The sequence below is a fragment of the Acidovorax sp. SRB_24 genome (assembly GCF_012931925.1).
This window is the reverse complement of the sequence record NZ_MWOM01000019.1, coordinates 1-55,367: the sequence shown is the minus strand read 5'-3', so window position 1 is coordinate 55,367 and position 55,367 is coordinate 1. Positions and strand designations below refer to the sequence as shown.

Annotated in this window: 54 protein-coding genes and 2 tRNA genes (1 of these 56 running past the window's edge); 30 read left to right on the top strand and 26 right to left on the bottom strand. The window is 65.4% G+C overall.

Annotation, left to right across the window (positions count from 1 at the left end; translation table 11 throughout):
* Both B2J89_RS09210 and B2J89_RS09205 read left to right on the top strand, forming a co-directional pair.
* On the top strand, nucleotides 1–353 hold the 3' portion of the coding sequence (locus B2J89_RS09210; RefSeq protein ID WP_169167713.1) for a tripartite tricarboxylate transporter substrate binding protein BugE. 631 nt of this gene lie to the left of the window's left edge; 353 of the gene's 984 nt are visible here — the last part of the coding sequence; its start codon lies off the left edge, out of view; the stop codon is at nucleotides 351–353.
* The gene (locus B2J89_RS09205; RefSeq protein ID WP_205763675.1) at nucleotides 353–1,240 is read left to right on the top strand and encodes an N-formylglutamate amidohydrolase; all 888 of its coding nucleotides are present in this window, start codon (nucleotides 353–355) and stop codon (nucleotides 1,238–1,240) included. Before B2J89_RS09210 ends, B2J89_RS09205 begins: the two co-directional genes overlap by 1 nt.
* Nucleotides 1,241–1,385: 145 nt before the next feature.
* Here the strand turns inward: B2J89_RS09205 and ugpQ are convergent, their stop codons facing one another.
* The 5 genes from ugpQ to ugpB all read right to left on the bottom strand — a co-directional run bounded on the left by ugpQ (nucleotide 1,386) and on the right by ugpB (nucleotide 6,541).
* Nucleotides 1,386–2,156: a glycerophosphodiester phosphodiesterase gene (ugpQ, locus tag B2J89_RS09200; protein WP_169167712.1), complete on the bottom strand. Its 771-nt coding sequence runs from the start codon at nucleotides 2,154–2,156 to the stop codon at nucleotides 1,386–1,388.
* Nucleotides 2,157–2,177: 21 nt separating this feature from the next.
* Nucleotides 2,178–3,188 (bottom strand): sn-glycerol-3-phosphate import ATP-binding protein UgpC, encoded by a 1,011-nt coding sequence (locus B2J89_RS09195; protein ID WP_169167711.1) that lies wholly within the window; start codon nucleotides 3,186–3,188, stop codon nucleotides 2,178–2,180.
* Nucleotides 3,189–3,229: 41 nt separating this feature from the next.
* Entirely contained in the window at nucleotides 3,230–4,081 is an 852-nt protein-coding gene (gene ugpE / locus B2J89_RS09190; RefSeq protein WP_169167710.1) for a sn-glycerol-3-phosphate ABC transporter permease UgpE, read from the bottom strand.
* 51 nt (nucleotides 4,082–4,132) lie between these two features.
* Nucleotides 4,133–5,014, bottom strand: coding sequence for a sn-glycerol-3-phosphate ABC transporter permease UgpA (gene ugpA / locus B2J89_RS09185; RefSeq protein WP_169167709.1), 882 nt, complete (start codon nucleotides 5,012–5,014; stop codon nucleotides 4,133–4,135).
* 207 nt (nucleotides 5,015–5,221) lie between these two features.
* Nucleotides 5,222–6,541 carry a sn-glycerol-3-phosphate ABC transporter substrate-binding protein UgpB gene (gene ugpB / locus B2J89_RS09180; protein WP_169167708.1) on the bottom strand — a complete coding sequence of 440 codons (1,320 nt, stop codon included), beginning with the start codon at nucleotides 6,539–6,541 and terminating at the stop codon, nucleotides 5,222–5,224.
* Nucleotides 6,542–6,838: 297 nt separating this feature from the next.
* Here ugpB and serA point away from each other — a divergent pair, with 297 nt between their 5' ends.
* The 22 genes from serA to B2J89_RS09070 all read left to right on the top strand — a co-directional run bounded on the left by serA (nucleotide 6,839) and on the right by B2J89_RS09070 (nucleotide 30,170).
* Complete coding sequence (gene serA / locus B2J89_RS09175; RefSeq protein WP_169167707.1) at nucleotides 6,839–8,068, top strand: phosphoglycerate dehydrogenase; 1,230 nt, start codon at nucleotides 6,839–6,841, stop codon at nucleotides 8,066–8,068.
* A gap of 155 nt (nucleotides 8,069–8,223) precedes the next feature.
* Nucleotides 8,224–12,141: an FAD/FMN-binding oxidoreductase gene (locus tag B2J89_RS09170; protein WP_169167706.1), complete on the top strand. Its 3,918-nt coding sequence runs from the start codon at nucleotides 8,224–8,226 to the stop codon at nucleotides 12,139–12,141.
* 14 nt (nucleotides 12,142–12,155) lie between these two features.
* On the top strand, nucleotides 12,156–12,590 hold the full coding sequence (locus B2J89_RS09165; RefSeq protein ID WP_169167705.1) for an HIT family protein: 435 nt from the start codon (nucleotides 12,156–12,158) through the stop codon (nucleotides 12,588–12,590).
* Nucleotides 12,591–12,653: 63 nt separating this feature from the next.
* Nucleotides 12,654–13,070 carry a gamma-butyrobetaine hydroxylase-like domain-containing protein gene (locus B2J89_RS09160; protein WP_169167704.1) on the top strand — a complete coding sequence of 139 codons (417 nt, stop codon included), beginning with the start codon at nucleotides 12,654–12,656 and terminating at the stop codon, nucleotides 13,068–13,070.
* A 145-nt stretch (nucleotides 13,071–13,215) separates the two neighbouring features.
* Entirely contained in the window at nucleotides 13,216–13,947 is a 732-nt protein-coding gene (ubiE, locus tag B2J89_RS09155; RefSeq protein WP_169167703.1) for a bifunctional demethylmenaquinone methyltransferase/2-methoxy-6-polyprenyl-1,4-benzoquinol methylase UbiE, read from the top strand.
* Nucleotides 13,948–13,966: 19 nt separating this feature from the next.
* Nucleotides 13,967–14,968, top strand: coding sequence for a Tim44 domain-containing protein (locus B2J89_RS09150; protein WP_169167702.1), 1,002 nt, complete (start codon nucleotides 13,967–13,969; stop codon nucleotides 14,966–14,968).
* 45 nt (nucleotides 14,969–15,013) lie between these two features.
* On the top strand, nucleotides 15,014–15,607 hold the full coding sequence (locus B2J89_RS09145; RefSeq protein ID WP_169167701.1) for a hypothetical protein: 594 nt from the start codon (nucleotides 15,014–15,016) through the stop codon (nucleotides 15,605–15,607).
* A complete protein-coding gene (ubiB, locus tag B2J89_RS09140) occupies nucleotides 15,604–17,178 on the top strand; it encodes a ubiquinone biosynthesis regulatory protein kinase UbiB (RefSeq protein ID WP_169167700.1) in 1,575 nt (524 codons plus the stop codon). The genes B2J89_RS09145 and ubiB overlap by 4 nt, the downstream gene beginning before the upstream one ends.
* A gap of 124 nt (nucleotides 17,179–17,302) precedes the next feature.
* The gene (locus B2J89_RS09135) at nucleotides 17,303–18,757 is read left to right on the top strand and encodes a sodium:solute symporter family protein (protein ID WP_169167699.1); all 1,455 of its coding nucleotides are present in this window, start codon (nucleotides 17,303–17,305) and stop codon (nucleotides 18,755–18,757) included.
* Between the two features lie 103 nt (nucleotides 18,758–18,860).
* Entirely contained in the window at nucleotides 18,861–19,172 is a 312-nt protein-coding gene (locus tag B2J89_RS09130) for an FmdB family zinc ribbon protein (protein ID WP_169167698.1), read from the top strand.
* Between the two features lie 9 nt (nucleotides 19,173–19,181).
* Nucleotides 19,182–19,802 (top strand): DUF502 domain-containing protein, encoded by a 621-nt coding sequence (locus tag B2J89_RS09125; protein ID WP_169167697.1) that lies wholly within the window; start codon nucleotides 19,182–19,184, stop codon nucleotides 19,800–19,802.
* 42 nt (nucleotides 19,803–19,844) lie between these two features.
* Nucleotides 19,845–21,659, top strand: a complete 1,815-nt coding sequence (gene aspS, locus B2J89_RS09120; protein WP_169167696.1) for an aspartate--tRNA ligase — start codon at nucleotides 19,845–19,847, stop codon at nucleotides 21,657–21,659.
* A 184-nt stretch (nucleotides 21,660–21,843) separates the two neighbouring features.
* Nucleotides 21,844–22,305 (top strand): dihydroneopterin triphosphate diphosphatase, encoded by a 462-nt coding sequence (nudB, locus tag B2J89_RS09115; protein ID WP_169167695.1) that lies wholly within the window; start codon nucleotides 21,844–21,846, stop codon nucleotides 22,303–22,305.
* Nucleotides 22,302–23,054, top strand: a complete 753-nt coding sequence (locus B2J89_RS09110) for an endonuclease/exonuclease/phosphatase family protein (protein ID WP_169167694.1) — start codon at nucleotides 22,302–22,304, stop codon at nucleotides 23,052–23,054. Before nudB ends, B2J89_RS09110 begins: the two co-directional genes overlap by 4 nt.
* Nucleotides 23,055–23,135: 81 nt before the next feature.
* Nucleotides 23,136–24,362, top strand: a complete 1,227-nt coding sequence (gene clsB, locus B2J89_RS09105) for a cardiolipin synthase ClsB (protein WP_169167693.1) — start codon at nucleotides 23,136–23,138, stop codon at nucleotides 24,360–24,362.
* A 110-nt stretch (nucleotides 24,363–24,472) separates the two neighbouring features.
* Entirely contained in the window at nucleotides 24,473–25,198 is a 726-nt protein-coding gene (gene folE / locus B2J89_RS09100; protein WP_169167692.1) for a GTP cyclohydrolase I, read from the top strand.
* 1 nt (nucleotide 25,199) lies between these two features.
* Nucleotides 25,200–25,622: a BLUF domain-containing protein gene (locus B2J89_RS09095; RefSeq protein WP_169167691.1), complete on the top strand. Its 423-nt coding sequence runs from the start codon at nucleotides 25,200–25,202 to the stop codon at nucleotides 25,620–25,622.
* Nucleotides 25,623–25,851: 229 nt separating this feature from the next.
* Entirely contained in the window at nucleotides 25,852–26,733 is an 882-nt protein-coding gene (locus B2J89_RS09090; protein WP_169167690.1) for a DMT family transporter, read from the top strand.
* Nucleotides 26,734–26,739: 6 nt separating this feature from the next.
* A complete protein-coding gene (locus B2J89_RS09085; protein ID WP_169167689.1) occupies nucleotides 26,740–27,597 on the top strand; it encodes a DUF429 domain-containing protein in 858 nt (285 codons plus the stop codon).
* 79 nt (nucleotides 27,598–27,676) lie between these two features.
* Nucleotides 27,677–28,363 (top strand): LysE family translocator, encoded by a 687-nt coding sequence (locus B2J89_RS09080; protein ID WP_169167688.1) that lies wholly within the window; start codon nucleotides 27,677–27,679, stop codon nucleotides 28,361–28,363.
* A gap of 95 nt (nucleotides 28,364–28,458) precedes the next feature.
* A complete protein-coding gene (locus tag B2J89_RS09075) occupies nucleotides 28,459–29,160 on the top strand; it encodes a histidine phosphatase family protein (protein ID WP_169167687.1) in 702 nt (233 codons plus the stop codon).
* Nucleotides 29,161–29,273: 113 nt separating this feature from the next.
* On the top strand, nucleotides 29,274–30,170 hold the full coding sequence (locus B2J89_RS09070) for a MaoC family dehydratase N-terminal domain-containing protein (protein WP_169167686.1): 897 nt from the start codon (nucleotides 29,274–29,276) through the stop codon (nucleotides 30,168–30,170).
* A gap of 163 nt (nucleotides 30,171–30,333) precedes the next feature.
* Here the strand turns inward: B2J89_RS09070 and B2J89_RS09065 are convergent, their stop codons facing one another.
* The 6 genes from B2J89_RS09065 to B2J89_RS09040 form a co-directional block, all read right to left on the bottom strand.
* Nucleotides 30,334–31,764 (bottom strand): amidase, encoded by a 1,431-nt coding sequence (locus B2J89_RS09065; RefSeq protein ID WP_371809023.1) that lies wholly within the window; start codon nucleotides 31,762–31,764, stop codon nucleotides 30,334–30,336.
* A complete protein-coding gene (locus tag B2J89_RS09060; protein WP_169167685.1) occupies nucleotides 31,755–33,245 on the bottom strand; it encodes an ABC transporter substrate-binding protein in 1,491 nt (496 codons plus the stop codon). Before B2J89_RS09060 ends, B2J89_RS09065 begins: the two co-directional genes overlap by 10 nt.
* 97 nt (nucleotides 33,246–33,342) lie before the next feature.
* Nucleotides 33,343–34,242 (bottom strand): ATP-binding cassette domain-containing protein, encoded by a 900-nt coding sequence (locus B2J89_RS09055; protein WP_169167684.1) that lies wholly within the window; start codon nucleotides 34,240–34,242, stop codon nucleotides 33,343–33,345.
* Nucleotides 34,239–35,234, bottom strand: a complete 996-nt coding sequence (locus B2J89_RS09050) for an ABC transporter ATP-binding protein (RefSeq protein WP_169167683.1) — start codon at nucleotides 35,232–35,234, stop codon at nucleotides 34,239–34,241. Before B2J89_RS09050 ends, B2J89_RS09055 begins: the two co-directional genes overlap by 4 nt.
* A 10-nt stretch (nucleotides 35,235–35,244) precedes the next feature.
* On the bottom strand, nucleotides 35,245–36,129 hold the full coding sequence (locus B2J89_RS09045) for an ABC transporter permease (RefSeq protein WP_169167682.1): 885 nt from the start codon (nucleotides 36,127–36,129) through the stop codon (nucleotides 35,245–35,247).
* Nucleotides 36,126–37,088 carry an ABC transporter permease gene (locus tag B2J89_RS09040; RefSeq protein WP_169167681.1) on the bottom strand — a complete coding sequence of 321 codons (963 nt, stop codon included), beginning with the start codon at nucleotides 37,086–37,088 and terminating at the stop codon, nucleotides 36,126–36,128. Before B2J89_RS09040 ends, B2J89_RS09045 begins: the two co-directional genes overlap by 4 nt.
* Nucleotides 37,089–37,278: 190 nt before the next feature.
* Between B2J89_RS09040 and B2J89_RS09035 the strand changes: the two genes are divergently transcribed.
* Nucleotides 37,279–37,539, top strand: a complete 261-nt coding sequence (locus tag B2J89_RS09035) for a YfhL family 4Fe-4S dicluster ferredoxin (protein ID WP_169167680.1) — start codon at nucleotides 37,279–37,281, stop codon at nucleotides 37,537–37,539.
* A 76-nt stretch (nucleotides 37,540–37,615) separates the two neighbouring features.
* Here the strand turns inward: B2J89_RS09035 and pth are convergent, their stop codons facing one another.
* The 7 genes from pth to B2J89_RS09000 all read right to left on the bottom strand — a co-directional run bounded on the left by pth (nucleotide 37,616) and on the right by B2J89_RS09000 (nucleotide 43,368).
* The gene (gene pth, locus B2J89_RS09030) at nucleotides 37,616–38,224 is read right to left on the bottom strand and encodes an aminoacyl-tRNA hydrolase (protein WP_169167679.1); all 609 of its coding nucleotides are present in this window, start codon (nucleotides 38,222–38,224) and stop codon (nucleotides 37,616–37,618) included.
* A 95-nt stretch (nucleotides 38,225–38,319) separates the two neighbouring features.
* Nucleotides 38,320–38,946 carry a 50S ribosomal protein L25/general stress protein Ctc gene (locus tag B2J89_RS09025; protein ID WP_169167678.1) on the bottom strand — a complete coding sequence of 209 codons (627 nt, stop codon included), beginning with the start codon at nucleotides 38,944–38,946 and terminating at the stop codon, nucleotides 38,320–38,322.
* A 93-nt stretch (nucleotides 38,947–39,039) separates the two neighbouring features.
* On the bottom strand, nucleotides 39,040–40,014 hold the full coding sequence (locus B2J89_RS09020) for a ribose-phosphate pyrophosphokinase (protein WP_169167677.1): 975 nt from the start codon (nucleotides 40,012–40,014) through the stop codon (nucleotides 39,040–39,042).
* Between the two features lie 46 nt (nucleotides 40,015–40,060).
* A tRNA-Gln gene (locus B2J89_RS09015) sits at nucleotides 40,061–40,137 on the bottom strand.
* Nucleotides 40,138–40,180: 43 nt separating this feature from the next.
* Nucleotides 40,181–41,026 carry a 4-(cytidine 5'-diphospho)-2-C-methyl-D-erythritol kinase gene (ispE, locus tag B2J89_RS09010; RefSeq protein ID WP_169167676.1) on the bottom strand — a complete coding sequence of 282 codons (846 nt, stop codon included), beginning with the start codon at nucleotides 41,024–41,026 and terminating at the stop codon, nucleotides 40,181–40,183.
* 9 nt (nucleotides 41,027–41,035) lie between these two features.
* Nucleotides 41,036–41,575: a lipoprotein insertase outer membrane protein LolB gene (locus B2J89_RS09005; protein ID WP_169167675.1), complete on the bottom strand. Its 540-nt coding sequence runs from the start codon at nucleotides 41,573–41,575 to the stop codon at nucleotides 41,036–41,038.
* Complete coding sequence (locus tag B2J89_RS09000) at nucleotides 41,575–43,368, bottom strand: tetratricopeptide repeat protein (protein ID WP_169167674.1); 1,794 nt, start codon at nucleotides 43,366–43,368, stop codon at nucleotides 41,575–41,577. The genes B2J89_RS09005 and B2J89_RS09000 overlap by 1 nt, the downstream gene beginning before the upstream one ends.
* Before the next feature lie 31 nt (nucleotides 43,369–43,399).
* Here B2J89_RS09000 and mutM point away from each other — a divergent pair, with 31 nt between their 5' ends.
* The 3 genes from mutM (at nucleotide 43,400) to mutY (ending at nucleotide 47,321) form a co-directional block, all read left to right on the top strand.
* Nucleotides 43,400–44,215, top strand: coding sequence for a bifunctional DNA-formamidopyrimidine glycosylase/DNA-(apurinic or apyrimidinic site) lyase (mutM, locus tag B2J89_RS08995; RefSeq protein ID WP_169167673.1), 816 nt, complete (start codon nucleotides 43,400–43,402; stop codon nucleotides 44,213–44,215).
* A 104-nt stretch (nucleotides 44,216–44,319) separates the two neighbouring features.
* Complete coding sequence (locus B2J89_RS08990; protein ID WP_169167672.1) at nucleotides 44,320–46,281, top strand: dynamin family protein; 1,962 nt, start codon at nucleotides 44,320–44,322, stop codon at nucleotides 46,279–46,281.
* The gene (gene mutY, locus B2J89_RS08985) at nucleotides 46,278–47,321 is read left to right on the top strand and encodes an A/G-specific adenine glycosylase (protein ID WP_169167671.1); all 1,044 of its coding nucleotides are present in this window, start codon (nucleotides 46,278–46,280) and stop codon (nucleotides 47,319–47,321) included. The genes B2J89_RS08990 and mutY overlap by 4 nt, the downstream gene beginning before the upstream one ends.
* Before the next feature lie 35 nt (nucleotides 47,322–47,356).
* Here mutY and rapZ read toward each other — a convergent pair whose 3' ends face one another.
* From rapZ to B2J89_RS08970, 3 genes are read right to left on the bottom strand one after another with little or no spacing between them, the layout of a single operon-like run.
* Complete coding sequence (rapZ, locus tag B2J89_RS08980) at nucleotides 47,357–48,220, bottom strand: RNase adapter RapZ (RefSeq protein ID WP_169167670.1); 864 nt, start codon at nucleotides 48,218–48,220, stop codon at nucleotides 47,357–47,359.
* A 3-nt stretch (nucleotides 48,221–48,223) separates the two neighbouring features.
* Nucleotides 48,224–49,891 carry a DNA repair protein RecN gene (recN, locus tag B2J89_RS08975; protein ID WP_169167767.1) on the bottom strand — a complete coding sequence of 556 codons (1,668 nt, stop codon included), beginning with the start codon at nucleotides 49,889–49,891 and terminating at the stop codon, nucleotides 48,224–48,226.
* Nucleotides 49,892–49,893: 2 nt separating this feature from the next.
* On the bottom strand, nucleotides 49,894–50,790 hold the full coding sequence (locus B2J89_RS08970; protein WP_169167669.1) for an NAD kinase: 897 nt from the start codon (nucleotides 50,788–50,790) through the stop codon (nucleotides 49,894–49,896).
* Between the two features lie 28 nt (nucleotides 50,791–50,818).
* On the opposite strand from B2J89_RS08970, the gene hrcA reads away from it, so the two are divergent.
* Both hrcA and B2J89_RS08960 read left to right on the top strand, forming a co-directional pair.
* Nucleotides 50,819–51,823 (top strand): heat-inducible transcriptional repressor HrcA, encoded by a 1,005-nt coding sequence (hrcA, locus tag B2J89_RS08965; RefSeq protein ID WP_169167668.1) that lies wholly within the window; start codon nucleotides 50,819–50,821, stop codon nucleotides 51,821–51,823.
* 49 nt (nucleotides 51,824–51,872) lie between these two features.
* Nucleotides 51,873–51,949, top strand: a tRNA-Ile gene (locus B2J89_RS08960).
* 173 nt (nucleotides 51,950–52,122) lie between these two features.
* On the opposite strand, the gene B2J89_RS08955 is transcribed toward B2J89_RS08960, so the two are convergent.
* The 5 genes from B2J89_RS08955 to B2J89_RS08935 form a co-directional block, all read right to left on the bottom strand.
* A complete protein-coding gene (locus tag B2J89_RS08955) occupies nucleotides 52,123–52,458 on the bottom strand; it encodes a hypothetical protein (protein WP_169168803.1) in 336 nt (111 codons plus the stop codon).
* An 87-nt stretch (nucleotides 52,459–52,545) separates the two neighbouring features.
* A complete protein-coding gene (locus B2J89_RS08950; protein ID WP_169168802.1) occupies nucleotides 52,546–52,815 on the bottom strand; it encodes a hypothetical protein in 270 nt (89 codons plus the stop codon).
* A 386-nt stretch (nucleotides 52,816–53,201) separates the two neighbouring features.
* On the bottom strand, nucleotides 53,202–53,642 hold the full coding sequence (locus B2J89_RS08945) for a hypothetical protein (protein ID WP_169168801.1): 441 nt from the start codon (nucleotides 53,640–53,642) through the stop codon (nucleotides 53,202–53,204).
* Nucleotides 53,643–53,691: 49 nt separating this feature from the next.
* The gene (locus tag B2J89_RS08940) at nucleotides 53,692–53,838 is read right to left on the bottom strand and encodes a hypothetical protein (protein ID WP_169168800.1); all 147 of its coding nucleotides are present in this window, start codon (nucleotides 53,836–53,838) and stop codon (nucleotides 53,692–53,694) included.
* A gap of 209 nt (nucleotides 53,839–54,047) precedes the next feature.
* On the bottom strand, nucleotides 54,048–55,313 hold the full coding sequence (locus B2J89_RS08935; protein ID WP_169168799.1) for an IS256 family transposase: 1,266 nt from the start codon (nucleotides 55,311–55,313) through the stop codon (nucleotides 54,048–54,050).
* Nucleotides 55,314–55,367: the final 54 nt, after the last annotated feature.

Below are 55,367 nucleotides of genomic sequence, written 5' to 3'. Positions count from 1 at the left end.
CCTCGACGCTGCCGCACATCAAGGCCGGCAAACTGCGCCCGCTGGCCGTGCTGGCCTTGAAGCGCAGCCCGGTGCTGCCCGACGTGCCGACCTACGCCGAGCTGGGCTACCCTGGCATGGGCGACGGCGGCTGGTTCGGCCTGGTGGCGCCCGCGGGCACGCCCAAGGCCATCATCCAGAAGCTCAACGACACGGCGCACAAGGTCATGGCCAGCGCCGACTACATCGAGCGCATGAACGCGATCTCGGGCGAGTCCATGGCCAACACGCCGGCGCAGTTCGCCAAGCAGATCGATACCGCGATTGCGCGCTACCAGGGCGTGGCCAAGAAGGCCAACATCCGGCTCGATTGATGGCCTTGCCCGACTTCCTGCAGCCCCGGCCGGACACCCCGGTCGAGGTGCGCTTGCCCACCGCGGCGGCCCTGCCGCTGGTGTGCGATTCGCCGCACAGCGGCACGGCCTACCCGGCCGACTTTGGCCACGCCGTACCCTTGGCGCTGCTGCGCCGCGGCGAGGACACGCACATCCACACGCTCTGGGGCGGTGCGCCGGCGCACGGCGCGACCTTGATCGCGGCGAACTTTCCGCGCACCTACATCGACCCCAACCGCGCCGAGACCGACCTCGACGCGGGCCTGCTCGACGGGCCGTGGCCGCAGCCTTTGCAGCCGGGTCCCAAGACCCGGCTGGGCTTTGGCCTGGTCTGGAGCCGCCTGAACGCGGCCACGCCGATGTACCAGCGCGCGCTCAGCGTGGCCGAGGTGCAGGGGCGCATCGCGAACTGCTGGCGCCCCTACCACGCGGCCCTGCAGCAGGCGATCGACGCGAGCGTGCGCGACTTTGGCGCCGTCTGGCACCTGAACCTGCACTCGATGCCGCAGGACGCGTACCAGCGCCTGGGCATCGCGAGCGAGCGGCCCCTGGCCGACTTCGTGCTCGGCGACCGCGACGGCACGACCTGCGCGCCCGAGTTCGTGCAGCTGGTGGCCGACACGCTGCGCGGCTTCGGCTACAGCGTGGCGGTGAACGACCCGTACAAGGGCGTCGAGCTGATCGGCCGCATCGGCCAGCCGCAGCTCAACCGCCACAGCCTGCAGATCGAGATCCGCCGCCCGGTTTACATGGACGAGGCCACGCGCGAGCCCAACGCCGGTTTTGCGCCCTTGCGCGCGCATCTGGACGCGTTGATGGGTGTGGTGGCGGCCCATGTGCGCGCGGCGCTGGCGCAGCCGGCCTGACGACGCGCAGGGCGCGTGCCCCGCGCGGCTATCAAAAAAGTGAGCTGCCAGCGCTGGTATTTGCAGGGTTTCAGATCGAAAACTATCTGAAACCAAATCAAAACCTGCGCAAGCAGCTCACTTTTCGTGAGCGCAAGCTTTTCGCTCAGGCCGACGGGCTGAACAGATCGACCCGGTCGGTGATGATGCTGTCCGTGCCCAGGTCCCACAGGCGCTGGGCCGCCCATGCGTCGTTGACGGTGTAGCTCAGGCAGCGCAGGCCGGCGCTTTTCGCCTGCGCCACGGTGGCGGCGTCCCACAGCGCGTGGTTGCAGACCACGGCCACGCAGCCGAGCATGCGCGCCGTGTCCAGCCAGTCGGCCGGCAGCTTGTCGAGCAGCAGGCCACGCGGCAGGGCCGGCGCGGCCGTGCGCGCACCCGCGAGCGCCTCGACCTGGAATGAGGTCAGCAGCGGCGGTACCGTCTGCCCCGCCCACAGCTGCGCGGCGCGGCGCGCCACGACCTCGCCGGTCTCGCGCTCGGTGCCGGGCGTGGGCTTGATCTCGATGTTCAGGCCGTAGCCGTTGGCCAGGCACCAGGCGGCCACGTTGTCGAGCGTGGGCAGCGGCTCGCCCGCGTACTGGCGCGAGTGCCAGCCGCCCGCGTCGAGCTGCGCCAGCGTCGCCCAGGGGTGCTCGCCGCCGACCAGGCTCGCGCCCGCCGGCAGGTGCGCCGCGGCATTGGTGGTGCGGGGCAGCGCCGCATCGTGCATCAGGAAGGGCACGCCGTCACTGCTGAGTTTGACGTCGCACTCGAACATGCGGTAGCCGTGGGCGGCGCCCAGGCGGAACGCGGCCAGCGTGTTTTCGGGCGCGAGCCGGCCCGCGCCGCGGTGCGCAACCCAGCGCGGGTAGGGCCATGCGTCGGTGATCTTCATGGTAGTTTTCCCCCCGGCCCGTCAGATGCGCTTGCCGGTCTCGGCGTCGAAGCAGTGCAGGCGGCCTTCGCGCGGGCTGACGTGGATGCTCTCGCCCACGCGTGGCGCGGGCTGGCCTTCTTCGATGCGCACGATCAGGGCCTCATCGCCCACCTTGGCGTACACCAGGCGCTCGGCGCCCAGCAGCTCGACGGCGTCGACCTGCGCCTGCCAGCCGGTGTCGCCGATGCCGATGTCCAGGTGCTCGGGGCGGATGCCCACGATGCGCCCTTTCTGGCAGCCGGGCGCGTGCTGCAGCAGGTTCATGGGCGGCGAGCCGATGAAGCTGGCGACAAAGGTGGTGGCCGGCGTGTGGTAGACCTCTTCGGGCGTGCCGAACTGTTCCACGACGCCAGCATTCATGACGATCATGCGCTGCGCCAGCGTCATGGCCTCGACCTGGTCGTGCGTCACGAACAGGCTGGTGATGCCGAGTTCGAGGTGCAGCTTCTGGATCTCGATGCGGGTTTGCGCGCGCAGCTTGGCGTCGAGGTTCGACAGCGGCTCGTCGAACAAAAACACCTGCGGCTGGCGCACGATGGCGCGGCCCATGGCCACGCGCTGGCGCTGGCCGCCCGAGAGCTGGCGCGGCTTGCGGTCGAGCAGGTGCGACAGCTCCAGAATCTTGGCGGCCTTGTCCACGCGCGCCTTGATCTCGTCCTTGGGCACCTTGGCGATCTTCAGGCCATAGGCCATGTTGTCGAAGTTCGTCATGTGCGGGTACAGCGCGTAGTTCTGGAACACCATGGCGATGTCGCGCGCGGCCGGTTCCAGGTTGTTCACCACGCGGTCGCCGATGCAGATGTCGCCGCCGGAGATTTCTTCGAGGCCGGCGATCATGCGCAGCAGGGTGGATTTGCCGCAGCCCGAGGGGCCGACGATGACGATGAATTCGCGGTCGGCGATTTCTGCATTGACGCCGTGGATCACGGGCACGGCGGTCTTGCCGCTGCCGTAGCGCTTGACGACGTTTTTGAGGGAAATGGAAGCCATGGGAGTATTCGTTCAATAGGTCAAAAGAGGGTGGCTGCGGCTTATTTCTCGGTATCGACCAAGCCCTTGACAAACCACTTCTGCATCAGGATCACCACTGCCGTGGGGGGCAGCATGGCCAGGATGGCCGTGGCCATGGCCACGTTCCAGTCGATGGCGGCGTCACCGCCACCGGCGACCATGCGCTTGATGCCGATCACCACCGGGTACATGTCTTCGCTGGTCGTCATGAGCAGCGGCCACAGGTACTGGTTCCAGCCGTAGATGAACTGGATCACGAACAGCGCCGCGATCGAGGTCTTGGACAGCGGCACCAGAATGTCCTTGAAGAAGCGCATCGGACCCGCGCCGTCCATGCGCGCGGCCTCCACCAGCTCGTCCGGCACCGTCAGGAAGAACTGGCGGAACAGGAAGGTGGCGGTGGCCGAGGCGATCAAGGGCAGCGTCAGGCCCGCGTAGCTGTTGAGCATGCCGAGGTCGGCCACGACCTTGTAGGTGGGCAGGATGCGCACTTCCACCGGCAGCATCAGGGTCAGAAAAATGGCCCAGAAGCAGAACATCTTGAAGGGAAAGCGGAAGTACACGATGGCGAACGCCGACAACAGCGAGATCGCGATCTTGCCCACGGTGATCACCATGGCGGTCACGAAACTGACCCACATCATGTGCGCCACCGTGGTGTTGGAGCCGAGCTTGCCCGAGCCCAGCAGCGCGGCCTCGTAGCTGGCCCACAGGTTGGCGCCGGGCAGCAGCGGCATGGGCGCCTGCACGATGGCCTGGGCGGTGTGGGTCGAGGCAATGAAAGCCAGGTACAGGGGGAAGGCCACCACCAGCACGCCGAGGAGCATCACGGCGTGCGAAAGGACGGTGAGCCAGGGACGGCGGTCAACCATGTGCGGACTCCAGATTCACGGAACAGACGGGTGCAATGAAAGAGACAGACATCAGTACTGCACCTTTTTCTCGACGTAGCGGAATTGCACGATGGTGAGCGCCACCACGATGACCATCAGGATCACCGACTGCGCCGCCGAGCCGCCCAGGTCCAGCGCCTTGAACCCGTCTTGGTAGACCTTGTAGACCAGGATCGAGGTCGACTGGCCGGGGCCGCCGCTGGTGGTGGCGTCGATGATGCCGAAGGTGTCGAAGAACGCGTAGACGATGTTGATCACCAGCAGGAAGAACGTGGTGGGCGAGAGCAGCGGCAGCTGGATGTTCCAGAACCGGCGCCACGGGCCCGCACCGTCGATCGAGGCGGCCTCGATCAGCGACTTGGGAATCGACTGCAGACCCGCCAGGAAGAACAGGAAGTTGTAGGAGATCTGCTTCCAGACCGAGGCGATGATGATCAGCGCCATGGCCTGGCTTTCGTCCATCAGGTAATTCCACTCCACGCCGATGGCGCGCAGGCCAAAGGTCGCAACCCCGATGGAGGGCGAAAAGATGAACACCCACAGCACCCCGGCGATGACCGGCGCCACGGCGTACGGCATGATCAGCAAGGTCTTGTAGACCATGGCGCCGCGCACGATGCGGTCGGCAAAAATGGCCAGCACCAGCGAGATGCCGATGCCCAAAGCGGCGACCAGCACCGAGAACCAGGCGGTGGTCTGGAAGGACTCCAGGTAGTTGGGATCGTCCCACAGCTGGCGGAAGTTATCGAGGCCCACCCATTCGGTGGACAGGCCAAAGGCGTCCTGCACCTGCATCGACTGCAGGAGCGCCTGGCTGGCGGGCCAGAAGAAGAAGACGCCGATGATGACGAGCTGCGGCAACATCAATGCCCAGGGGAGCCACCGGGATCGGAAAAGTACGCGTTTTTCCATGGAGATTCACAATAAAACAACCGCCGAGCCCCTTGCGGGTCGCGGCGGATGGTGCTGGGCCGGCGCGCAAGCGCGGCCCCCGATGCAAGAAAAATGGCGCGGTGCCATACGAAGTGGCGCTATTGTGCCCTTGCGCAGAGCCTGGGGTTTTGCGGCCCCAGGCTGCTGCCCTGTCCCGTACCGGGCAGGGCAGGGTTCATGCGCCGATTATTTGCCCTTGTTGGCGCGCTCAAAGCGCACCAGCAGCTCGTCCCCACGCTTGACGATGGCGTCCAGCGCGGCCTTGGCCGTCTGCTTGCCCGACCACACCTGCTCGAGTTCTTCGTCCTCGATGGTGCGGATCTGCACGTAGTTGCCCAGGCGGATACCGCGCGAGTTGTCGGTCACCTTGCGGATCATCTGCTGCACGGCCACGTCGGTGCCGGGGTTCTTCTGGTAGAAGCCCGACTTTTCGGTCAGGTCGTAGGCGGCCAGGGTGATCGGCAGGTAGCCCGTGCGCTGGTGGCTGGCGGCCTGCACCTTGGTCTGCGACAGGAAGGTGAAGAACTCGGCCACGCCCTTGTACTCAGGGGCCTTCTTGCCGGCCATCACCCACAGGCTGGCGCCGCCGATCACGGTGTTCTGTGGCGCGCCCTTGACGTCTGGGTAGTAGGGCAGGGGTGCGATGGCGTAGGCGAACTTCGCGTTCTTGGCCACATCGCCGTAGAAGCCCGAAGACGTCTGGATCATGGCGCACTCGCCGGCCGTGAACGAGGCCTGGGCGGTGGAGCCGCGGCCCTTGTAGACGAACTCGCCAGCGGCGGCGGCTTTGGCGAGGTTGTCGATATGGCGCACGTGCAGTGGCGAGTTGATCTTCAGGCGCGCGGCCATGCCGTCCTTGCCCAAGCCGTTCTGGTGGGTGGCGAACTCGACGTTGTGCCAGGTCGAGAAGCTCTCGAGCTGGGTCCAGCCCATCCACGCCAGGGTCATGGGGCAGCTGTGGCCGCTGGCCTTGAGCTTCTTGGCCGCTTCGAACACTTCAGGCCACGTCGCAGGGGCTTTGTCGGCGTTCAGGCCGGCCTTCTTGAAGGCGTCCTTGTTGTAGTAGAAGACCGTGGTCGAACTGTTGAACGGAAAGCTCAGCATCTGGCCGTTGGGTGCCGTGTAGTAACCGGCCACCGCAGGGATGTAGCCCTTGGGGTCGAACGCCTGGCCGGCGTCGGTCATGACCTTGCCCACGGGCACGGTGGCGCCCTTGCTCGCCATCATGGTGGCCGTGCCCACTTCGAACACCTGCAGAATGTGCGGCGCGTTGCCCGAGCGGAACGCGGCGATCGCGGCCGTCATGTTTTCGTCGTACGAACCCTTGTAGGTCGGCACGATCTTGTATTCCTTCTGGCTTTCGTTGAACTGCTTGGCCAGGTCGTTCACCCACTCGTTGTTCACGGCGGTCATCGAATGCCACCACTGTATTTCGGTTTGCGCATGCGCCGGAGCGCACACCGCAACGGCGATGGCCGCGCTCAGGGTCAGGTGTTTGAACTTCATGGAATCTCCTCGGTGAAAGACGAAAGGCACGAAAGGGCCATGCTAGGCGGCCCATGTGTCAAAAGTGTGTCGTTGTCGCACACCCTGAAAACCTGCCCAACAGGGGAAACCCGCTTTCGGCTGGGTTGCTTGACCGGCGATTGTCGCTAATTTGTGACATTTGTGTGACGATTTGCGGACTCCGCGCAGGGTATTGCACCTTGCGCCCCAAGGTTTTGTGCGTTGCAGCATGCTCTTGGCGGGGCGCTGGAGCAGCGCCTGAACCTTGTTTCCACCTTTTCGACACTGGATATCCCCATGCCCCACACGTCGCTGGACAAAAGCAAAATCAAATTTCTGTTGCTGGAGGGGGTCCATCCTTCCGCGCTCGATGTGTTGCGATCGGCGGGCTATACGCAGATCGAATCCCTGGCGGGCGCGCTGCCCGACGAGGTGCTCAAGCAGAAGATTGCCGACGTGCACTTCGTCGGCATCCGGTCGCGCACCCAGCTGACGGCCGAGGTGTTCGCGCAGGCGCACAAGCTCGTCGCCGTGGGGTGCTTTTGCATCGGCACCAACCAGGTCGATCTGAACGCCGCGCGCGAGCGCGGCATTGCCGTGTTCAACGCGCCGTATTCGAACACCCGCTCGGTGGCCGAGCTGGTGCTGGCCGAGGCCATCCTGCTGTTGCGCGGCATCCCCGAGAAAAGCGCGGCAGCGCACCGCGGCGGCTGGATGAAGTCGGCCGAGAACGCCTACGAGATCCGCGGCAAGACGCTGGGCATCGTCGGCTATGGGTCGATTGGCACCCAACTCTCGGTGCTGGCGGAGTCCCTGGGCATGCACGTGGCCTTCTACGATGTGGTCAACAAGCTGCCGCTGGGCAACGCGCGCCAGGTGAACAGCCTGCACGCGCTGCTGGGGCAGAGCGACATCGTCAGCCTGCATGTGCCCGAGCTGCCGTCCACGCAGTGGATGATCGGCGCCGCCGAGATCGCCGCCATGAAGCCGGGCGGCATCCTGATCAATGCCGCGCGCGGCACGGTGGTCGAGATCGAGCCGCTGGCCGAGGCCCTGCGCCAGAAAAAGCTGCTGGGCGCGGCCGTGGACGTGTTCCCGGTCGAGCCGCGCAGCAACAAGGACGAGTTTGTGTCGCCGCTGCGCGGGCTCGACAACGTCATCCTCACGCCCCACATCGGCGGCTCGACCATGGAGGCGCAGGCCAATATCGGCCTGGAAGTGGCCGAGAAGCTCGTCAAGTACAGCGACAACGGCACCTCGACCTCGTCGGTCAACTTCCCGGAAGTGGCGCTGCCGTCGCACCCCGGCAAGCACCGCCTGCTGCACATCCACCGCAACGTGCCCGGCGTGCTGTCGCACATCAACCGCATCCTGTCGGACAACCACATCAACATTGCCGCCCAGTACCTGCAGACCAATGAGGCGGTCGGCTATGTGGTGATCGACCTGGATGCTGCCTCGTCCGACCTGGCGCTGGACAAGCTGGCCCGGGTGCCGGGCACCATCCGCAGCCGCGTGCTGTTCTGAACCCGCCGCGCGGCAGGCCCCGCCAGGCTGCGCCGTGCTTGAACCGCCTGGCGCCCCCGGTGCCCTGGCCCTGATCGGGCACGGGGCCGCCCCCTGTCATAAAATCGCTGCCCCGAGGCTCCTGGGCGCGCGGCGCCCACCCCAGGTTGATCCCCATGAATGTTCCGATTGCGTTGGCCGCCCTGCAGGCGCAGGCTGCCGAGCCCGCCCGACTGCGCGAAATCCCCTACAACTACACCTCGTTCTCTGACCGGGAGATCGTGATTAGGCTGCTCGGCATGCCCTCCTGGGACGTGCTGAACCGCCTGCGCAGCGAGCGCCGCACGGGGCGCTCCGCCCGCATGCTCTACGAAGTGCTCGGCGACATCTGGGTGGTGCAGCGCAACCCCTATCTGCAAGACGACCTGCTCGACAACCCCAGCCGGCGCAAGCAGCTGGTGGACGCGCTCGTGCACCGCCTGGCCGAGGTCGAGAAGCGCCGCACCCCCGAGGTCGACGCCGAGCGCGACCGCCTGGTGGGCGCGCTGGTGCAGGCAGCGCACCGCGCGGTGGCCGAGTTCGACGCGACCTTTGTCGAGGCCACGGCCCTGCGCCGCAGCGTGCAGCGCCGCCTGGGGCGCCTGACGGCCAAGGACAACATCAAGTTCGACGGGCTCTCGCGCGTCAGCCACGTGACCGACGCCACCGACTGGCGCGTCGAATACCCGTTTGTCGTGCTCACGCCCGACACCGAGGCCGAGATGGCCGGCCTGGTCAAGGGCTGCATCGAGCTGGGCCTGACCATCATTCCGCGCGGCGGCGGCACGGGCTACACCGGCGGCGCGATTCCGCTGAGCTGGAAGAGCGCGGTCATCAACACCGAAAAGCTCGAAGCCATGACCGAGGTCGAGATGCGCCGCCTGCCGGGCCTGGACCACGACGTGGCCACGGTCTGGACCGAAGCCGGCGTGGTCACGCAGCGCGTGGCCGATGCGGCCGAACGCGCGGGCTATATGTTTGCCGTCGATCCGACCAGCGCCGAGGCCTCGTGCGTCGGCGGCAACGTGGCCATGAACGCGGGCGGCAAGAAGGCCGTGCTGTGGGGCACGGCGCTCGACAACCTGGCGAGCTGGCGCATGGTGACGCCCGATGCGCAGTGGCTCGAGGTCACGCGCGTGGGCCACAACATGGGCAAGATCCACGACGCCGAGGTCGCCAGCTTCGAGCTGCAGTACTTCGAGGCCGACGGCAAGACGCCGGTGCGCACCGAGCGCCTGGACATCCCCGGCCACACCTTCCGCAAGGAGGGCCTGGGCAAGGACGTGACCGACAAGTTCCTCTCGGGCCTGCCCGGCATCCAGAAAGAGGGCTGCGACGGCCTGATCACCAGCTGCCGCTGGGTGGTGCACCGCATGCCGCAGTACACGCGCACCGTGTGCCTGGAGTTCTTTGGCAACGCCAAGGACGCCGTGCCCAGCATCGTCGACATCAAGGACTTCATGTTCGCCGAGCAAAAGCGCTCGGGCGTGCTGCTGGCCGGGCTGGAGCATCTGGACGACCGGTATCTCAAGGCCGTGGGATACGCCACCAAGAGCAAGAAGCACGGCGGGCTGCCCAAGATGGTGCTGTTTGGCGACATCGCCGGCGACGACGCCGACGCCGTGGCGCGCGTGACCAGCGAGGTCGTGCGCCTGGCGAATTCGCGCAGCGGCGAGGGCTTTGTCGCCATCAGCCCCGAGGCGCGCAAGAAGTTCTGGCTCGACCGCAAGCGCACGGCGGCGATTTCCCGCCACACCAACGCCTTCAAGATCAACGAAGACGTGGTCATTCCGCTGCCGCGCATGGCCGAGTACACCGACGGCATCGAGCGCATCAACATCGAGCTGAGCCTGCGCAACAAGATCCGCCTGTGCGACGAGCTGGGCGACTTCTTTGCGCGCGGCAACCTGCCACTGGGCAAGCAGGGCGACGCGGCCAACCCCATCCCCTCGGCCGAGGTGCTGGGCGACCGCGTGGCGCGTGCCATCGACCTGGTGGCCGAGGTGCGCGCGCTCTGGTCGGGCTGGTTGCAAGGCATGGACACCTTGTTTGCGCAGCTGCAAAACCACACGCTGCGCGCGAGCTGGAAGACGCAGCTGCGCGCGCCGCTGCAGGCGATCTTCTCGGGCGCGGCGTTTGCGCCCATCCTGGACGAGGCCACCGCCATCCACCAGCGCGTGCTCAAGGGCCGCGTCTGGGTCGCGCTGCACATGCACGCCGGCGACGGCAACGTGCACACCAACCTGCCGGTCAACAGCGACGACTACGAAATGCTGCAGACGGCGCACGAGGCCGTGGCGCGCATCATGGTGCTGGCGCGCAGCCTGGGCGGCGTGATCTCGGGCGAGCACGGCATCGGCATCACCAAGCTGGAATTTTTGACCGACGAAGAGCTGCGCCCGTTTGCCGAATACAAGCAGCGCATCGACCCCGAAGGGCGCTTCAACAAAGGCAAGCTGCTTCGAAAAGAAGAGCGGCTGGCGCAGGTGCAGCAAGCTTCAGAGGGCGATTCGACCCGAAAGTCGCTGATGTACGCCGACCTGACCAACGCCTACACGCCGAGCTTCGGCCTGATGGGGCACGAGTCGCTGATCATGCAGCAGAGCGACATCGGCGCGATCGCCGACTCGGTCAAGGACTGCCTGCGCTGCGGCAAGTGCAAGCCCGTCTGTGCCACGCACGTGCCGCGCGCCAACCTGCTCTACAGCCCGCGCAACAAGATCCTGGCGACCTCGCTGCTGGTCGAGGCTTTCCTGTACGAAGAGCAGACGCGCCGCGGCGTGTCGATCCGGCACTGGCAGGAGTTTGAAGACGTGGCCGACCACTGCACCGTCTGCCACAAGTGCGAGAAGCCCTGCCCGGTCGACATCGACTTTGGCGACGTCACCATGAACATGCGCAACTTGCTGCGCAAGATGGGCAAGAAGAGCTTCCGGCCCGGCAACGCGCTGGCCATGGCCATGCTCAACGCCACCAACCCCGACACCATTAAGCTGCTGCGCAGCGCCATGGTCGGCGTGGGCTTCAAGGCGCAGCGCATGGCGGTGGACGTGCTGCGCAAGGTGGGCCGCAGGCAGACGGCCAAGCCGCCGGCCACTGTGGGCACGGCGCCGGTCAAAGAGCAGGTGATCCACTTCATCAACAAGAAGCTGCCCGGCGGCCTGCCCAAGCGCACGGCGCGCGCGCTGCTCGACATCGAGGACAAGGACTACGTCCCGATCATCCGCAACCCCCAGGCCACGACGGCCGAGACCGAGGCGGTGTTCTACTTCCCCGGCTGCGGCTCCGAGCGCCTGTTCAGCCAGGTGGGCCTGGCCACGCAGGCCATGCTCTGGCACGCGGGCGTGCAGACCGTGCTGCCGCCGGGCTACCTGTGCTGTGGCTATCCGCAGCGCGGCTCGGGCCAGTTCGACAAGGCCGACAAGATGATCACCGACAACCGGGTGCTGTTCCACCGCGTGGCCACCACGCTGAACTACCTGGACATCAAGACGGTGGTGGTCAGCTGCGGCACCTGCTACGATCAGTTGCAGGGCTACGAATTCGGCAAGATCTTCCCGGGCAGCCGCATCATCGACATCCACGAGTACCTGCTCGAAAAGGGCATCACGCTGCCGGGCGGGCAGGGCGGCTACCTGTATCACGAGCCCTGCCACAACCCGATGAAGCAGGGCGACGCGATGCAAACCGTCAAGGCGCTGGTCGGCGACAACGTGGTCAAAAGCGAGCGCTGCTGCGGCGAGTCGGGCACGCTGGGCGTCACGCGCCCCGACATCTCGACCCAGGTGCGCTTTCGCAAGGAGGAAGAGATCCGCAAGGGCGAAGCCCAGCTGCGCGCCAGCGGCACTGTGCCGGCGCAGGCCAACGTGAAGATCCTCACCAGCTGCCCCAGCTGCCTGCAAGGCCTCAAGCGCTACGAGGACGACCTGCAAAACGGCCTGCTCGAAGCCGACTACATCGTCATCGAGATGGCCAACCAGATCCTGGGCGAGAACTGGCTGCCCGAGTTCGTGCAGCGCGCCAACAGCGGCGGCATCGAGCGGGTGCTGGTGTGACGGCTGCGACGCCCGTGGCGCCTGCGCCATCCTGCCCGCTGTGCGCGCAGGACGGCGGCCAGCTGGTCTGGCGCGGCGCCAAACTGCGCGTCATCCGCGCCGACGAGGCGGGCTTTCCGGCCTTCTACCGCGTCGTCTGGCATGCCCATGTGGCGGAGTTTTCAGACCTGAACGCCACCGACCGTGCGCACTGCATGGACGCGGTGGCCCTGGTCGAGCAGGCACTGCGCGAGCACCTGCAGCCGGCCAAGATCAACCTGGCCGCTCTGGGCAACATGGTGCCGCACCTGCACTGGCACGTGATCGCACGCTTTGGGTGGGACAGCCACTTTCCCGCGCCGGTGTGGGCGGCGGCGCAGCGCGAGCGCGCTGCCGAGCGCGAAGAGCAGGTGCGCAGCCAGCTCGCGCGCGCCGAGGCCCATATGGGCCTGGGGTTGGCACGGCTATAGCGGCCTGGCCCGGCCGGCGGGTGGGACAATGGCCGCTGCTTTTTCAGTTTTCGAGGTACGTCCATGGCAGGTCTGAAAGCGGGCGCGCCCACGCCCGAGTCGATCACGGTGCATGAAAAATCGCGCGTGCTCGAGGTGGTGTTTTCCGATGGTGCGCAGTTCCGCATCCCCTTCGAGCTGATGCGCGTGTATTCGCCCTCGGCCGAAGTCATGGGCCATGGCCCGGGGCAGGAGGTGCTGCAGACCGGCAAGCGCGAGGTCACGGTCACCGCGCTGGCGCCGATCGGCAATTACGCCATCCAGCCGCAGTTTTCGGACGGCCATGACAGCGGCATTTTTTCGTGGGACTACCTGTACGACCTTGGCCAGCGCCAGCAGGAGCGGTGGAACGACTATCTGCAGCGCCTGGCCGCGGCGGGCGTCGACCGCGACGCCCCGATGCCCGCCAAGGGCGGCGGCCACGGGTGCGCAAGCCATTGAGCGCCGCAGCGGCCGGATCTGCTGCTTCGGAATTCATAGCTGGTGGCGCTTTGCCCATAAGCGCTGAAGCCCTATTGGATCAAAATTCCACGGCGATACCCCACAGAACTGCGGGGTTGTCACCACACACGCTAGCATCACGCCCATGAGCACCACGCATTTCGGGTTCGAGTCGGTAGACGAAAAAGACAAGGCACGCCGCGTGCGCGGCGTGTTTGACTCCGTGGCGTCCAAATACGACGTGATGAACGACCTCATGTCGGGTGGCCTGCACCGCGCCTGGAAGGCCTACACCGTGATGGTCGCCAATCTGCGCGAAGGCAGCCAGGTGCTCGACATTGCGGGCGGCACCGGCGACCTGTCGCTGGCGTTTTCCAAGAAGGTCGGGCGCAGCGGCCGCGTGGTGCACACCGACATCAACGAGGCCATGCTGCGCACCGGCCGCGACCGGCTCATCGACGCCGGTGTGGTCTTGCCGACGCTGGTCTGCGACGCAGAGAAGCTGCCCTTCCCGGACGCGCACTTCGACGTGGTCAGCGTGGCTTTCGGCCTGCGCAACATGACGCACAAGGACGCAGCGCTGGCCGAGATGTGCCGTGTGCTCAAGCCCGGCGGCAAGCTGCTGGTGCTCGAATTTTCCAAGATCGCCAAGCCGCTGGCCAAGGCCTACGACTGGTATTCCTTCAATGTGCTGCCGCAGATCGGCCGCCTGATCGCGGGCGACGCCGAAAGTTACCGCTATCTGGCCGAGTCGATCCGCATGCACCCGGGCCAGGAGGAGCTCAAGGCCTTGATGCACCAAGCCGGCTTTGGCCATGTGGACTATCACAACATGACGGGCGGCATCGTCGCGCTGCATGTAGGTATCAAGTGTTGACTGAACGGAGAACCAAGATATGAAAAAACTGTGGCCCGCCCTGCTTGTGGCGATCATGATGGTGGCGTCACTTCCTGACGCGGAGGCTGCGCGCATGGGCGGCGGCAGGTCGATGGGCCGGCAGTCCAGCAATGTGACGCAGCGCCAGGCAACGCCCCCCAGCAACGCGCCCGGCGCACCGACGCAAAACGTCAACAACGCCGCCACCAAGCCGGCACCGGCGGCGCCTGCCGCCGCCGCGCCCAAGAAACCCTGGGGCGCCATGCTCGGCGGCCTGGCCGCCGGCCTCGGCCTGGCGTGGCTCGCCCATTCGCTGGGCATGGGCGAAGGCTTTGGCCAGATCCTGATGATTGCTTTGCTGGCGATGGCGGCGTTTGCCATCTTCAAGATGGTCATGCGCTCCCGCAAGCCCGCAGGCGCGGCGCAGGGCGGGGCACCGTTCGCCTTCCAGGGCGCGGGCTCCGCTTCGCCCGAGACCGCCACCGTGCCGCGCGACTACAGCCCGGACAAGGTGGGCAACGACGCGTCGGCCCGTCCCTGGGAACGCGGCGCCACGTCCGGGGACACTGCGCGACAGTCCGGCGGCGGCTCGATGATCGGCTCGGCCCTGTCGGGTTCGCAGAACTGGGGCATCCCCGAGGGCTTTGACACCGCTGGTTTCCTCGAGGCGGCCAAACGCAACTTCTCCACGCTGCAGGCGGCGTGGGACCGCTCGGACGTGGCCACGCTGCGCTCCATGATGACCGACGGCATGCTCGAGGAAATCCGCGCCCAGCTGGCCGAGCGCGAGTCGCACCGCGGCGGCGCCCAGCCGAACCACACCGAGGTGGTGATGATCGAGGCGCAGTTGCTGGGCATCGAAGACCTGGGCGAAGCCTACATGGCCAGCGTCGAGTTCTCCGGCATGATCCGCGAGGAGCCCTCGTCGGGCCCCAGCCCGTTCCGTGAAGTCTGGAACATGACGAAGGCCAAGAGCGGCGCCAGCGGCTGGCTCGTGGCCGGGGTGCAGGCACTGCAATAACGCAGCGCGGCGCGCCGCGCGCAGTTCAGGGAATAATCGGGGACTATGGCAACACAGTCCCCTTTTTCTTTTCTTGGCAGCGTGTTTGAGCGCCTTGCCGCCGGCCCGCAGCCGCCCGAGTGGCTAGCACACGAAGTGCAGCACCGCGCCGTGCTGTTCCTCAACCATGTGCTGATGCAGGAGCGCGCGGCCACCGAGCGCCTGGCGCGCCAAAGCGGCCGGGTGGCTCGCCTCCAGTGGCGCGGCTATTCCATGGCGCTGCAGGTCACCCCCGCGGGACTGTTCGATCTGGCCCCGCCCACGCAAGAGCCCCATCTGCGCCTGGAGGCCACGCAAACCTCGCCACTCGACCTTGCGCAGTCTGCCCTGCGCGGCGACAAGCCGGCCGTGCGCATCGAGGGCGACGTGCAGCTCGCCGCCGATCTGCAGTGGCTGGCAGATAACGTGCGCTGGGACGCTGAAGAAGACCTGGCGCGCCTAGTGGGCGATGTGCCTGCGCACATGCTCGCCGGCATGGCACGGCGGTCGGTGGAGGCGTTGCGCCAGTTCGTGGGGGCGCGCATCGCCCTCGCGCCAGCCCCTGCCAGCCACCCCGCCGCTGCCCCCGCGGCCGACAGCGGCGACCGGGCCGCACCATGAAGCGCTTCTTCCGCGGCGCCACCATTGTCTGGGTGGCGCTGCGCTACGGCCTGGACGAGCTGGTTTTGACCAGCTTTCAAAAGCCTTGGTTGCGCCTGCTCGCCCGTGTGGTGTCGGTGGGGCGCAACCTGCAGGCACCGCGCGGCCAGCGCCTGCGCGAGGCGCTTGAGCGGCTGGGGCCGATCTTTGTGAAGTTCGGACAGGTGCTGTCGACCCGGCGCGACCTTATGCCGCCCGACATTGCCGATGAACTGGCGCTGTTGCAGGACCGCGTGCCGCCGTTCGATTCTGCGATTGCCGTGGCGACGATCGAGCGCGCGTTCCGCCGACCCCTGGCCGAGGTGTTCGAAACCTTCGAGCACGATCCGGTCGCCAGCGCCTCGATCGCACAGGTCCACTTTGCCACCCTGCGCGACCGCCGCGGCCTGCTGCACCAGGTCGCGGTGAAGGTGCTGCGCCCGGGCATGCTGCCGGTGATCGAGAAGGATTTGGGGCTCATGCGCACGATGGCCGGCTGGCTCGAAGGCCTGTCCGCCGATGGCAAGCGCCTCAAGCCGCGCGAGGTGGTGGCGGAGTTTGACAACTACCTGCACGACGAGCTGGACCTGGTGCGCGAGGCGGCCAATGCGGCGCAGTTGCGGCGCAACATGGAAGGCCTGGGCCTGGTGGAAATCCCCATCATCCACTGGGACTTCTGCCACGCGGAGGTGATGGTGATGGAGCGCATGAACGGCGTGCCCATCAGCCAGGTCGAGCGCTTGCGGGCGGCCGGCGTGGACATTCCCAAACTGGCGCGCGACGGTGTCACGATCTTCTTTACGCAGGTGTTCCGCGACGGCTTCTTCCACGCCGACATGCACCCGGGCAACATCCAGGTCAGCCTGGAGCCGGCCACGTTCGGGCGCTACATCTCGCTGGACTTCGGCATCGTCGGCACGCTGACCGAGTCCGACAAGGAGTACCTGGCGCAAAACTTCGTGGCCTTCTTCCGGCGCGACTACAAGCGCGTGGCTGAACTGCACATTGAAAGCGGCTGGGTGCCGCCCGAGACGCGGGTCAACGAGCTCGAGTCGGCCATCCGAACTGTCTGCGAGCCGTACTTTGACAGGCCGCTCAAGGAGATTTCGCTTGGCATGGTGCTGATGCGCCTGTTCCAGACCTCGCGGCGCTTCCAGGTCGAGATCCAGCCGCAGCTCGTGCTGCTGCAAAAGACGCTGCTCAACATCGAGGGCCTGGGGCGCCAGCTCGATCCCGACCTCGACCTCTGGAGCACGGCCAAGCCTTTCCTGGAAAAGTGGATGCTCGACCAGATGGGACCGCAGCGGATGTGGCGCGAACTCCGTGCCCAGGCCCCGCATTACGCACAGCTGCTGCCCGAATTGCCGCGCCTGCTGCACGATTACCTGCGCCGCGGCACGCCGCGCCAGCAACGCGGCCAGCGCGAGCTGCTGGAGCTCCTGCGCGAGCAAAAACGCACCAACCGCCTGCTGCAAAGCCTGGTCTATGGCGGGGTCGGGTTTTTGCTCGGGCTCCTGGCGATGCAGTGGCTGGTGCGCGTACGCATCTTCTGAACGGGCGTGGTCTGAAGGCGCGCCCGCTGTCGCCCACAAGCGACATGAAGGGCCGGGTTTGCGGGGTTTTGCGCTGATAATGCGCGGCGTTTTGTTGCAACCCCTTTGAGCTTTGGAGCGGCGCATGCTGGTGACTTTCATTGTTTTTTACCTGCTGGCCTCCATGGCGATCGGTCTGTTTGCCGCCACGCGGGTGCACAACACCGCAGACTACGCGGTGGCCGGCCGCAGCCTGCCGCTGGCCGTGATCATTGCGACCACGTTCGCGACCTGGTTTGGCTCGGAAACCGTGCTCGGGGTCTCGGCGCGCTTCATCGATGGCGGGCTGGGCGAGGTGGTGGAAGACCCGTTTGGTGCTTCCATGTGCCTGGTGCTCGTCGGCCTGTTCTTTGCGTACCGGCTTTACCAGAAGAACCTGATCACGCTGGGCGATTACTACCGCCAGCGCTACGGCCGCACCATTGAGGTGGTGTGTTCGTGCATCATCTTGTTCAGCTACCTGGGCTGGGTGGCCGCGCAGGTCACGGCGTTGGGCCTGGTGTTCAACCTGCTCACGCAGGGCGCGCTCTCGATTACCACCGGCATGGTGCTGGGAACGGCGGTGGTCTTGATCTACACGCTGTACGGCGGCATGTGGTCGGTGGCGCTGACCGACTTTGTCCAGATGATCGTGATCGCCCTCGGGTTGATCGCCATCGCCTTTTATGCGGCCGACCTGGCCGGTGGCGCGGGCAAGGTCATCGACTTTGCGGCGCGCGAAGGCAAATTCCAGTTCTTTCCGCGGGACGGCGGCTTCAAGCAGTGGACGTTCTTTTTTGCCGCGGCCATCACCATGATGCTGGGCTCGATTCCGCAGCAGGACGTGTTCCAGCGCGTCATGTCGTCGAACAGCGCCCGCACGGCGCGCAACGGCCCGATCATCGGCGGCATCCTGTATTTGCTGTTCGCCTTCATTCCCATGTTCGTGGTCACCGCTGCGGTGCTGATCATGCCCGAGACGGCGCAGGCCCTGCTCAAGGACGATCCGCAGAAGGTGCTGCCCACGCTGGTGATGGAGCGCATGCCGCTGGCGTTGCAGGTGGCCTTTTTTGGCGCGCTGCTCTCGGCCATCATGTCCACGGCCTCTGCGACCCTGCTGGCGCCCGCGACCACGTTTGTCGAGAACATCCTGCGCAACCTGCGCCCCGGCATGAGCGATGCCGCCACCCTCAAGGCGATGCGCGTCTCGGTGCTGGTGTTCACGCTGGTGGTGCTCGCCTATGCCATCACCATGCAGGGCACCTCGATCTATGAAATGGTGTCGGGCGCCTACCAGGTGCCTCTGGTGGGGGCTTTTGTGCCTTTGGTGTTTGGCCTCTACTGGAAGCGTGCCACCACGCAGGGAGCGCTCTGCGCCGTGGCGCTGGGCCTGGGGGTCTGGCTCCTGTTCGTGGCCACGCCGGTGCTGTCGTCAGCGTTCCCGCAGCAACTCGCCGGCGTGCTGGCCGCACTGGCGGGCATGGTGGCGGGGTCGCTGGCGCCGCAATGGACCGCAGACCACAAGGGCCACGTGCGCCACTACCAGGGCACGCCGGTCTGAGCCGAGCGCACGCTGGAGTCCAAGCGCGCGGTCCGGCTGCGCGCTTGAACAGGGGCAGGCCGCCTATAATTGAAGGTTTTGCACTTCCAGCCTTCTTATTGCCATGCCTATCTATGCCTACAAATGCGGCTCCTGTGGCCATGCCAAGGATGTGCTGCAGAAAATTTCTGCCGATCCCCTGACGGTTTGCCCGGCCTGTGGCGCCGAGGCGTTCACCAAGCAGGTGACTGCGGCCGGTTTCCAGCTCAAGGGCTCGGGCTGGTATGTCACCGATTTTCGCGGCGGCAATTCTGGCGCCAGTGCAGCACCCGCCACGCCGGCCGCGGCGGGCGATGCCGGCACGGCCCCTGCGGCCAAGGCTGACGCCGCTGCCGCACCTGCCAGCGCCCCGGCTGCCACCCCGACCACGAACTGAGCGCAGTTGATGGCACCCTTGCGCAAATGGCTGTTCACGGGCCTTTTGGTGATCGTTCCGGGAGCGATCACCATCGCGGTGCTCAACTGGATCGTCGGCCTGCTCGACCAGACCCTGCTCATCCTGCCCGGGGCCTGGCATCCGGACAAATTGCTGGGCCTCCATATTCCGGGTTTCGGCGTGGTGCTCACGCTGGTGATCCTGCTGGCGGTGGGGGCCACCGCGAGCAACTTCGCCGGTCGCAAACTGGTGCAATGGGGGGACGCCCTCGTCAGCCGCATTCCGGTGGTGCGCTCCATCTATTCCAGCGTCAAGCAGGTGTCGGACACGCTCTTTTCCGAGAGTGGCAACGCATTTCGCACCGCCGTGCTGGTGCAGTGGCCGCGCGAAGGCGTCTGGACCGTGGCCTTCGTCACGGGTGCGCCCAGCGGCGAGGTCGCGGCCTACCTGCGCGATGAATTCCTCAGCGTCTACGTGCCGACCACGCCCAACCCCACGGGCGGCTATTTCGTGATGGTGCGCAAGAGCGACTGCATCGAGCTCGACATGAGCGTGGATGCCGCCCTGCGCTACATCGTTTCCATGGGCGTGGTGGCACCCAGCGACCCCGCTCTTGCAAACCCCAAATAAACCTTTTACCAACGCGCCCTTGCCGGCGCCGGAAGTCTTGCCATGGCCATGCGTTCCCACTATTGCGGTCTTGTCACCGAAGCCCTGTTGGGCCAAACCGTCACCCTCGCAGGCTGGGTGAACCGCCGCCGCGACCATGGCGGCGTGATCTTCATCGACCTGCGCGACCGCGAAGGCTATGTGCAGGTGGTGTGCGACCCCGACCGTGCCGAAATGTTCAAAACCGCCGAAGGCGTGCGCAACGAGTTCTGCGTGCAGGTCAAGGGCCTGGTGCGCGCGCGCCCCGAGGGAACGACCAACGACAGCTTGAAGAGCGGCAAGATCGAGGTGCTGTGCCACGAACTGAACGTGCTCAATCCCTCGGTGACGCCGCCGTTCCAGCTCGACGAAGAGAACCTGTCGGAGACCACCCGGCTCACGCACCGCGTGCTCGACCTGCGCCGCCCCTACATGCAGAACAACCTGATGCTGCGCTACCGCGTGACGATGGAAGTGCGCAAGTTCCTCGACGCCCATGGCTTTGTCGACATCGAAACGCCCATGCTCACCAAGAGCACGCCCGAAGGCGCGCGCGACTACCTCGTGCCCAGCCGCGTGCACGACGGCCACTTCTTCGCGCTGCCGCAGTCGCCCCAGCTGTTCAAGCAGCTCCTGATGGTGGCGGGCTTCGACCGCTACTACCAGATCACCAAGTGCTTCCGCGACGAAGATCTGCGCGCCGACCGCCAGCCCGAGTTCACGCAGATCGATATCGAAACCTCGTTCATGGAAGAGCAGGACATCCGTGACATGTTCCAGGGCATGGTCAAGACCGTGTTCCAGAACACGCTGGGCGTGGATCTGGGCGAATTTCCGGTCATGACCTACCAAGACGCAGCCTACCGCTTTGGCTCGGACAAGCCCGATCTGCGCGTCAAGCTCGAATTCACCGAACTCACCGACGTGATGAAGGACGTGGACTTCAAGGTGTTCTCGGGTGCCGCCAACATGAAGAAAGGCCGCGTGGTGGCCCTGCGCGTGCCCGGCGGCGCACGCGAAGCCGGCGGCCTCTCGCGCGGCGAGATCGACGGTTACACCGAGTTCGTCAAGATCTACGGCGCCAAGGGCCTGGCCTACATCAAGGTCAACGATCTGGCCAAGGGCCGCGACGGCCTGCAATCGCCCATCGTCAAGAACATCCATGACGCGGCCATCGCCGAGATCCTGCAGCGCACCGGCGCGCAGGACGGCGACCTGCTGTTCTTCGGTGCCGACAAGGAAAAGGTCGTCAACGACGCCATTGGCGCGCTGCGCATCAAGATCGGCCACAGCGAGTTCGGCAAGAAGAACGGCCTGTTCGAGGACCGCTGGGCGCCGCTGTGGGTGGTGGACTTCCCGATGTTCGAGCACGACGAGGAAAACGACCGCTGGGTCGCCGTGCACCACCCCTTCACCGCGCCCAAGGACGGCCACGAGGACTACATGGTCACCGCCCCCGAGAAGTGCATCTCCAAGGGTTACGACATGGTGCTCAACGGCTGGGAGATGGGCGGCGGGTCCGTGCGCATCCACCGTGCCGACGTGCAGCAGAAGGTGTTTGACGCGCTCAAGATCACGCCCGAAGAGGCGCAGCAGAAGTTCGGCTTCCTGCTCGACGCGCTGCAGTACGGTGCGCCGCCGCACGGCGGCCTGGCCTTTGGCCTGGACCGCATCGTGACGATGATGACCGGCGCCGAATCGATCCGCGACGTGATCGCCTTCCCCAAGACGCAGCGCGCCCAGTGCCTGCTCACGCAGGCGCCCAGCCCGGTGGACGAAAAGCAGTTGCGCGAACTGCACATTCGCCTGCGCAATGTGGATGCCGTGAAGGCGGGCTGAAGCCCGGTTGCGGCGCTGTCCGCCGGTTGACGCAATCCAAGAAGCGGCAGGGCCTGGGGCCCGGGCCGCTTTTTTTTTGGCCTGGGCAAGCTGCGTGCCGTAAAGGCGGCGCTGCGGTAGGGATCTTGTCGTACAGCGGTGCCGTGCTTCGGGGTGTATTCTGGGCTTCCCAACCACAGACACGATGACGTCCAACCCCAAAATCCCCCAGTCGGTGCTGGTGGTCATCCACACCGCCGCGCTCGATGTGCTGCTGCTCCGCCGTGCCGACACGGACGCTGATTTCTGGCAGTCGGTGACCGGCAGCAAAGACAGCCTGGCCGAGAGCTGGCGCGACACGGCGCTGCGCGAAGTGCAGGAAGAGACCGGTATCGACGCCGGCACCGGCGCGTGCGCCCTGGTCGACTGGCAGCTGCAGAACGTCTACAGCATCTACCCGCAGTGGCTGCACCGCTATGCGCCCGGCGTGCGCCAGAACACCGAGCACCTCTTTGGCCTGCAGGTTCCGGCCGGCACGCCAGTCGCCTTGAATCCGCGCGAGCACACCGCATGTGCATGGCTGCCCTGGCGCGAGGCGGCCGAGCGCTGCTTCTCTCCCTCCAACGCCGAGGCCATCCTCTTGTTGCCACAATTTTGCCGACCATGATCACGCATTCCGACGACTCTGCCGGCATCCTGCGGGTTGCCACCTACAACATCCACAAAGGCGTGCAGGGCATAGGCCCCGCGCGCCGGCTGGAGATCCACAACCTAGGGCACGCGGTCGAGCAGCTCGATGCCGACATCGTCTGCCTGCAGGAGGTGCGCAAGATGCACCGCCGCGAGGCGCAGTACTTCGAGCGCTGGCCCGAGGTGTCGCAGGCCGAATTCCTGGCGCCCGAGGGCTACGAGTCGGTCTACCGCACCAACGCGTTCACGCGCCATGGCGAGCATGGCAATGCGCTGCTCACGCGCTGGCCCGTGATCGGCCACCAGCACGAGGACATTTCCGACCACCGCTTCGAGCAGCGCGGCCTGCTGCATGTCGAGGTCGACATCCAGGGCCAGCATGTGCACGTGATCGTCGTGCACCTGGGCCTGGTTCCGGGCAGCCGCGTGCGCCAGGTGCAGCGGCTGCGCCAGTTCATCGAACGCGAAGTGCCCTCGCATGCGCCGCTGGTCGTGGCGGGCGATTTCAACGACTGGGGCCTGCAGGTCAAGCACACGCTCGCGCGCTTCGGGCTGATCGAGTTCGATGCCACGCAGGCCCTGACCTATCCGGCGCGGTTGCCCATCGTGCAGCTGGACCATATCTATGTGCGCGGGCTCACGCCATTGGGCCTGAAGGTGCCGCGGGGGCGCATCTGGTGGCGCATGTCCGACCACCTGCCGCTGATCGCCGAGTTCCGGGTGTAGCCGCTTGGCCACCCCCCTTGCACCACACCACCGCCGCCCTGAGGCCGGGCGTCCGCACGGTGCGCCGTGGAGGGCCGCGGTGTGAAAAATGGCCTGGTCCTCGGCGACGGGCACCGCGTGCAGCTGCTGCAAGGTGCCGCCGAGCTGTTTCCGGCCCTGGTGCGCGCCATGGATGCGGCCGTGGTCGACATCCAGTTCGAAACCTACATCTTCGACTTCACGGGTGCCAGCGTCGGTGTGGCCGAGGCGCTGGAGCGCGCCGCCCAGCGCGGGGTGCGCACGCAACTGGTGGTCGATGGCGTGGGCACCGGCCCGCTGCCGCCGCAGTGGCAGCAGCGCTTTGCCGCGGCGGGCGTGCAGTTTCGCGTCTATTCCCCGCTGGGGCCGCTGGGCCTGCTGCTGCCCCACCGCTGGCGCCGGCTGCACCGCAAGCTCTGCGTGGTCGATGGGCGCATGCTGTTTTGTGGCGGCATCAACGTGCTCGACGACTTCCACGACCCCAATTACGGTGCGCTGGACGCGCCGCGCCTGGACTTCGCCGTCCAGGCCACGGGCCGCCTCGTGGTCCAAGCCAGCGACGCGATGGAAAAGCTCTGGCAGCGCATGCAGGCGGTGCGCGACGTGCGGGCCCACCGCCTGCCACAGGCCGTGCGTGCGCTGCGCGCGGCCCATGTCGCCTCCCTCGGCGAGGAGGCCGCGGAAGCGGCGCTGCCGGGCCCGCGCATGCGCGCCGCGCTGGTGCTGCGCGACAACGTGCGCAACCGCAGCCGCATCGAAAAGGCCTACCTGCGCGCCATCGGTTTCGCGCGCGAGGAAATCATCATCGCCAACGCCTACTTCGTGCCCGGGCGCAAGCTGCGCCGCGCGCTGGTGCACGCGGCCGAGCGCGGCGTGCGCGTGCGCCTGCTGCTGCAGGGGCGCTATGAATATTTCATGCAGTACCACGCGGCCCGGCCGGTGTACGGCGCGCTGCTGGCGGCGGGCGTCGAGATCCACGAGTATTCGCCGAGCTTCCTGCACGCCAAGGTCGCGGTGATCGATGCGCTGTGGCCGCGCCCCTGGGCCACGGTGGGCTCGTCCAACCTCGATCCGCTGTCGCTGCTGCTGGCGCGCGAGGCCAACGTGGTCGTCGAAGACGCGGCCTTCGCCGAGGGCCTGCGCGCGCGCCTGGTGCACGCCATGGAGCACGCGGGCCACCTGCTCGACCCCGCCCAGTACGCCGCCCGGCCCTGGCGCGAGCGCGCGCTCGACGGCGTGGCTTTCGCGCTCATGCGCACGGCGCTCTGGGTCTCTGGCAAGAGCTATTGAGGGTTCTCTGAATGCTATTGTTTTTATAGCTTTCTGCGCTTGCTGGTATTGCGCTGAACGGCAAAAACCCTTGGAGTATTGCCCGCGCGGTTCGCTGTTACCATGCCGGCATGTTCAGACAAACCGCCGCCGACATGAATCCTGCCAACCCCGACGAAGGCACGCCGGTCTCCGTCAAGATCCGCGAGCGGCTGGGCGCTGCGCGCAAGCGCTTTCATGCCAACGACAACATCGCCGAGTTCATCGAGCCCGGCGAACTCGAGCTGCTGCTCGACGAGGTCGAAGCCAAGATGCAGGGCGTGCTCGACAGCCTGGTCATCAACACCGCGGGCGACCACAACACCCACAACACCGCGCGCCGCGTGGCCAAGATGTACCTCAACGAGGTGTTCAAGGGCCGCTACGTCGCGCAGCCGCCGATCACCGAGTTCCCGAACGCCGAGCACCTCAACGAGCTGATGATCGTCGGCCCGATCACCGTGCGCAGTGCCTGCAGCCACCATTTCTGCCCCGTCATCGGCAAGATCTGGATCGGCGTGCTGCCCAACGAGCACACCAACGTGATCGGCCTGTCGAAGTACGCGCGCCTGGTCGACTGGGTCATGGGCCGCCCGCAGATCCAGGAAGAGGCCGTGGTGCAGCTGGCGGACCTGATCATGGAAAAGACCCAGCCCGACGGCCTGGCCATCGTCATGGAGGCATCCCATTTCTGCATGTCCTGGCGCGGCGTGCGCGAGATGGACAGCAAGATGCTCAACTCCGTCATGCGCGGCGTCTTCCTCAAAGACCCGTCGCTGCGGCGCGAATTTTTGTCCCTCATTCCCGGAAGGAATTGACATGTTGGTACGCCTGCTCTATGCGAGCCGTGCGGTCGATACCTCGCCCGACGCCATCGAAGCCATCCTGACCCAGTCGCGCCAGCACAACCCGGGCTGCGGCATCACCGGCATCCTCTGCTACGGCGGGGGCATCTTCCTGCAGGCCATCGAAGGCGGACGCTCCGCGGTCAATGAGCTCTACGGCCACATCCAGCGCGACCCACGCCACAAGAATGTCGAGCTGCTGCACTACGAAGAGATCACCGAACGGCGCTTTGGCGGCTGGACCATGGGCCAGGCCAACCTGTCCAAGGTCAACCACTCCATCTTGCTCAAGTACTCTGAAAAGCCCGAGCTCGACCCGTACTCCGTGTCGGGCAAGGTGTCGTTTGCGCTGCTCGAAGAGCTGATGGCGACGGCCTCCATCATCGGCAGGGCATAAGTGAACACCGCCCTGCGTCGCGTCGCTCCTTCCCCCCGCTCGCGCATCGCTGCGCGATGCGGGCAGGGGGACGCCACCGGTGCAGCGGGGCGGCCTTTGCACGGTGGCCGCTGGCCTGGGCCGCGCCGGTCTCAGTCGCACCGGATGGAGCACAGCGCAGTCGATCACTGATTTTCTTCCGCGCCATGGCACGGCCGCAGTCCTGAAGGGCTGTGGCCATTTGTTTTTCATGACCCTCACCGCCTTTGCCCTCATCCTTCTCGCCGGCCTGATCCATGCCTGCTGGAACATCGCCGCCAAGAAAGCGGGGGGCGATGCGCGTTTCGCGTTCTTCACGGCCGTGCTGATGATGCTGTTCTGGGCGCCGCTGGGCTGGTGGGTGGGGCGCGACGTCGTGCCGCTGTGGGGCCTGCAGGAATGGGCCTTTGTGGTCGCCAGTGGCGTGCTGCATGTGTTTTATTACGTCATCCTGCTGCGTGGCTACCGCAAGGCCGACCTCACCGTGGTCTACCCGCTGGCGCGCGGTTCGGGGCCGCTGCTGTCCTCGCTGGTGGCGATCGCGCTGCTGGGCGAGCAGATTACGGCCCTCGGCCTGCTGGGCATTGCGGGCGTGGTCGGCGGCGTGTTCCTGATCGCCGGCGGCCCGGGGCTGCTGCGCGCCTCGCACGACCCGCAGGCGCGTGCGCGCGTGCACTTGGGGCTGGCCTACGGCGTGCTGACAGGGGTCTTCATCGCCAGCTACACCCTGGTCGATGGCTACGCTGTCAAGGTCGTGCTGATGTCGCCCATCCTCATCGACTACATGGGCAATTTCGTGCGCGTGGCCTTGCTGGCGCCGGCCGTGCTGCGCGACCTGCCCACCGCCGCCGTGCTGTGGCGCGCGCAGTGGCGCTTTGCGCTGCTGGTAGCCGTGGTCAGCCCGGTGGCCTATGTGTTGGTGCTCTACGCCATGCAGCAGGCGCCGCTGTCGCACGTGGCGCCGGCGCGCGAGGTCTCCATGCTGTTCGCCGCCCTCATCGGCGGCCACCTGCTGGGCGAGGGCGACCGCGCGGCACGCGTGCTGGGCGCGCTGTGCATCGCCGCCGGCGTGGCGGCGCTGGCGCTGGGCTGAACGCGCATGGCCACGCCCGCTGCGGCCATCGCCACCCCGCTGCTGGGCTGCGACTTCTCCAGCCGCCCGAGCCGGCGCAAGCCCATCATGCTGGCGCTGGGCGAGCGGCGCGGCGGCCGCGTCGTTCTGGCCGGCCTGCAGCGTTTTGCCACGCTCGAAGATTTTGGCCGCTGGCTGGCCGAGCCGCGCCCCTGGGTGGGCGGCTTTGACCTGCCGTTCGGCCTGCCGCGCGAACTGCTGCAGACCCTGGGCTGGCCGCTGCAGTGGCAGGCCTGCATGCGCCACTACCGGTCGCTCACGCGTGCGCAGGTGCGCGACGTCTTTGCCGCCTTTTGCGCCGGGCGCCCCGCAGGCGGCAAGTTTGCGCACCGCGCCACCGATGGCCCGGCGGGCTCCAGCCCGAGCATGAAATGGGTCAACCCGCCCGTGGCATACATGCTGCATGCCGGCGTGCCACTGCTGCTCGATGCGGGCGTGCACCTGCCCGGCCTGCACGCGGGCGAGGACCGGGACGGGGCGCGGCGCGTGGCCGTGGAGGCCTACCCGGGTCTGCTGGCGCGCGAGGTGCTGGGGCGGCGCAGCTACAAGAGCGACGCGCGCGCCCAGCAGACGGCCGAGCGCCTGCTCGCGCGCAAGGACCTGGTCACCGCGCTGGAACACGGCCAGACCCGGCTGTGTCTGCAGCTCAAGCTCAGCCATACGCAGCGCGATGCCCTGGTCGACGACGTCAGCGGCGACAGCCTGGACGCCGTGCTGTGCCTGCTGCAGGCCGCCTGGGCCGAGCGCGCGCACGCGGCGGGCGATCCGCTCTACGGCCTGCCGCCCGGCATGGACCCGCTCGAAGGCTGGATCGTCACGGCGTGAGGCGGCGGCGGCCATGGCCCGCAGGCCCGGGCGCACAATGGCAGGCTGTGTCCTTTCCGTTCTCTGGAGCCGCATTTCCATGCCTTCTCTTGAAACCCTGGTGGCGTTTTTTGGTGTCGCCGTCCTGCTGGGCCTGACGCCCGGCCCCGACAACCTCTTCGTGCTGCTGCAGTCGGCCCAGCGCGGCTGGCGCGCTGGCATGGCCGTGGTGCTGGGCCTGTGCGCGGGGCTCGTGGTGCACACGGCGGCCGTGGCGCTGGGGCTGGCGGCGGTGTTCGCGGCCTCGGCGCTGGCGTTCACCGCGCTCAAGTTCTGCGGCGCCGCTTACCTGGCGTGGCTCGCGTGGCACAGCCTGCGCGCGCCGGTGGCGGTGGTCGATGGGGCGGTGGGCGATGGCGCCACAGGTGAAGAAGGGGCCGGAGCCAACGGCCAGAGCGCGCGCGGCGCTGCAGCGGCCCCGGGCCTGGCGCGCATGGTGGGGCGCGGCATGGTGATGAACCTCACCAACCCCAAGGTGCTGATCTTCTTCCTGGCATTCCTGCCGCAGTTCGCCGACCCGGCGCGCGGCAGCGTGGCGCCGCAGCTCATGGTGCTGGGCGTGGTCTTCATGCTGGCGACCTTGCTGGTGTTCGGTGCCATCGCCTGCTTTTCGGGGGCCTTCGGGGTGCTGCTGCAGCGCTCGGCGCGCGCGCAGCGCTGGCTCAACCGGGTGGCGGGGCTGGTCTTTCTCGGGCTGGCGGTGCGCCTGGCCACGGTGACGCGGTAAATTGTGCTATGTAAAATATAGCTGTAATCGCTCGACAGATAAGCGTTTGAAGCCAAAAACACCCAAAAAATGACACCGCGCAGGACGATGCTCCCATGACCGAACTGATCCTCATCCGCCACGGCGAGACCGACTGGAACCGCGAGCTGCGCTTCCAGGGCCAGGTGGACGTGCCGCTCAACGCCACCGGCCATGCGCAGGCGCAGCGCCTGGCGCAGCGGCTGGCACGCGAAGGCGTGCGGGCCGACCACCTGGTCAGCAGCGACCTGCTGCGCACGCAGCAAACCGCGCAGCCCGTGCTGGGCGCGCTGCTGCCGCAGCTGCGCCTGGAGGCGCTGGTCGACCGCGCGCTGCGCGAGCAGAGTTTTGGCGTGGTCGATGGCATGCGCGTGGACGACATCAAGGCCCAACATGCCGGCGCCTGGGCGCAGTGGCTGCGCTTCCAGGCCGATTCTGGCATGCCCGGGGGCGAAACCACGCGCCAGTTCCATGCGCGTGTGATGGACGCGCTGCGGCGCCTGGCGCAGGCACACGCGGGCCAGACGCTGGTGGTGGTGACGCACGGCGGCGTGCTCGACATGGTGTGGCGCACCGCGCATGGCCTGGGATTGGCGGGTCCGCGCCAGAGCGACATTCCCAACGCCGCCTTCAACCGCGTGCGCATGCACGGCGATGCCATCGACATCCTGCGCTGGGCCGACACGCGGCACCTGGAGGGTTTGCCCGCGCAGCCGGTGTACGACCAGGCGAAGGCGCAGGCCGACTCCGAGGCCGGCGCAGCCCTCAAGCCTGCGTAAACCGGATCGCCGATCGCCCGGTGGGGTGTGGCGGTGGCCTGCGGCAGCAGCGCTGTCGACCCTGTCAGGGAGGGATTGCGCGCGCCCCCGAGTGCGGCGACCATGATGCTCCCATGGACCATTCTCTCGACCCTGTGGCACGCACCCTGGACAGCGCCTCGCTGGCGCACCTGAAAACCTGGGTCGGCACCACCGAAACGCTGGACGACACCGTCACCGCCGCCCCCGTGCAAGCCCTCAGCGCGACCTTGGACCGCGACGATCCGCCTCCCCGGACCGGCACGCCGCTGCCGCCGCTGTGGCACTGGCTGTATTTCTTGCCACACCCGCGCCAGAGCGCGCTGGGCCCGGACGGCCACGCCCGGCGCGGCGGCTTCCTGCCGCCGGTGCCGCTGCCGCGCCGCATGTGGGCCGGGGGCCGCCTGCAGTGGCAGCCGGGCAACCCCCTGGTGGTGGGCGATGCCGTGCGGCGCACCTCGCGCATCGCCTCGGTCACGCACAGGGCGGGGCGCACGGGCGACCTGCTGTTCGTGCAGGTGCAGCACGCAGTGCACAACGCGCGGGGCCTGGCACTCACGGAGGAGCACGACATCGTCTACCGCGCGGCCGCGCGGGCCGATGACCCGGCGCCACCGCCCATGCCGGCCGAGCAAGGCGCCGCCTGGCAGCGCGACATCGTGCCCGACGATGTGCTGCTGTTCCGCTATTCGGCGCTGACCTTCAACGGCCACCGCATCCACTACGACCGCCGCTATGTGACCGAGGTCGAAGGCTATCCCGGCCTCGTCGTGCACGGCCCGTTGATCGCCACGCTGCTGGTCGATCTGGTGCGCCGCCAGCGGCCGGGGGCACGGCTCAAGGGTTTCCGCTTCAAGGCCGTGCGGCCGGTGTTCGACCTGCACCCGTTCGGCCTCCATGGCGCGCCGTCGGCCGACGTACAGGAGGTGCGGCTGTGGGCCAGCGACCACGAAGGCGGGCTTGTCCTGCAGGCCACGGCCGAGCTGTGGTGAGCGGTCCGACCCTTGGAGGCGGGCGCGGGCCTCGGATGGGCCGGGCCCTGGGTCGGCCAGGAACAGAACCACCGGCGCAGCGGCAACGCCGGCGCCTGCGGCGCGGTGGCGCATTGAGAAGCCCTGCCGGCACCGTGCGCCAAGGCGCCCGGGCGGCCGCCGCTCAGGCGCTGGCCGGCGGCTGCGGCCAGGGCCGCTGGGGGTCGCGGATCAGCTCGAACGCTCGCGCCAGGCGCAGCACGCCGAGGTCGTCAAAGCGCGCCCCGGCGATCTGCAGGCCGATCGGCAGGCCGCCGGCGGTGTAGCCGCAGTTGACCGAGGCGGCCGGCTGCTCCGACATGTTGAACGGCACCGTGAAGCCGATGTGCTCCAGCGGGCGCAACGGGTCGTTGGTGGGCGATGGCAGTTCGGCCGGGAAGGCCGCCATCGGGGCCACGGGCGAGACCACGTAGTCGAAGGCGCTGCAGGCCTGGACGGTGGCGATGCGCACGAGGTGGAACTGCTGGCTCGCGCGGTACACCTCGGCACCGGTCATGGTGGCCGCGCTGTCGGCCCACGCGCGGATGTAGGGCAGCACCCGGGCCTTGCGCGCGGGCGCCAGGCTGGCCATGTCCAGGTGCGAGCGCATGCGCCAGAAATGGTCCATGCCGTCGAGCATGGCCTGCGTCATGAACGGCTGCATGGGCACGACGGAGGCGCCTGCGCGCTCCAGCAGGCGCGCGGCGTGCTCGACGGCGGCGCGCACCTCGGGCTCCAGGGCCAGGCCGCAGCCCGCTTCGAGCAGCAGCCCGATGCGCAGGCCGCGCAGGTGCCCCGCGCCGTGGTCGAAATCGGCCCAGGCAATGTCTTGCGCGGGCAGGCTCATGCTGTCGCGCGCGTCGCTTTGGCTCAGCACCTGCATCATGAGCGCGGCGTCGGCGACGCTGCGGGTCATCGGGCCGGCGGCGCGGCCGGTGTAGGGCGGGTCGATGGGAATGCGCCCCAGGCTGGGCTTGAGGCTGAAGATGCCGCACCAGCTCGCCGGCAGGCGCAGCGAGCCGCCGATGTCGGTGCCCACGTGCAGCGGGCCGTAGCCCGCAGCGGCGGCGGCGCCCGCGCCGGCGCTGGAGCCGCCCGGTCCCTTGGACAGGTCCCAGGGGTTGCGCGCCAGCGCATGGAAGCTCGACAGCCCCGACGACAGCATGCCGTAGTCGGGCATGGTGGTCTTGGCCACGAGCACGGCACCGGCCTCGCGCAGGCGGGCGGCCGGCGGGGCGTCGGCACTGGCGGGCACCAGGTCGGCGGCCGCGGTGCCCAGCGGCGTCGGATCGCCGCGCGTGGCGATGTTGTCCTTGAGGGTGGCCGGCACGCCATCGAGCAGGCCCTGGGGCGCGCCGCGCTGCCAGCGGGCCTCGGAGGCGCGTGCCTGGGCCAGCGCGGCCTCGGGGCGCAGCAGCCAGGTGGCATGCAGGTGCGGCTCCCAGCGTTCGATGTGGTCGAGCACGGCCCGCGTCACCTCCACGGGCGAGAGCGTGCGCGCGCGGTAGGCGGCGAGCAGGGCGTGGGCGGGCAGCGCATGTAGCGCGCCGCCGGTGGCGGGGGCGCTCAGGTCCACGACAGCGCCGAGAGGTCGTTGACGAACACGGGCATGTCTTTCCACAGGCCCTTGAGGTTCTTGTGTGCCACCGTCACCCACTGCGGCTGGTACAGGAAGGCGTGCACGCAGTCCTGCGCCAGCAGGCGCTGCGCGTCGCCCAGGAGGCGGGCGCGGTCGGCCGGGCGTGCCGAGGTCTGGATCTTTTCGTAGAGCTCGTTGAACTGGGGCGACTGGTAGCCCCAGTAGTAGTCGGGCTTGGCGAAGTTGCCCAGGTCGAAGGGCTCGACGTGCGAAATCAGCGTCAGGTCGTAGTTCTTGGCGCCATAGGTGCCGCTGAGCCACTGCGCCCACTCCACGTTCTGCAGCTTGGCGACGATGCCGATCTTGGCCAGCTGCGCCGCGATCACCTCGCCGCCCTGGCGCGCGTAGGGCGCGGGCGGCAGCGTCATGGTGAGTTCGAGCGGCGTCTTGATGCCGGCCTCGGCCAGCAGCTTCTTGGCCTTCTCCACGTCGTAGGGGTTGATGCCCGTGGTGTCCACGTAGCCGAAGGCGCCGGGCACATAGTGGCTGCCGATCGGGGCGCCATAGCCGTCGGCCCCGCCCTCGATCACGGCCTTGCGGTCGATGGCGGCCGCGATCGCGCGGCGCACGCGCACGTCGTTGAGGGGCTTCTTGGCATTGTTGATGGCCAGGATGGTCTTGGCGCGCGAGCCGCTCACCACCACCTGGAAGCGCGGGTTGGCCTTGAACTGCGCCACGCTGCGCGGCGTCACGCGCGGGAAGGCGTCCACGTCGCCGGCCAGCAGCGCCGCCACCTGGGCGGCCGGGTCGGAGATGAAACGGAAGGTGGCGCGGCGGATGCGGATGGCGCCAGGGTTGCGGAACCCGTCCCAGCGGCCGAGCGTGATCGACGAGCCCTTGCTCCAGGCATCGAGCTTGTAGGGGCCGGTGCCCACGGGCTGGGTGGCGTTGGTGGCGGCGCTCTTGGGCTCGACGATGATGGCCGTGGCCTGTCCGAGCACGAACAGGAAGTCGGGGTCGATGTCCTTGTTGATGACCACCACCGTGTGCTCGTCCACCACCTGCGTGCTGAGGTTGGCGAAGTTGCGCTTGTCCTTGTTGGTGCTCTTGTCGCTGCCGGCGCGATCGAACGAGAACTTCACGGCGGCGGCGTTGAACGGCTCGCCGTTCTGGAATTTCACGCCCTTGCGCAGCCGGAAGGTGGTGGTCTTGAGGTCGGGCGAGACCTCCCAGCCCTCGGCCAGCAGCGGCGAGACGCTGCCGTCGGGGTTGATCTTGGTCAGCGTTTCAAAGACGTTGTAGTGGACGATCTCGGCGATCGACGAGGCCGCGCCCGCCGTCGGGTCCAGCCCTGGCGGCTCCAGGGTCAGGGCCAGGACAACGGTGTCCTTCTTGCTCTGGGCGAGGGCCGCGAGCGGCAGGGCCAGCGGGGCGGCAGCCAGGGCGCCTGTGGCAAGGACGGTGCGGCGGTTGAGCATGGACAAGATCTCCGAATGAATACGTGGCAAGCGAGAACGCTCGCTGGGCGGCCTCCCCGGGGCGGGGGCTGCGCAGCGAGCCAGGTAACCTGTCTTTTTACACCATTGCGCGCAGCGCGCGCGCCGGCGCCGGCTGCATCGGGGGCACGGCCGCGAGCAGCGCGCGCGTGTACGGGTGGCTTGGCGCAGTGAACAGCGCGCCGGGCGCGCCCTGCTCGACGATGCGGCCCTGGTAGAGCACGGCCACCTCGTCGCACAAGTGGTTCACCACCGCCAGGTCGTGGCTGATGAGCAGGTAGGTGACGCCGAACTCCTGCTGCAGGTCCGCCATGAGGTTGAGCACCTGCGCCTGCACCGACACGTCGAGCGCGCTCACCGGTTCGTCGGCCACGATCAGGCGCGGGCGCGTGATGAGCGCGCGTGCAATCGCGATGCGCTGGCGCTGACCGCCCGAAAACTCATGCGGGTACTTGGCCAGGTCGCTGCGGCGCAGCCCCACCTGGTCGAGCACGGCGGCGGCCTGCGCCTGCTGCGCGGCGCGGCCCGCCTGCCCCTGGGCCTGCAGCGGCTCGGTGACGATGCGCTCGACGGTCTGGCGCGGATCGAGCGATCCGTACGGGTCCTGGAACACCATCTGGAAGTCGCGCCGCGCACGGCGCAGCTCGGCCTGCGGCAGCGTGTGCAGGTTGCGCCCGAGCAGCTCGACCGTGCCCGAGGTGGGCGTGTCCAGCGCCATCACCAGGCGCGCCAGCGTCGACTTGCCCGAGCCCGACTCGCCGACGATGCCCAGGCTGCGCCCGGCCGTGATGCGGAAGCCCACGCCGTTGAGTGCCTGCACTTTGGGCGGCGGCGCAAACAGCCGCTCGCGCGGCAGGGCGTAGTGGCGCACCAGGTCGGTGACCTGCAGCAGCGGCGGGTTCCGAGGGTCAAATGAGGCTCCAGCGCTTGCCCCGCCTGGGCTGGCAGCTATCAAATCGGTAGTTGCTGCGAGATTCATGCGGTGGCCTCCTGCGCGGCCGCCACCGCATCGAGCCGGATGCAGCGCACGACATGCCCGTTCGCCAGCAGCGTCGGCGGCGGCACGGTGGTGTGGCAGGCGCCGATGGTGAATGCGCAGCGTCCGGCGAACGGACAGCCGGCGGGCAGCTCCACCAGCTCGGGCACGGTGCCGGCGATGGTGGCCAGGCGCTTGCCGGGCTGGCGCACAGCCGCCAGGCGCGGGCGCGCGGCGAACAGGCCACGCGTATAGGGGTGCGCCATGGCGGCAAACACCTCTGCCGTGGGGCCGCTCTCGACCACGCTGCCGCCGTACATCACGAGCATGCGGCGCACGTTCTGCGCGATCACGCCGAGGTCGTGCGAGATCAGGATCAGCGCCATCTGGCGCTCGGCGACCAGCTCGGCGATCAGGTCGAGGATCTGCCGCTGGACGGTCACGTCCAGCGCCGTGGTCGGCTCGTCGGCGATCAGCAGGTCGGGCCCGCAGGCCAGCGCCATGGCGATGGTGATGCGCTGGCGCTGGCCGCCCGAGAACTGGTGCGGGTACGCGTCGATGCGCCGCGCGGCGTCGGGAATGCCCACGCGGTCCAGCAAGGCGATGGCCTCCTGGCGCGCCGCGCGCGCGCCCAGGCCGCGGTGCAGGCGCAGCGGCTCGGCCACCTGGTGGCCGATGCGGTGCACCGGGTTGAGCGCCGCCATGGGTTCCTGGAACACCATGCCGATGCGGTTGCCGCGGACCTGGCACAGCGCGGTGTCGCCCTGGCCCACGAGCTCCTGGCCGTGCAGGCGGATGCTGCCGCGCACCACGGCACGGTCGGGCAGCAGGCCCAGCAGCGCCAGGGCGGTCATCGACTTGCCGCAGCCCGACTCGCCCACCAGGCCCAGCGTGTCGCCGCGCTCGAGCGTGAAGCCGACGCCGCGCACGGCCTCGGCCGGGCCGCGGGGCGTTTGCAGCTGCACGTGCAGGTCGGAGACTTCGAGCAAGGCCATGGTTTCGGGTTCAGCGTTGGCGCGCGAGGCGCGGGTCCAGCAGGTCGCGCAGCCCATCGCCCAGCAGGTTCAGCCCGAGCACGGCCAGCGCGATGGCCACGCCGGGCCACACGGCCAGCAGCGGCGCCTGGAACATGAGGGTCTGCGCCTCGGCGAGCATGCGGCCCCACGAGGGCTGGGGCGGCTGCGTGCCCAGGCCGAGGTACGACAGCGCGGCCTCGGCCAGGATGGCGATGGCGAACTGGATGGTCGCCTGCACGATCAGCACCGAGGCGATGTTGGGTAGCACATGCTCGAGCGTGATGCGCCAGCGGCCCTTGCCGCAGGCGCGCGCGGCCAGGATGAATTCGCGCGACCAGACGGCGTTGGCCGAGGCGCGCGTGACGCGCGCGAAGGTCGGGATGTTGAAGATGCCGATGGCGACGATGGCGTTGACGATGCCGGCGCCAAACACCGCCGTCAGCATGATGGCCGAGAGGATCGCCGGGAAGGCGAAGGTGAAGTCGGCCAGGCGCATCACCAGCTCCTCGACCCAGCCGCGCCGCGCCGCCGCCAGCAGCCCCAGCGCCGTGCCGACCGACAGGCCGATGCCGACGGCGATCAGGCCGACCAGAATCGAATTGCGCGCACCCACGAGCAGCAGCGAGGCCACGTCGCGGCCGAACGCATCCGTGCCCAGCCAGTGCTGCGCCGTCGGCGCCTGCAGCTTGCCGGGCAGGTCCATCTCGTAGGGCGACCAGGGCGTCCAGACGAAGGACAGGCCGGCCGCGGCCAGCAGCAGCAGCACCAGCAGCGCGCCGAGCGCGAAGCTGGGGTGGCGCAGCGCGCGCTGCCAGCCGCGCGCGGGCCGTGCGGCGGCAGGCGGGGAGGGGGGGAAGGCGGAAGAGGGGTTCATATGTCGCTCGCCTGCACGCGCGGGTCGATCGCGGCATAGAGGAGGTCGACCACGAAGTTGACCGCGACCACCATGGCCGCCAGCAGCATCACGCAGTTGCGCACCACGACCAGGTCGCGGTTGGCGATGGACTGGAAGATCAGGCGCCCGAGGCCCGGCAGGTAGAAGACGTTCTCGACCACGATGGTGCCTGCCAGCAGATTCGCGAACTGCAGGCCCATCACCGTGATGACCGGAATCATGGCGTTGCGCAGCACATGGCCCCACAGCGTCGCGCGCCGCGACAGGCCCTTGGCGCGCGCGGTGCGCACGAAATCCTCGCGCAGCACTTCGAGCACCGCCGAGCGCGTGATGCGCGCCAGGATGGCGGCCTGCACCACGGCCAGCGCAATGGCCGGCAGCAGCAAGGCCTTGAGCGCCGGCACCAGGCCACCGCCGCTGTCCTCGGTCCAGCCCGGAAATCCGCCGGCCGAGAACCACTGCAGCTGCACCGAAAACAGCAGGATCAGCAGGATGGCGAACCAGAAGTTGGGAATGGCGATGCCGATCTGCGCCAGGGTCATCACCCCCACGTCGCCCAGCCGGTTGTGCCGCGCGGCCGCATAGACGCCCGCGGCCAGGGCCAGCACGGTGGTGATCGCCATCGCCAGCAGGGCCAGCGGCACGGTCAACGCCAGGCGCTCGAGCACCAGGTCCAGCACGGGCGAGCCGTAGGCGTGGCTGTTGCCCAGGTCGCCGGTGAGCAGGCCGCCCAGCCAGTGGCCATAGCGCTGCCAGGCCGGCTGGTCGAGCCCCAGCTGCGCGGCCAGGGCGGCGACGGCTTCGGGCGCCGCGTCGGGGCCCATCAGCACCTGCGCGGCGTTGCCCGGAAGGACCTCCAGCACCAGGAACACCACGGCGGAGGTGCCGAGCAGCGTGGCGAGGAAGGTGGCGAAGCGTTTGAGGAGGAAAAGACTCATGCAGGGAAAGCGGGGTCTGGCGAGGCGGCAGCGCAGGGCGAGGGTGGCGCCCGCAGCATAGCGGCAAATCTCCCCACCGCGGCGGTGGACTCCGGGGGGCGGTGGGGCGAAGCGGGATAATGGCGCATTGGTCCGCAGGCGTGCGCTAAAGCTTCTTCCGCACGCCGCGCCACCCCCACCGGAGTCTGCCATGGCCTTGATGATCACCGACGAATGCATCAATTGCGATGTTTGCGAACCCGAGTGCCCGAACCAGGCCATCTACCTGGGCCCGCAAATCTACGAGATCGATCCGCACAAGTGCACCGAGTGCGTCGGCCACTTTGACGAGCCGCAGTGCATGCAGGTCTGCCCCGTGTCCTGCATTCCCGTCGATCCGCAGCATGTGGAAAGCCGCGAAACGCTGTGGCAAAAATTCCACCGCCTGCAGGCGAGCGTGCAGATCGGCTAACCGTTTTCAGGTGATTTCAGACTCTAGTCCTTACAGGACAAGCGCTGGAAGCTATAAAAAGTGAAGTCAGTAAGGATCACGCTACCGCGGGCCGGGGCGGCTTGGGCCGTGGCGGTTTGGTGGTGTGGATCTGCAGCGTCGCTTTGTCCATGTCGCCCGCCTGCAGCAGCGGCCAGGCCTTGAGCGAGTGGGCAATGCTGTCCTCGATCAGCGTGCGCTGTTCGGGCGACGGCTTCTTGAGCACCCAGTTCGCCACGTCGGCGCGGTCACCGGGGTGGCCGATGCCGATGCGCAGGCGCCAGTAGTCGGGCGAGCCGAGCTGGGCGTGGATATCGCGCAGGCCGTTGTGCCCCGCGTGGCCACCGCCGCGCTTGAGCTTGGCCTGGCCGGGCACCATGTCGAGCTCGTCGTGCACCACCAGGATCTCGTCGGGTGGGATCTTGAAAAAACGCGCCAGGGCGGCCACCGACTTGCCCGACAGGTTCATGAAGGTCTGCGGCTGCAGCAGCCACACGCTCTGCCCCTGCACGGCGGTGCGCGCGGCCAGTCCCCAGTAGCTGCGCTCGGGCTGCAGGGTGAGCTTGAGTTCGCGCGCCAGCGCGTCTATCCACCAGAAGCCCGCGTTGTGGCGCGTGGCTTCGTACTCGGGCCCGGGATTGCCCAGGCCCACAAACAATTTGATCATGCGGGCGATTATCCGTGGCACCAAAAGAAACGGCCCACACTGGGTGGGCCGTTGTCGGGCAAGGCCGCCGCGGCGCGGCGGCACGGCAGGAAGAATTACTTCTTCTTGCCCTTGCCCTTGGCCTCGGCGACGGGCGCCACTGCGGCCGCTTCGACGATAACCAGTGGAGGCACCACGGACACCAGCGTCGGGTTGTTCTGGCTGCCGCGCGTGACAGCGTTCACGCCACGGGGGAGCTTCACGTCCTTGAGGTGCACTGCCATGCCCTTCTTCAGGCCGCTCAGGTCGACGGTGATGAACTCGGGCAGGTCCGAGGGCATGCACGTCACGTCGAGTTCGTTCACGACCGTGTTGATCGTGCAGTTTTCGGTCTTGACCGCGACGGACTCTTCCGCGCCAACGTAGTGCACGGGCACCTTCATGTGCAGCTTGGTCTTGGCGTCCACGCGCTGGAAGTCCACGTGCAGCACCAGCTGCTTGTAGGGGTGGTATTGCACGTCGCGCAGCAGGACCTTGCTGGTCTGGCCGGCCACTTCCATGTCGAGCACGCTGGAATGGAAGGCTTCCTTCTTCAGGGCGTGCCACAGGGCGTTGTGGTCCACTTCAATGGCTTGGGGTTCGGCCGAACCACCATAGACGATACCGGGCGTGCGGCCCGAATTGCGCAGACGGCGGCTCGCACCCGTACCTTGCTTGGCGCGCTCAAAAGCGACGAAGTTCATAAAAATTCTCCATGGGAAGTGCACCGCGACCAGTGTCACTTTCGGTTGTCAAAAGGGCCTCCGATGCTGGAGGCCGCACTTTTTTGTTCCGACCTAGAAAAGATTTTCCTGGTCTGAGAACAAACTCATCACCGAGTCCCCGCGGGCGATGCGCTGGATCGTTTCGGCGATCAGCGGCGCGACGGAGAGCTGGCGGATCTTGGCGCAGCCGCGTGCGGCGTCGCTCAAGGGGATGGTGTTGGTCACCACGACTTCGTCGAGCGAGCTGCCTTTGGCAATGCGCTCGATGGCCGGGCCCGAAAAGATCGGGTGGGTGCAGTACGCGTAGACCTTCTTGGCGCCGCGCTCCTTGAGCACCTCGGCCGCCTTCACGAGCGTGCCCGCGGTGTCGATCATGTCGTCCATGATCACGCAGTTGCGGCCGTCGATCTCGCCGATCACGTGCATCACTTCGGAGACGTTGGCCTTGGGCCGGCGCTTGTCGATGATGGCCAGGTCGCAGCCCAGCTGCTTGGCCAGCGCCCGGGCGCGCACCACACCGCCCACGTCGGGCGAGACCACGATCAGGTCTTCGTAGTTCTTCTGGCGCAGGTCGCCCAGCAGCACCGGCGAGGCGTAGATGTTGTCGACCGGAATGTCGAAGAAGCCCTGGATCTGGTCGGCATGGAGGTCCATGGTCAACACGCGGGCCACGCCCACGGCCTGCAGCATGTTGGCCACCACCTTGGCGGTGATGGGCACGCGCGTCGAGCGGGGGCGGCGGTCTTGCCGCGCATAGCCGAAATAGGGGATGACGGCGCTGATGCGTTCGGCCGAAGCGCGCTTGAGCGCATCGACCATGATCAGCAATTCCATCAGGTTTTCATTGGTCGGTGCGCAGGTGGACTGGACCACGAAAACGTCGCGGGCGCGAACGTTCTGGTTGATTTCCACGGTGACTTCGCCGTCGGAGAAGCGGCCGACATGGGCAGCCCCGAGCGAGATTCCAAGGTGCTGCGCGATTTCCGAGGCCATGCCAGGATTGGCATTGCCAGTGAAAACCATGAAGTCAGGGTGATTGGCTTGCATGAGCGTCTCAGCGATTTGAATTGAATGCCTGTACGCGACAAGAATTTGGCAGGGGAGAAAGGATTCGAACCTTTGCATGCTGGAATCAAAATCCAGTGCCTTAACCAGCTTGGCGACTCCCCTACACAGGTCAATTGCCGAATGGCAACCAACCTAAAACTTTATCCTATGCCCACCCTGCCAGAGGGTGAGACATCAGGTTTTCACATGCTTTGACTTGCCATCCGCGCGGTGCGTCTGGCAGGTCCATCGCCTGTGGAATTCGCGCAAACACCGCACTTCCCGAGCCTGTCATTCTGGCATTCAACCCCTGGGTCGCAAGCCACTGTAGGGCTTGGGTGACTTCGGGGCAGAGTGCCTGAGCAACGCTCTGTAAGTCGTTACGACCAAAGTCGTAGTGTGCTGCAGCAAAGCCTGAGATTGTAGCACTGTCTGAATCGCGTTTGAGGAAGGGAGATGAAAAAATTTCTTTCGTATCCAATCCTGCTTCGGGTTTGACGACCACAAAGCGCGCTTTCGGAAGGCGGTGCGCGTTCTCAAGCGGCGCTATTGTCTCACCAATTCCTTCGACCCAGGCGTTTCCGCCGCATAAAAAAAAGGGCACGTCCGCACCCAGCCCCAGGCCGATCTGCCGCAGCGCGGGCAAGTCGAGGTGCAGGTCCCACAGCCGGTTGAGTGCCAGCAGCGCAGATGCGGCGTCCGACGAGCCGCCGCCCATGCCGGCCTGCGCTGGAATGCGCTTGTGCACGCTGATGTGCGCGCCGTGTTGGCAGCCTGTTGCAGCTTGCAGCGCGCGTGCCGCGCGCAGCGTCAGGTCGTCCGCGGGCAGGGGCACGGAAATATCTTCCCGGCTCAGCCGCGCATGCGCGCGGCGCTCGAAATGCAGGGTGTCGCACCAGTCGATCAGCATGAAAACCGACTGCAGTAGGTGGTAGCCGTCCGGGCGGCGGCCCGTGACGTGCAGGAAAAGATTCAGCTTGGCGGGCGCCGGAACATCGTAAATCGCTTGCATGGCCGGAATTCAGCGCTCAAAGGTGACGCGCAGGGTGGCGCGTGGAGGGGGTTCATGGCGTACTGCCAGCAGCCGCCCCTGTTCGATTGTGCTCAAGTCGGCTTGCCATCCGGGGGCCGTGGCTTGCATCCCTCCGAGCCAGCTGAACAGCGCACGCACGGGGATGACCGTGCCGGTGGCCTGCAGCAACAGTTCGTCCAATGACGCCGATTCGCGGGGCGGCCCGTTCGACTGCAGGCGTGCATGCCCTGGAGTCCACTCGAGTTGGGCCAGCACGCTGCCCAAGGGGCTCAGCAGGGTCAGAGCGCCACGCGTGGCATCGCCTTCGAGTTCGAATGCCGCAGCAAACGATTGCGATGGCTGGTTATCCATGGCAAGGGCCAGCCGGCCACTCCAGTGGCTTCGCTGCGCCAAGGTGCCACCCGGTGCGGTTGGGAGCTGTGCGCAGCCGGCCATCAGGCACAGCACCACCGCAGCCCAGAAAATCCGGTGGAGGGCCGGACGGCAGAAGCTGGCAAGATGCGAAAAAGGACAGAACAAAGCGTGCATCACAGCCCAGCGCCCAGGCGCTTGAGGGTTTCACGCAGTGTGTCGTTGTCGGCGTTGAGCTGCTGGCCCTGTTTCCAGATCGACCGTGCCTGCTCTTTGTCGCCCAGGCTCCACAAGACTTCGCCAAGATGGGCGGCAATTTCTGCATCGGGGCGACTCTTGAAAGCCAGGTTCAGCAACCGGGCGGCCTCGGTGCGGTTTCCAAGGCGGAATTCCACCCAGCCCAGGCTGTCCGTAATGAAAGGGTCCTGGGGTGCAAATTCCAACGCTTTCTGGATCAGCTCCTTGGCTTCTTCGAGCCGGATGCCGCGCTCGGCCAACGAGTAACCCAGCGCGTTGTAGGCGTGGTGGTAATCGGGCTGGCGGGCCATTAGCTGGCGCAGCAGGCGCTCCATGGCTTCTGGTTGGCCGGCTTTGTCCGCCAGCATGGCATGGTCGTAGAGCAGTTCGTTGTCGTCAGGAAACTGTGCAACCGCTTTGCCTTGCAAGGCATAGGCTTCGCGGTATTGGCCGGCGTCTCGCAGCAACTGCACTTCGGCCAGCAGTTTCATGCGTTCGTCGTCAGGCCCGGCAACGGGCAGGGTTTGAAGGAGCGCCCGGGCCTGGGCCAGTTTGCCTTGGCGTCCCAGCAGAAAAGCGCGCTGACTCTGCGCGCTGAACATGTCCTGTGGACTGTCGATGCGGTTGAGCCAGGCGTCTGCCGCTTCGTAGTCACCGCGCCGCTCAGCAATCTGCGCACGCAGCAAATAGGCCTGAGACAAACCGGCGCGGCGCGCATCACCCTGCGGAGCGGCCTGGACCAGGGTTTCAAATTGTTCTAGGGACTTTTGCGCCTGCGGTAACTGCTTGAGCTGGAACTGCAACGCAGCCTGCATGAGCCAGGCTTCGGCAAAGTCTGGCTTCTCGCTTGTCGCTGCCTGCAATTGCTGGAGAGAGTCTTCGTTGCGTTGCAGGTTGACCAGTACGCGTGCGTAAGCCGCACGCAGAGCGGGCGAAGGCTTGCCGGCAAAGTAGCGCGCCGCGACGGCATCGGCTTGCGCAGTGCGTGCGTCCAAAAGCTCCAGTGCCAGGAGCGCCGGGCCGTCGCTGATGGGGTCAAGCTGCTGCGCGCGTTGCGCCGCATCGAGTGCGCCCGCTTTGTCGTTCGCCAGCAAGCGCATGCGTCCCACAGCGGTCCAGGCTGCAGCCCCCGTGGTGGAGCTGGCCAGATCTTCCGCGAGCGCCTGTTCCACCACGGAAGCAGCGAGTGTCTTGTCGCTGACACGGCGGTATATTTGTGGCAGTGCCTGAAAGCTGGCAGCCTTGGCTTGCACCGCGGTTTGCGCCAGTTCCTGCTTCAGAGGGCCGGCACTGTCGGCAACACGGTTGAGGGCAACCAGAATCTGCAGCACATACCGGTTGGCATCGCGCGATTGCGGCCGAGCCTCCTTCCAGGCATTGGCAGCCTGCAATGCGGCATCGCCAGAACGCGCTTGCAAGGCAATATCGGCCGCCCGCCTGTAGAGTTTTTCGTCGTTGCTGCGGCGGGCTGCTTCCAGCATGAGGGCGTAGCCAGATCCAGGGTCGCCAGACTGGATTGTCATCTCGCCCAGCAGCACTTCGTAGAAAAGTTCGGCATCGAGGGCTGCGTTGGACTCTGTTTCAGCGGTTTTGGCGGCCGTGGCGCCGCGCTGGGCGTTGCCTTTGGCGGCAACGGGTTGCGCCACCACTGCCACTGTCCCGGTCAACAGAGCGGCGGCCAAGGCGGCCATCAGAAGGCGATGTGTGTGGACCATCAAGCCATAATAATCCATGCATATGCCCCTTGTTTTGAAGTGATTGTTGATGCCTGAACTGCCAGAAGTGGAAGTGACACGCCGCAGTTTTGCCGCCGCCATCGCGGGGGGGCGAATCCTCTCGGTCGAGACGGGAAAGCCGCTGCGCTGGCCCCTGGGAATTGACGCCCAGCGGTTGCAGGGACGTCGGGTGATGGGCGTGCGCAGGCGAGGCAAGTATTTGCTTCTGGACCTTGACGAAGGCATGCTGTTGCTCCATCTGGGCATGTCTGGCAGTCTCGGATTCGCCCAGACCTTGCCCGCGCGGGGCGTGCATGACCACTTTGAACTGTTCACCACGCATGGCGTGCTTCGATTGCACGACCCACGCAGGTTTGGCGCAGTGGTGTATGCCGGAAGCGAGCAGGATGCGGTGGCCATCAAACTGCTGAGTGGGCTGGGCATGGAGCCACTCTCGGATGGATTTTCGCTGGAACGTTTCAAGGCGGGTTTGAAAGCCGCTCGCGCTCCTGTCAAGCAGGTTTTGCTGGCAGGAAAGCTGGTAGTGGGCGTGGGTAATATCTATGCTTCCGAAGTGCTGTTCATGGCGGGAATTCGCCCGACGACCTCGGCAATGCACATTGGCCCGAAGAGAGCGCAAAGGTTGTACGACGCCATTCGGCAAGTCCTGCACGCCGCGGTGGACGCAGGGGGCAGTACCTTGCGAGATTTTTCCAGCGCCGATGGTCAGACGGGACATTTCCAGTTGCAGGCGCGTGTCTATGCCCGTGAAGGAATGCCCTGTCATACTTGCACGACGCCCGTGCGCATGCTGCGCCAGGGACAGCGCAGCAGTTTCTATTGTCCGAAATGCCAGCGCGCATGAAAGGCCACCGCGTTGCGCCAGCCGCGGACGCATGGCGCCGAGACCACGGTGGTGTATTTTTAGGCCGTCGGTCCCTGGACCAGACACTGAATTCCGGGAGCAGCGTGGGATCCTCATTCAACGAACAGTTCGAGCAGCATGGATCTTGGCGGCGCGAATTTGCCCAGCAATTGACGCGGCTGGCCGAATGGATGACGTCGCACGACCTCATGGAGTCCGCGATGCGTGAGCGTTTGCAACGGCTGCAAGACCAGGTGCGAACCGACAAGATCACGGTGGCTTTTGTCGCCGAGGTCTCGCGTGGCAAGTCAGAACTGATCAACGCCCTTTTTTTTGCGGATTTTGGCCGCCGCATCATGCCAGCCAGTGCCGGCAGAACCACCATGTGCCCGACCGAGCTGGGCTATGACTCTGCGCTGGCGCCAAGTTTGCGTTTGCTGCCGATTGATACCCGTTTGCAGGAGCAAGGCCTGACGGAGTGGCGAATGCGATCCGAGCAATGGGTCGATTTTCCGCTGGACATCCACGATGCCGATCAACTTGCACAGGCGATGGCGAAAGTGGCCCAGGTGCGCCACGTCAGTGTGGATGAGGCACGGGCTCTGGGGTTCTGGCACGACGAGTTGCCCGGCGAAAATCCTGTAGTGGACGCCCAGGGATATGTTGAAGTGCCGATGTGGCGGCATGCTCTCATCAACATGCCGCACCCCCTGCTCAAACAAGGCCTGGTGATTCTGGACACACCTGGGCTCAATGCCGTGGGCGCGGAGCCCGAGCTCACAGTCAACCTCATACCGCAGGCACAGGCGGTGGTTTTTATTCTGGGAGCGGACACCGGGGTCACGCGTTCGGATCTGTCCATCTGGCGGGAACATCTGACTTCTGCGCATGGCGGCAAAGAATCGCGCCTGGTGGTGCTCAACAAAATTGACACCCTCTGGGACACGCTCAGTTCGTCTGAGCAGGTGCAGTCGCAACTGGAGCGCCAGTGCGCCACATCTGCGCAATTGCTGGGTGTGCATCCAGAACAGGTTGTGTCGGTCTCTGCGCAAAAAGGTCTGGTGGCCAAGATCTCTGGCGATAGCGCTTTGTTGGCTGCGAGTGGTTTGCCGGTCCTGGAAGCTGCGTTGGCCGACGGCATTGTGGGTGGGCGTCAAGCGATTTTGCGCGCCGCCATCGCCGATGGGGTGGCAGGTTTGCGCAATCAAGCTGCGCGTGCAGTCCATATCCGCAGGCGTGATCTGGATGACCAGATGCTGGAGTTGCGCAGCCTGCGTGGCAAGAACGCTTCGGTGATTGCGTCGATGCGCCAGCGCATTGAGCAGGAGCAACGCGAATTCGAGTTGAGTGCCACCAAGATCCATGCGGTTCGGGCCGTGCACCTGAAACTGCTGGGTGCCGTTTTTGACAACCTCGGCGCAAAAACCTTGAAGGTGCATATGCAAGAGCTGAATGCATCGTTGCAGCACAGTGGATTAAAGCTGGGTATTCGCACACATTACACACAGTTGTTTGAGCGTTTGCGTGGCACCCTCACTGCGGCAGAGGCAGCTGCGGCGGAAATTCAGGCCATGCTCGGCGGGACATTTCGGCAACTCAATGCGGAGTTTGGTTTTTCTCTGCAGGTGGCTGCTGCGCCGCAATTTGCACAGTTTGTCGCGGATCTGGCGCGCGTCGAACACAGCCATATGCAGTACCTGAGCATGGGCAATGCGCTCAAGATGGCTCGGCCCGAGTTTTCGGCGCGCTTGGGGCGCGCATTGGCGCTGCGCCTGCGAGCATTGTTGGAATCGGTCGCCAACGAATTGGAACTCTGGAGCAACTCGGCCACGGCCCCTCTGAATGTGCAGCTGCGTGAGCGCCAGCGCAGTTTCGTGCGACGCATCGAAGCTGTGGACCGCATACAGCATGCCGCCAGTGGCTTGGTGGAACGCATTACAGAGATTGAGGGCAATGAATTGGCATTGGTGCAGATCGAGCAGCGACTCGAAGAACTTACTGGCGAATTGATGCGCTTGTCTGCCGGGGACGGCGCTACCCCGGCGTTGGGATTGCAAGCGGTATGAGGGACATGCCACAGACGATAGCCGCGCTGACGGTGCGCTGGCAGGAAGACCACGGGCGCAACCATTTGCCGTGGCAGCAAACGCGCGATCCTTACCGGGTGTGGCTGTCGGAAGTCATGCTGCAGCAAACCCAGGTGAGCACGGTATTGGACTACTACGCCCGTTTTTTGGAACGGTTCCCGGATGTGCGTGCGCTTGCCATGGCTTCTGAAGATGAGGTGCTGTCGCTCTGGAGTGGATTGGGGTACTACAGCCGAGCCCGCAATTTGCATCGCTGTGCCCAGCAAGTGATGGCGCTGCATGGCGGCGTTTTTCCTGGCAGCGCGCAGTTGCTGCAAACGCTGCCTGGGATTGGGCGCTCTACGGCTGGAGCGATTGCCGCGTTTTGCTTTGCAGAACGTGTGCCAATCTTGGATGCGAATGTGCGCCGCGTGCTGACGCGCATTCTCGGTTTCGAGGCCGATCTGGCGGTGGCCGCCAACGAACGCGCCTTGTGGGGCCAAGCGGAAATCTTGCTGCCGCGCACCGATTTGCCTGTCACCATGCCGCGTTACACACAGGGCTTGATGGATTTGGGGGCCACGGTGTGCCTACCGCGCAGACCCTTGTGCACGCAGTGTCCACTTGCACAGCAATGCATTGCTTTTAGGCAGGGTGATCCCGCACGTTATCCAGTGAAGTCCCGCAAACTAGTGCGCAAGTCTGTGTCTTGGTGGTTGCTGTTGCTGCGTGATGGCGTGGGACGCGTGCATTTGCAGAGGCGCCCCCCGACCGGAATCTGGGCTGGACTGCATTGCTTGCCGGTGTACGAACAAAGTGCCGCTTTGATGGAGCATCCTGCGTTTGGTGCCGCAGTCTCCGTCTCTGAGTGGCCTGTGTTTGTGCATGTGCTGACCCACAGGGATTTGCATCTGCATACAGTGCAGGTGCATCCTGCAGCTTCAGACTGGCAGGGCAGTGAAGGCGCATGGTTCAACCCTGCGCAGTGGAAGGATCTGGGATTGCCAGCTCCTATTCGCAAGCTGCTGGAGCGCATCTGAGAGGAAGCGGTGATGGGTGTGTGTTTGCCGTGGTGTCAGCGCGCATCGAGCTCACGGTGGCGCTGCAAGGTCGTCCACTGTGCCTTGAAGGTTTCCGCCAGGCGCTCCACCAAATAAACAGACCGGTGCTGGCCCCCCGTGCAGCCAATGGCGACTGTGACATAGCTGCGGTGGTTTTTCGCCAAAAAGTCCAACCAGTGCCCAAGGAAGTTTTCTATGTGCAGGCGCATCTCTGCCACTGCAGGCTGCTGGCTTAGAAAGTCCGCCACCGGTTTGTCCAGGCCAGTCAGTTCTCTCAGCGCAGGCTCGTAATGTGGGTTGGGAAGCATGCGCACGTCAAAGACATAATCCGCATCCACAGGAATGCCACGTTTAAAAGCGAACGACTGAAATACCAACGTGAGCTGCTCGGGTGGCGTGGAAATAAGGTCCTTGACATAGCCCTGCAATTGGGAGGCGCGGATCGTGCTGGTGTCAATCACATGCGCCTGCTCCCGCAGGTCCGCGAGCAACTCCCGCTCTTCGTCAATCACCTGCATCAGGGCGCGGGGCGCGTTCTTGAGCTCATCATGGGATAGCGGGTGGCGGCGCCGTGTTTCTGAAAAACGCCGCACCAGAGTGTCCGTGGTGGCATCCAGAAACAGGGAATGAACTTTGACGCCCTGGCTGCGCAGGCGGGCCAACTCTTGTGGGACTTGTGGCAGTGAAGTGGCGCTGCGCACATCCATGGCGATGGCAACGCGGTTGCCATGGTGCTGCGGTTCCAGTGCTACAAAGGAGGAAAGCAGCTCGGGAGGCAGGTTGTCAACGCAGTAGTAGCCGGCATCTTCCAATGCACGCAAGGCGACGGATTTTCCCGACCCCGACATTCCGGTGATCAATACAATTTCCAGGGCCATCGTCTATTTCTCCACATGTCTCAGGTCACGGAGGCCAAGCATCTCACGTGCATGGGCCAAAGTGGTGGGAGAGATGCGCTCTCCGCCCAGCATGCGCGCCACTTCCGAGATACGCTGCTCTTGCGCAATGGGGGTGACTGTGCTCGATGGGCCAGCGATTCCTCGGCCCTTGGAGACCACCAAATGGTGGTCGGCGCAGGCTGCCACCTGAGGTAAATGCGTCACCGCCAAGACCTGGCGGTCCCGGCCCAGTTGGCGCATCAAGCGGCCCACGGTCTCGGCCACCGCTCCGCCCACCCCCGAGTCCACTTCGTCGAAAATCAAGGTGGAAGCCGTGCCCAAAGCACTGGTTGCGACGGCAATGGCCAGGGAAATGCGCGACAGCTCTCCACCAGAAGCCACTTTTGCAACGGGGCGTGGCGTCATTCCGGCATGCCCAGCCACCAGAAAGATGACATCGTCCAGGCCGTGGCTGGCAGACGCATCGGCTTTCGCAACCACCACTTCAAATTTGCCACCTCCCATACCAAGTTCCTGCATGGCTTTGCTGATAGCACGCGACAAACCCGGAGCGGCTTTCGTGCGCGCAAGTGACAATTGGCGGGCCGCATCGCTGTAGGCTTCGGACAGAACGTGCTCCGTGGCTTCTAGCCCTGCCAGATCGGTTGCGGCATCGAGTTGCTGCACTTCAACTTTCCAAGAGTGCAACAGGGCAGAGAGCTCTGCAGGCTGGCGTTTGTAGCGGCGCGCGAGGGTAAGCCATTGCGAGACGCGGGCATCGAGTTCCTCCAGGCGTTGGGGGTCCAGTTCGGTACGCCGCAGATACGACTGCAAGGAGCGCGCAGCTTCGGTGGCTTGGGCGATGCTTGATGCCAGGATGTCCGTGAGAGCGGTGAATTCTGGCTCCAGGTGCGCTTGCTCTGTGAGCAAATGGTGCGCGCGTGCCAAATGGGTGCTCGCGCTGGCGTCGTCCTCGGCCAAGGCGGAAAAAGCGCCTTGTGCCGCGTCCAGGAGGGCTTGAGCGTGCGCAAGACGTGTGTGTTGTGCATTCAGCGTCTCCCATTCGCCCTCTGCCGGCGCCAATTTTTCCACCTCCGAGATTTGCCACTGCAAGCGCTCGCGCTCGCGCTGCAGCATGCTCTGTGCGGAGCGTGCATGGGCCAGCTTTTTTTGTACGGCGCGCCACTGTCCCCACTGGGACGCTACCTCTTGGTCAGACACGCCTGCATACGCGTCGAGCAGCCCGCGCACCGCATCCGGTTTGGTGAGACTTTGCCAGGCGTGCTGCCCATGGATGTCAAGCAGCTGTTGGCCGACGATACGCAGCTGCGATGCAGTGGCCGGGCTGCCGTTGATCCATGCGCGGCTCTTGCCTTGTGCGTCGATACTGCGCCGCAGCAGCAGCGTGTCGTCGCACTCAAAGCCAGCTTCCTCCAGCCACGGGTAGAGTGCGGGAGGGCAGTCAAATTCTGTGCAGACGTCCGTCCTCTCGGCGCCTTCGCGCACGGCGCCCGCTTCGGCACGGGCGCCCAATGAGAGCTGCACTGCATCGATCAGAATGGACTTTCCTGCCCCGGTTTCTCCGGTCAGGGCCGTGAATCCTTCGTGAAGGTCGAGGTCCAGTGCTTGGACGATGACAAAATCACGCAGGGCAATGCGCCTAAGGGCCATGTTCAAGAGCCTCCTTCGTTCCAGCGCAGTTTTTTGCGCAAGGTGTCAAAGTAGCTCCAGCCCCTTGGGTGCAGAAAACGAACGCAATATTCTGACCGGGTTACGAGAATGCGGTCACCGTGCAAAAGTGACGCCAAGGATTGCATGTCGAAGTTCGCGCTGATGTCTCTTCCGCCCACAACCTCTATGGCAATTTCTGTTGCGTCCGCTAAAACGATGGGGCGGTTGGACAGCGTGTGTGGAGCAATCGGAACCAAGACCCATCCCGGAATCGATGGATGGAGCATCGGTCCGCCCGCCGACAAGGCGTATGCGGTAGAGCCGGTGGGAGAGGCGATGATGAGCCCATCTGCTCTCTGGTTGGAGACGAAGTGACCCCCGACCTCCACACGCAACTCGACCATGCCGGAGGTTGCACCACGGTTGACGACGACGTCATTCATGGCGAAGGCATCAAATACGCAGGTTCCTTCGCGGATCACGCGAGCATGCATCAGTGGTCGGTGGTCTTCCTCGTACTCACCTCGCAGCATGGGAGGGAGCGTGGTGCGGTAGTTGCCAAGCGGAATGTCGGTGATGAAGCCCAGACGCCCCTGGTTGATTCCAATGAGAGGGGTGCCATGCCGCGCTAACTTGCGCCCAATGCTGAGCATGGTGCCATCACCTCCTACCACCAGTCCAACATCGCATTGCTCTCCGATAGCATCAGCGTCAAGAGCGTCATACTGCGGCAACCGTGCAGCAGCGGCGGTATCCGCTTCCAATGTGACTTTGCACCCCTGAGATACAAGGAATAAGGCAATGTTCTCAAGAACTTGCCGAGAGCTCTCGGCCGCAGCGCCAGTCACAGGAGTTTGGTATTTGCCTATCAATGCAACGTGGCGGAAATGGGGCTTCATATGGAAATTACATCATTAAAATCATTACATGCTCGATGATCGTGCCAAGCTGTTGCTCAAAGCGCTGATAGAGCGTTATATCGAGGATGGGCTACCCGTCGGATCGCGCACACTATCGCGCGCATCGGGTCTGGAGCTGTCGCCGGCAACTATCCGAAATGTCATGGCAGATCTGGAAGAGCTCGGGTTGATCACCAGTCCGCATACCTCTGCAGGGCGCATACCTACTGCCAAAGGCTATCGGTTGTTCGTGGACACCATGATGACTGTGCACCGTGAGCGGTTTGTGACGTCTTCACTGCTGCCAGAGCAGCCACAGAAGGTGATTGCCAACGCGGCCCATCTGCTGTCCAGCCTTTCGCAGTTCGTGGGTGTCGTCATGGCACCCCGCCGTACATCGGTTTTCCGCCACATTGAGTTCCTGCGCTTGTCCGAACGGCGCTTCCTGGTCATCATCGTCTCTCCGGATGGGGATGTTCAGAACCGGGTGATCTTTTCGGAAACGGATTTCACACAAAGTCAGTTGATCGAGACGGCAAATTTTCTCAATACGCACTATGCGGGCATGGAGATGGAGCAGGTGCGCGAGAGGCTCAAAAGCGAGGTGGAAATGTTGCGCAGCGAGATTGCGGCTCTCATGCAGGCCGCAGTCAACATCAGTTCCGAGGCCCTCACCCAGGCGCAAGACGAGGTCGTGATTTCAGGAGAGCGAAACCTGCTGGCCGTCAGTGACTTCTCTAAAGATATGGGCAATCTGCGGCGTGCTTTTGATCTGTTTGAACAGAAGACACAGATCTTGCGCTTGCTAGATGTGTCCAACCAAGCCGAGGGGATGCGCATATTCATTGGCGGTGAAAGTCAGGTTGTACCCTTCGAGGAGCTTTCGGTGGTCAGTGCTCCCTACGAGGTCAACGGCCAGGTAGTGGGCACATTGGGGGTGATCGGACCTATGCGAATGCCGTACGACAGAATGATTCAGATCGTAGATATCACTTCCAAACTGGTGTCGAACGCGCTCAGTCACCATAAGTAAGCCCCTACAATACTGGGCCTGCCGGCTTTGTCGCTGGGCGAGAGAGTATGGGGCGTTAGCTCAGTTGGTTAGAGCAGAGGACTCATAATCCTTTGGTCGTTGGTTCAAGTCCAACACGCCCTACCAATCTACATAAGGAAAGCCTGCTATCAATGCGATAGTGGGCTTTTTTCTTTTTCGTCCGATGTAAGGGCGGATGTAAGACGATTTCCGCAATCCCAGCTACCATCAGACAACAAAAAAGCCCCTTCAAGGGGCTCTATCATCCTGCGCTATTCAGCGCTTCCATCCTCACGTTCTCAGACGGACTTGCACTTGTTTTTAACTTGCGCCGTGTCAATTGCTTCAACTTCGCCTTTAAGTCGGGCAACGTCACCTTCATGGTCACCGGAAAGCTTGCTAAAGGGAATACCGAGGAGAAACACCCCTGCCGCGTCTGTGTTAGCTTTGCTGTCCTGCATTTTTGAGAACTTGTCCAAATCCGCGCGAGTGTCAATCATTTTTGTCGCCAGTGCGGGGCACTCAAGGTGTACAAATTTCTCGTGCGAAACATGGGAAGCCCGAATAGATTCGGGGCGGTTTGCGCAAGCGGTAAGAGCGCCAACAGCAAACAGGGTCAGAATAAGTTTGGTCAATTCACACTCCGTGGGTTTCAGGCAGTACATCACTACCTACATCTGCAAACACAAAATGTAACTTATGTATGTAGATGCTGAATTGAATTAGGTCAGTCGGCGCTTGCATGTAGTTTTTTGGTCAGTTGCAAGGTGAGAACGGCGCTTGTGAAAGTAGGGCAGCAGAGCCACGGCGCAGGCAATGCGCAGACGCATCGGCAGGCCGGGATGATTCATTGCATTCAGCAGCCATTGCAGCGGGGCGCTGGTCTCAGGAAGGCCATCAGCTAGCAGTGGCTTGTTACGACTGCCTGCGGGTCTGCCTGCCCCCTTCCTGCGGCCACCCCAGCCGTTTGCCGTCTTGATTGATTTCGTCATAGGGGATTTTTTCTGCGCGTGGAATACAGCGGGGTTTCCGGCGTCTCGGTTGCTACGCTTTTGATAGCCCCCTCCCTCTCTTAGCCTTGCACATTTTTTCTGGATGGTTAGCGTCGTTCGGCTGTACTGCCGGTTTACATCCAGCGCAGCACAGGCTTTGAACTGCCCCCCACCCTTGGCACACGCCCATAAAAATGTTCTCGATTCGCGGGCGTGTGCAAACCTAGTACCTGCCGGTTTCCATCGGCCAAGGCGCAAACATTGAACCCACCCCTGCCTCGCGCGCGCACAAGGGGCGTTTTGTGCGTTAGCGTTTCAGCGAATCGAACATGTCGGTTTCCCTTCTGCGTGTGCTGAACTTCTGAGCCGCCCCACCTTCAACTTGTCTAAAGCAGCTTGGCCTGGGCTGCGGGTGCATTGGTGCACTCTGCGGCGATGGAATCCGATTCCACAGCAGGCTCAGCCTGTTCGCTGTCGAAGTCTGCGCACCACTCGCCTGCAAGGTCGTGCAGTGCGTGAAGCTGGGTCATCTCATAGGACAGGTCGGCGTGTCGGTGGTCGCTGTGCAGCGCCATCCAATCAACAAGGGACTCGATACGGTCACACAGGCCCATCATGCGGCGCTGCAATGTGGCGATGGTCTTTGCCGCTTGCGAGTCGTTGGCGATGATTCCGAACTGTTCGCAGACTGCGCGAAGCTGCCACGGGTGAACCAGCACGCAATGCGGCTCATCAATGCCGTCTTGCTGGGTGAGCATGATGGCCGGGCCGTGTTGGTCGTTCACTTCTTCGGCGGTCATGTGGTGGTGAGTGAATTTGTTTTGCATGGTCACTGGGTTTTGGGGTGGTGGTCGCTTTAGGAGTGCATCGGTGCGCTCAGTCCCACGCGTTCAGGTCGTGGGCGTATTCGTCGCGCTCTCGGGTCAGACCATCGACTCCGACACGCACGGTGGGCGCAGGAGCTGGCTTGGTCGGCTTGCTGGCGTGGCGGGCAAATGCCCTTTGCTGTGCTGCGCGTGCCATGCCCAATCGGTCAAGGCGGGACGCTTTCCACTGCGAACTGCAACCCACTACTGCCCAGAGTTCAGCCAGTGAATGGATGGCGTGCGGGTGCTCTTTTGAGGGTGTGGAACGGGCGAACCCTACACAGGATAGGGTTCGAGGGCCTGTCCGAATTTCCGTGTGTGAGGCTCATTGAACCTTCACCAGTTTCGTGACGCTGGTTGAAGATATTACGTGCTCGATTTGGTGAACCGGTCTTCGTAGAGGATCGCGAATTGGTTCATCGCTGATTTCCAGTTGTTGGCCGCCCGTCCCCAGTCCTCGGTGATGTTGCGCAGTGCCAGCCAGATCAGCTTGGTGGCCGCGTCGTCGCTGGGGAAGTGTCCTCTGGTCTTGATGATCTTGCGCAGCCGCGCATTCACACTCTCAATCGCGTTGGTCGTGTAGATCACGCGCCGCACCTCGGGCGGGAAGGCGAAGAACGGGATGACCTTGTCCCAGGCCCTGCGCCAGGCGTTGACGACGGTCGGGAATTTCTGGCCCCATGGCCCCTGGGCAAACGCATCCAGTTCAGCCTCGGCCGCCTCGGCGCTCACGGCCGTGTAGATCGGCTTGATGGCTGCGGCCAGGCCCTTGCGGTCCTTCCATGACGCAAAATCCAGGCTGCCCCGGATCAGGTGCACGATGCAGGTCTGCAGCGTCGTGGCCGGGAACACCGCTTGCAGTGCCTCGGGCATGCCCTTGAGGCCATCGGTCACGGCGATCAGGATGTCATGGACTCCGCGGGTCTTCAGATCGTTGAACACCTTCATCCAGAACTTGGCACCTTCGGTGTTCTCGATCCAGATTCCCAGGATGTCACGGCTGCCATCGGGCAGTACGCCCAGAGCCAGGTACACGGCCTTGGAGCGCACGACAGCGTCCTCGCGGATCTTGACCCGCAGCGCGTCGAAGAACACCACCGGGTACATCGACTCCAACGGGCGGCTCTGCCAGGCCGTGACCTCGCTCATCACCGCGTCGGTGACACTGCTGATGAGGTCGGGCGAGACGTCTACCGAGTACATCTCGGCAAGAAAGCCCTGGATCTCGCGCACCGTCATGCCGCGTGCGTACATGGCGATGATTTTGTCGTCAAAGCCCGTAAAGCGGCGCTCATGCTTGCCGATGAGCAGCGGCTCGAAGGTGCCCTCGCGGTCGCGGGGAACGTCAATGCGCAAGGCGCCGACGTCGGTCAGCACGGTCTTGGCGCTCTTGCCGTTGCGGTGATTGGGGGCAGCCCCTTCGGGCTTGGCTTGGCCGGGCGCGTAGCCCAGGTGGTGACTCATCTCGGCGCCCAGCGCGCGTTCAAGAACCGACTTCTTGAACTGCTGGAAGATGCCCTCAAGCTCGGCTGGCGTTACCGGCCCTGGGATGAGCTGCTCCAGCAGCTCGGCTGAGAATTGCGGCTGCGCCGCCTTGTCCGTCGCTGCGGTGGTCTTCGTCTTGCGTGGCATTCATGCTCCTTGTTGACATGCTATGCCTCACACACAAAGTTTCTGACAGGCTCG

Coding starts and splice junctions, on each gene's coding strand:
- B2J89_RS09045 (WP_169167682.1), bottom strand. CDS start 36,129: ATGAACCCCTCTTCCGCCTTCCCCCCCTCCCCGCCTGCCGCCGCACGG.
- pth (WP_169167679.1), bottom strand. CDS start 38,224: ATGATCAAATTGTTTGTGGGCCTGGGCAATCCCGGGCCCGAGTACGAA.
- ispE (WP_169167676.1), bottom strand. CDS start 41,026: ATGCAAGCGATTTACGATGTTCCGGCGCCCGCCAAGCTGAATCTTTTC.
- B2J89_RS09055 (WP_169167684.1), bottom strand. CDS start 34,242: ATGAATCTCGCAGCAACTACCGATTTGATAGCTGCCAGCCCAGGCGGG.
- B2J89_RS09000 (WP_169167674.1), bottom strand. CDS start 43,368: ATGGATTATTATGGCTTGATGGTCCACACACATCGCCTTCTGATGGCC.
- B2J89_RS09205 (WP_205763675.1), top strand. CDS start 353: ATGGCCTTGCCCGACTTCCTGCAGCCCCGGCCGGACACCCCGGTCGAG.
- B2J89_RS09005 (WP_169167675.1), bottom strand. CDS start 41,575: ATGCACGCTTTGTTCTGTCCTTTTTCGCATCTTGCCAGCTTCTGCCGT.
- recN (WP_169167767.1), bottom strand. CDS start 49,891: ATGGCCCTTAGGCGCATTGCCCTGCGTGATTTTGTCATCGTCCAAGCA.
- B2J89_RS09130 (WP_169167698.1), top strand. CDS start 18,861: ATGCCTATCTATGCCTACAAATGCGGCTCCTGTGGCCATGCCAAGGAT.
- B2J89_RS09170 (WP_169167706.1), top strand. CDS start 8,224: ATGAATGTTCCGATTGCGTTGGCCGCCCTGCAGGCGCAGGCTGCCGAG.
- B2J89_RS09080 (WP_169167688.1), top strand. CDS start 27,677: ATGCCTTCTCTTGAAACCCTGGTGGCGTTTTTTGGTGTCGCCGTCCTG.
- mutM (WP_169167673.1), top strand. CDS start 43,400: ATGCCTGAACTGCCAGAAGTGGAAGTGACACGCCGCAGTTTTGCCGCC.
- nudB (WP_169167695.1), top strand. CDS start 21,844: ATGACGTCCAACCCCAAAATCCCCCAGTCGGTGCTGGTGGTCATCCAC.
- ugpE (WP_169167710.1), bottom strand. CDS start 4,081: ATGGTTGACCGCCGTCCCTGGCTCACCGTCCTTTCGCACGCCGTGATG.
- ugpB (WP_169167708.1), bottom strand. CDS start 6,541: ATGAAGTTCAAACACCTGACCCTGAGCGCGGCCATCGCCGTTGCGGTG.
- B2J89_RS09110 (WP_169167694.1), top strand. CDS start 22,302: ATGATCACGCATTCCGACGACTCTGCCGGCATCCTGCGGGTTGCCACC.
- rapZ (WP_169167670.1), bottom strand. CDS start 48,220: ATGGCCCTGGAAATTGTATTGATCACCGGAATGTCGGGGTCGGGAAAA.
- B2J89_RS08935 (WP_169168799.1), bottom strand. CDS start 55,313: ATGCCACGCAAGACGAAGACCACCGCAGCGACGGACAAGGCGGCGCAG.
- B2J89_RS09040 (WP_169167681.1), bottom strand. CDS start 37,088: ATGAGTCTTTTCCTCCTCAAACGCTTCGCCACCTTCCTCGCCACGCTG.
- ubiB (WP_169167700.1), top strand. CDS start 15,604: ATGAAGCGCTTCTTCCGCGGCGCCACCATTGTCTGGGTGGCGCTGCGC.
- B2J89_RS09025 (WP_169167678.1), bottom strand. CDS start 38,946: ATGAACTTCGTCGCTTTTGAGCGCGCCAAGCAAGGTACGGGTGCGAGC.
- B2J89_RS09060 (WP_169167685.1), bottom strand. CDS start 33,245: ATGCTCAACCGCCGCACCGTCCTTGCCACAGGCGCCCTGGCTGCCGCC.
- mutY (WP_169167671.1), top strand. CDS start 46,278: ATGAGGGACATGCCACAGACGATAGCCGCGCTGACGGTGCGCTGGCAG.
- B2J89_RS09090 (WP_169167690.1), top strand. CDS start 25,852: ATGACCCTCACCGCCTTTGCCCTCATCCTTCTCGCCGGCCTGATCCAT.
- B2J89_RS08950 (WP_169168802.1), bottom strand. CDS start 52,815: ATGACGAAATCAATCAAGACGGCAAACGGCTGGGGTGGCCGCAGGAAG.
- B2J89_RS09070 (WP_169167686.1), top strand. CDS start 29,274: ATGGACCATTCTCTCGACCCTGTGGCACGCACCCTGGACAGCGCCTCG.
- folE (WP_169167692.1), top strand. CDS start 24,473: ATGTTCAGACAAACCGCCGCCGACATGAATCCTGCCAACCCCGACGAA.
- B2J89_RS09160 (WP_169167704.1), top strand. CDS start 12,654: ATGGCAGGTCTGAAAGCGGGCGCGCCCACGCCCGAGTCGATCACGGTG.
- B2J89_RS09035 (WP_169167680.1), top strand. CDS start 37,279: ATGGCCTTGATGATCACCGACGAATGCATCAATTGCGATGTTTGCGAA.
- B2J89_RS09085 (WP_169167689.1), top strand. CDS start 26,740: ATGGCCACGCCCGCTGCGGCCATCGCCACCCCGCTGCTGGGCTGCGAC.
- serA (WP_169167707.1), top strand. CDS start 6,839: ATGCCCCACACGTCGCTGGACAAAAGCAAAATCAAATTTCTGTTGCTG.
- B2J89_RS09145 (WP_169167701.1), top strand. CDS start 15,014: ATGGCAACACAGTCCCCTTTTTCTTTTCTTGGCAGCGTGTTTGAGCGC.
- ubiE (WP_169167703.1), top strand. CDS start 13,216: ATGAGCACCACGCATTTCGGGTTCGAGTCGGTAGACGAAAAAGACAAG.
- B2J89_RS09150 (WP_169167702.1), top strand. CDS start 13,967: ATGAAAAAACTGTGGCCCGCCCTGCTTGTGGCGATCATGATGGTGGCG.
- B2J89_RS09075 (WP_169167687.1), top strand. CDS start 28,459: ATGACCGAACTGATCCTCATCCGCCACGGCGAGACCGACTGGAACCGC.
- B2J89_RS09020 (WP_169167677.1), bottom strand. CDS start 40,014: ATGCAAGCCAATCACCCTGACTTCATGGTTTTCACTGGCAATGCCAAT.
- ugpQ (WP_169167712.1), bottom strand. CDS start 2,156: ATGAAGATCACCGACGCATGGCCCTACCCGCGCTGGGTTGCGCACCGC.
- B2J89_RS08940 (WP_169168800.1), bottom strand. CDS start 53,838: ATGGCACGCGCAGCACAGCAAAGGGCATTTGCCCGCCACGCCAGCAAG.
- B2J89_RS09050 (WP_169167683.1), bottom strand. CDS start 35,234: ATGGCCTTGCTCGAAGTCTCCGACCTGCACGTGCAGCTGCAAACGCCC.
- B2J89_RS09095 (WP_169167691.1), top strand. CDS start 25,200: ATGTTGGTACGCCTGCTCTATGCGAGCCGTGCGGTCGATACCTCGCCC.
- B2J89_RS09195 (WP_169167711.1), bottom strand. CDS start 3,188: ATGGCTTCCATTTCCCTCAAAAACGTCGTCAAGCGCTACGGCAGCGGC.
- ugpA (WP_169167709.1), bottom strand. CDS start 5,014: ATGGAAAAACGCGTACTTTTCCGATCCCGGTGGCTCCCCTGGGCATTG.
- B2J89_RS08945 (WP_169168801.1), bottom strand. CDS start 53,642: ATGCAAAACAAATTCACTCACCACCACATGACCGCCGAAGAAGTGAAC.
- B2J89_RS08970 (WP_169167669.1), bottom strand. CDS start 50,790: ATGAAGCCCCATTTCCGCCACGTTGCATTGATAGGCAAATACCAAACT.
- aspS (WP_169167696.1), top strand. CDS start 19,845: ATGGCCATGCGTTCCCACTATTGCGGTCTTGTCACCGAAGCCCTGTTG.
- B2J89_RS09135 (WP_169167699.1), top strand. CDS start 17,303: ATGCTGGTGACTTTCATTGTTTTTTACCTGCTGGCCTCCATGGCGATC.
- hrcA (WP_169167668.1), top strand. CDS start 50,819: ATGCTCGATGATCGTGCCAAGCTGTTGCTCAAAGCGCTGATAGAGCGT.
- B2J89_RS09125 (WP_169167697.1), top strand. CDS start 19,182: ATGGCACCCTTGCGCAAATGGCTGTTCACGGGCCTTTTGGTGATCGTT.